53 protein-coding genes and 7 pseudogenes (1 of these 60 running past the window's edge) are annotated in these 57,671 nt (G+C 56.4%); 23 read left to right on the forward strand and 37 right to left on the reverse strand.

Annotated elements, in window-relative coordinates; genetic code table 11:
- The 8 genes from A0U92_RS14825 to A0U92_RS14860 all read left to right on the forward strand — a co-directional run.
- On the forward strand, positions 1 to 671 hold the 3' end of the coding sequence (locus A0U92_RS14825; protein WP_077813829.1) for a TonB-dependent receptor plug domain-containing protein. Its footprint begins 1,789 nt before the window's first position; only the last 671 of its 2,460 coding nucleotides appear in the window; the start codon falls outside the window, past its left edge; it ends in the stop codon at positions 669 to 671.
- Between the two features lie 109 nt (positions 672 to 780).
- A complete protein-coding gene (locus tag A0U92_RS14830) occupies positions 781 to 1,962 on the forward strand; it encodes an MFS transporter (RefSeq protein WP_236748174.1) in 1,182 nt (393 codons plus the stop codon).
- Positions 1,959 to 2,600: a 5-oxoprolinase subunit PxpB gene (gene pxpB, locus A0U92_RS14835; RefSeq protein WP_077813831.1), complete on the forward strand. Its 642-nt coding sequence runs from the start codon at positions 1,959 to 1,961 to the stop codon at positions 2,598 to 2,600. The genes A0U92_RS14830 and pxpB overlap by 4 nt, the downstream gene beginning before the upstream one ends.
- Positions 2,597 to 3,571: a 5-oxoprolinase subunit C family protein gene (locus A0U92_RS14840; RefSeq protein ID WP_077813832.1), complete on the forward strand. Its 975-nt coding sequence runs from the start codon at positions 2,597 to 2,599 to the stop codon at positions 3,569 to 3,571. The genes pxpB and A0U92_RS14840 overlap by 4 nt, the downstream gene beginning before the upstream one ends.
- Positions 3,572 to 3,596: 25 nt before the next feature.
- Positions 3,597 to 4,361, forward strand: coding sequence for a LamB/YcsF family protein (locus A0U92_RS14845; RefSeq protein ID WP_077813833.1), 765 nt, complete (start codon positions 3,597 to 3,599; stop codon positions 4,359 to 4,361).
- Between the two features lie 19 nt (positions 4,362 to 4,380).
- Entirely contained in the window at positions 4,381 to 4,830 is a 450-nt protein-coding gene (locus A0U92_RS14850; RefSeq protein WP_077813834.1) for an acetyl-CoA carboxylase biotin carboxyl carrier protein, read from the forward strand.
- Positions 4,823 to 6,178, forward strand: coding sequence for an acetyl-CoA carboxylase biotin carboxylase subunit (locus A0U92_RS14855; protein WP_077813835.1), 1,356 nt, complete (start codon positions 4,823 to 4,825; stop codon positions 6,176 to 6,178). The genes A0U92_RS14850 and A0U92_RS14855 overlap by 8 nt, the downstream gene beginning before the upstream one ends.
- Positions 6,175 to 6,609, forward strand: a complete 435-nt coding sequence (locus tag A0U92_RS14860; RefSeq protein WP_077813836.1) for a hypothetical protein — start codon at positions 6,175 to 6,177, stop codon at positions 6,607 to 6,609. The genes A0U92_RS14855 and A0U92_RS14860 overlap by 4 nt, the downstream gene beginning before the upstream one ends.
- Positions 6,610 to 6,635: 26 nt before the next feature.
- Here the strand turns inward: A0U92_RS14860 and A0U92_RS14865 are convergent, their stop codons facing one another.
- The gene (locus tag A0U92_RS14865; RefSeq protein ID WP_077813837.1) at positions 6,636 to 7,181 is read right to left on the reverse strand and encodes a winged helix DNA-binding protein; all 546 of its coding nucleotides are present in this window, start codon (positions 7,179 to 7,181) and stop codon (positions 6,636 to 6,638) included.
- Between the two features lie 98 nt (positions 7,182 to 7,279).
- Between A0U92_RS14865 and A0U92_RS14870 the strand changes: the two genes are divergently transcribed.
- From A0U92_RS14870 to A0U92_RS14910, 9 genes and pseudogenes are all read left to right on the forward strand, one after another.
- Entirely contained in the window at positions 7,280 to 9,388 is a 2,109-nt protein-coding gene (locus A0U92_RS14870; protein WP_077813838.1) for a hydantoinase/oxoprolinase family protein, read from the forward strand.
- Positions 9,385 to 10,971, forward strand: coding sequence for a hydantoinase B/oxoprolinase family protein (locus A0U92_RS14875; RefSeq protein WP_077813839.1), 1,587 nt, complete (start codon positions 9,385 to 9,387; stop codon positions 10,969 to 10,971). Before A0U92_RS14870 ends, A0U92_RS14875 begins: the two co-directional genes overlap by 4 nt.
- Before the next feature lie 54 nt (positions 10,972 to 11,025).
- The gene (locus A0U92_RS14880; RefSeq protein WP_077813840.1) at positions 11,026 to 11,976 is read left to right on the forward strand and encodes an NAD(P)-dependent oxidoreductase; all 951 of its coding nucleotides are present in this window, start codon (positions 11,026 to 11,028) and stop codon (positions 11,974 to 11,976) included.
- A gap of 100 nt (positions 11,977 to 12,076) precedes the next feature.
- Positions 12,077 to 13,450, forward strand: a complete 1,374-nt coding sequence (locus tag A0U92_RS14885) for an MFS transporter (RefSeq protein ID WP_077813841.1) — start codon at positions 12,077 to 12,079, stop codon at positions 13,448 to 13,450.
- Between the two features lie 77 nt (positions 13,451 to 13,527).
- Positions 13,528 to 14,285 (forward strand): annotated as a pseudogene (locus A0U92_RS14890) (IS5 family transposase).
- Positions 14,286 to 14,359: 74 nt separating this feature from the next.
- Positions 14,360 to 15,310, forward strand: coding sequence for an IS481 family transposase (locus A0U92_RS14895; protein WP_077814207.1), 951 nt, complete (start codon positions 14,360 to 14,362; stop codon positions 15,308 to 15,310).
- Between the two features lie 72 nt (positions 15,311 to 15,382).
- Positions 15,383 to 16,217: pseudogene (locus A0U92_RS14900) on the forward strand (IS5 family transposase).
- Between the two features lie 445 nt (positions 16,218 to 16,662).
- Positions 16,663 to 17,163, forward strand: coding sequence for a DUF3363 domain-containing protein (locus tag A0U92_RS18535; RefSeq protein ID WP_077813842.1), 501 nt, complete (start codon positions 16,663 to 16,665; stop codon positions 17,161 to 17,163).
- Positions 17,164 to 17,198: 35 nt separating this feature from the next.
- Complete coding sequence (locus A0U92_RS14910; RefSeq protein WP_335622190.1) at positions 17,199 to 17,561, forward strand: tyrosine-type recombinase/integrase; 363 nt, start codon at positions 17,199 to 17,201, stop codon at positions 17,559 to 17,561.
- Between the two features lie 233 nt (positions 17,562 to 17,794).
- Here the strand turns inward: A0U92_RS14910 and A0U92_RS14915 are convergent, their stop codons facing one another.
- From A0U92_RS14915 to A0U92_RS14985, 15 genes and pseudogenes are all read right to left on the reverse strand, one after another.
- Entirely contained in the window at positions 17,795 to 20,368 is a 2,574-nt protein-coding gene (locus A0U92_RS14915; RefSeq protein ID WP_149026488.1) for a TonB-dependent siderophore receptor, read from the reverse strand.
- A gap of 148 nt (positions 20,369 to 20,516) precedes the next feature.
- Positions 20,517 to 21,485 carry a FecR family protein gene (locus tag A0U92_RS14920; protein WP_077813844.1) on the reverse strand — a complete coding sequence of 323 codons (969 nt, stop codon included), beginning with the start codon at positions 21,483 to 21,485 and terminating at the stop codon, positions 20,517 to 20,519.
- Positions 21,486 to 21,588: 103 nt separating this feature from the next.
- On the reverse strand, positions 21,589 to 22,098 hold the full coding sequence (locus A0U92_RS14925) for a sigma-70 family RNA polymerase sigma factor (protein ID WP_077813845.1): 510 nt from the start codon (positions 22,096 to 22,098) through the stop codon (positions 21,589 to 21,591).
- Between the two features lie 138 nt (positions 22,099 to 22,236).
- Positions 22,237 to 25,491, reverse strand: a complete 3,255-nt coding sequence (locus A0U92_RS14930; RefSeq protein ID WP_077813846.1) for an efflux RND transporter permease subunit — start codon at positions 25,489 to 25,491, stop codon at positions 22,237 to 22,239.
- A 112-nt stretch (positions 25,492 to 25,603) separates the two neighbouring features.
- A complete protein-coding gene (locus A0U92_RS14935; protein WP_077813847.1) occupies positions 25,604 to 26,104 on the reverse strand; it encodes a Fur family transcriptional regulator in 501 nt (166 codons plus the stop codon).
- Positions 26,105 to 26,149: 45 nt separating this feature from the next.
- Positions 26,150 to 27,022, reverse strand: a complete 873-nt coding sequence (locus A0U92_RS14940; protein ID WP_077813848.1) for an energy transducer TonB family protein — start codon at positions 27,020 to 27,022, stop codon at positions 26,150 to 26,152.
- Positions 27,019 to 27,507, reverse strand: a complete 489-nt coding sequence (gene exbD, locus A0U92_RS14945; protein WP_077813849.1) for a TonB system transport protein ExbD — start codon at positions 27,505 to 27,507, stop codon at positions 27,019 to 27,021. The genes A0U92_RS14940 and exbD overlap by 4 nt, the downstream gene beginning before the upstream one ends.
- A gap of 5 nt (positions 27,508 to 27,512) precedes the next feature.
- Complete coding sequence (exbB, locus tag A0U92_RS14950; protein WP_077813850.1) at positions 27,513 to 28,262, reverse strand: tonB-system energizer ExbB; 750 nt, start codon at positions 28,260 to 28,262, stop codon at positions 27,513 to 27,515.
- Positions 28,259 to 28,513, reverse strand: coding sequence for a hypothetical protein (locus A0U92_RS14955; RefSeq protein WP_236748175.1), 255 nt, complete (start codon positions 28,511 to 28,513; stop codon positions 28,259 to 28,261). Before A0U92_RS14955 ends, exbB begins: the two co-directional genes overlap by 4 nt.
- Positions 28,510 to 29,745: a PepSY-associated TM helix domain-containing protein gene (locus A0U92_RS14960; protein ID WP_077813851.1), complete on the reverse strand. Its 1,236-nt coding sequence runs from the start codon at positions 29,743 to 29,745 to the stop codon at positions 28,510 to 28,512. Before A0U92_RS14960 ends, A0U92_RS14955 begins: the two co-directional genes overlap by 4 nt.
- A gap of 386 nt (positions 29,746 to 30,131) precedes the next feature.
- A pseudogene (locus A0U92_RS14965) lies at positions 30,132 to 30,755 on the reverse strand (TonB-dependent siderophore receptor); the annotation flags it as partial.
- Positions 30,756 to 30,776: 21 nt separating this feature from the next.
- Entirely contained in the window at positions 30,777 to 31,586 is an 810-nt protein-coding gene (locus tag A0U92_RS14970) for an IS5 family transposase (RefSeq protein ID WP_077812350.1), read from the reverse strand.
- An 18-nt stretch (positions 31,587 to 31,604) separates the two neighbouring features.
- A complete protein-coding gene (locus A0U92_RS14975) occupies positions 31,605 to 33,560 on the reverse strand; it encodes a TonB-dependent siderophore receptor (protein WP_236748176.1) in 1,956 nt (651 codons plus the stop codon).
- 196 nt (positions 33,561 to 33,756) lie between these two features.
- A complete protein-coding gene (locus A0U92_RS14980; protein ID WP_077813853.1) occupies positions 33,757 to 34,713 on the reverse strand; it encodes a FecR family protein in 957 nt (318 codons plus the stop codon).
- Between the two features lie 83 nt (positions 34,714 to 34,796).
- Entirely contained in the window at positions 34,797 to 35,315 is a 519-nt protein-coding gene (locus A0U92_RS14985) for an RNA polymerase sigma factor (RefSeq protein ID WP_077813854.1), read from the reverse strand.
- A gap of 132 nt (positions 35,316 to 35,447) precedes the next feature.
- Between A0U92_RS14985 and A0U92_RS18670 the strand changes: the two genes are divergently transcribed.
- Positions 35,448 to 35,714 (forward strand): helix-turn-helix domain-containing protein, encoded by a 267-nt coding sequence (locus A0U92_RS18670; protein WP_408736089.1) that lies wholly within the window; start codon positions 35,448 to 35,450, stop codon positions 35,712 to 35,714.
- Here A0U92_RS18670 and A0U92_RS14990 read toward each other — a convergent pair.
- From A0U92_RS14990 to A0U92_RS15000, 3 genes and pseudogenes are all read right to left on the reverse strand, one after another.
- Positions 35,666 to 36,196 (reverse strand): annotated as a pseudogene (locus A0U92_RS14990) (ParB/RepB/Spo0J family partition protein); the annotation flags it as partial. The gene A0U92_RS18670 and the pseudogene A0U92_RS14990 sit on opposite strands and share 49 nt — an antisense overlap.
- Positions 36,166 to 36,561, reverse strand: a complete 396-nt coding sequence (locus A0U92_RS17865) for a hypothetical protein (protein ID WP_187668782.1) — start codon at positions 36,559 to 36,561, stop codon at positions 36,166 to 36,168. The pseudogene A0U92_RS14990 and the gene A0U92_RS17865, both read right to left, overlap by 31 nt.
- Positions 36,562 to 36,918: 357 nt before the next feature.
- Entirely contained in the window at positions 36,919 to 37,722 is an 804-nt protein-coding gene (locus tag A0U92_RS15000) for a hypothetical protein (protein ID WP_149026489.1), read from the reverse strand.
- Positions 37,723 to 38,182: 460 nt separating this feature from the next.
- Here A0U92_RS15000 and A0U92_RS15010 point away from each other — a divergent pair.
- Positions 38,183 to 38,368 (forward strand): annotated as a pseudogene (locus A0U92_RS15010) (efflux transporter outer membrane subunit); the annotation flags it as partial.
- Between the two features lie 35 nt (positions 38,369 to 38,403).
- Here A0U92_RS15010 and A0U92_RS15015 read toward each other — a convergent pair.
- From A0U92_RS15015 to A0U92_RS15025, 3 genes and pseudogenes are all read right to left on the reverse strand, one after another.
- Positions 38,404 to 39,155, reverse strand: a pseudogene (locus tag A0U92_RS15015) (hypothetical protein); the annotation flags it as partial.
- A 7-nt stretch (positions 39,156 to 39,162) separates the two neighbouring features.
- The gene (locus tag A0U92_RS15020) at positions 39,163 to 39,429 is read right to left on the reverse strand and encodes a VirB3 family type IV secretion system protein (RefSeq protein ID WP_077813857.1); all 267 of its coding nucleotides are present in this window, start codon (positions 39,427 to 39,429) and stop codon (positions 39,163 to 39,165) included.
- A complete protein-coding gene (locus tag A0U92_RS15025; protein ID WP_077813858.1) occupies positions 39,429 to 39,746 on the reverse strand; it encodes a TrbC/VirB2 family type IV secretion system protein in 318 nt (105 codons plus the stop codon). Before A0U92_RS15025 ends, A0U92_RS15020 begins: the two co-directional genes overlap by 1 nt.
- Between A0U92_RS15025 and A0U92_RS15030 the strand changes: the two are divergent.
- A pseudogene (locus tag A0U92_RS15030) lies at positions 39,735 to 40,199 on the forward strand (SOS response-associated peptidase family protein); the annotation flags it as partial. The gene A0U92_RS15025 and the pseudogene A0U92_RS15030 overlap by 12 nt on opposite strands.
- 10 nt (positions 40,200 to 40,209) lie before the next feature.
- Here the strand turns inward: A0U92_RS15030 and A0U92_RS15035 are convergent.
- The 3 genes from A0U92_RS15035 to A0U92_RS15045 form a co-directional block, all read right to left on the reverse strand.
- Positions 40,210 to 40,713: a DUF2285 domain-containing protein gene (locus A0U92_RS15035; RefSeq protein ID WP_236748177.1), complete on the reverse strand. Its 504-nt coding sequence runs from the start codon at positions 40,711 to 40,713 to the stop codon at positions 40,210 to 40,212.
- A complete protein-coding gene (locus A0U92_RS18045; protein WP_236748178.1) occupies positions 40,676 to 40,891 on the reverse strand; it encodes a transcriptional regulator domain-containing protein in 216 nt (71 codons plus the stop codon). The genes A0U92_RS15035 and A0U92_RS18045 overlap by 38 nt, the downstream gene beginning before the upstream one ends.
- A 64-nt stretch (positions 40,892 to 40,955) precedes the next feature.
- A complete protein-coding gene (locus A0U92_RS15045) occupies positions 40,956 to 41,282 on the reverse strand; it encodes a DUF736 domain-containing protein (protein WP_077813859.1) in 327 nt (108 codons plus the stop codon).
- Positions 41,283 to 41,438: 156 nt separating this feature from the next.
- On the opposite strand from A0U92_RS15045, the gene A0U92_RS15050 reads away from it, so the two are divergent.
- Together A0U92_RS15050 and A0U92_RS15055 are read left to right on the forward strand one after the other, a co-directional pair.
- Positions 41,439 to 42,437 carry a relaxase/mobilization nuclease domain-containing protein gene (locus A0U92_RS15050; RefSeq protein WP_149026490.1) on the forward strand — a complete coding sequence of 333 codons (999 nt, stop codon included), beginning with the start codon at positions 41,439 to 41,441 and terminating at the stop codon, positions 42,435 to 42,437.
- Positions 42,422 to 42,922 carry a CopG family transcriptional regulator gene (locus A0U92_RS15055; RefSeq protein ID WP_236748179.1) on the forward strand — a complete coding sequence of 167 codons (501 nt, stop codon included), beginning with the start codon at positions 42,422 to 42,424 and terminating at the stop codon, positions 42,920 to 42,922. Before A0U92_RS15050 ends, A0U92_RS15055 begins: the two co-directional genes overlap by 16 nt.
- On the opposite strand, the gene A0U92_RS15060 is transcribed toward A0U92_RS15055, so the two are convergent.
- The 3 genes from A0U92_RS15060 to A0U92_RS15070 all read right to left on the reverse strand — a co-directional run bounded on the left by A0U92_RS15060 (position 42,895) and on the right by A0U92_RS15070 (position 45,801).
- The gene (locus A0U92_RS15060; RefSeq protein WP_187668783.1) at positions 42,895 to 43,440 is read right to left on the reverse strand and encodes a DUF2285 domain-containing protein; all 546 of its coding nucleotides are present in this window, start codon (positions 43,438 to 43,440) and stop codon (positions 42,895 to 42,897) included. The two genes, A0U92_RS15055 and A0U92_RS15060, sit on opposite strands and share 28 nt — an antisense overlap.
- Before the next feature lie 28 nt (positions 43,441 to 43,468).
- Entirely contained in the window at positions 43,469 to 43,675 is a 207-nt protein-coding gene (locus A0U92_RS17870) for a transcriptional regulator domain-containing protein (RefSeq protein WP_187668784.1), read from the reverse strand.
- A 266-nt stretch (positions 43,676 to 43,941) separates the two neighbouring features.
- Positions 43,942 to 45,801, reverse strand: coding sequence for a TonB-dependent siderophore receptor (locus A0U92_RS15070; protein ID WP_077813863.1), 1,860 nt, complete (start codon positions 45,799 to 45,801; stop codon positions 43,942 to 43,944).
- Between the two features lie 73 nt (positions 45,802 to 45,874).
- On the opposite strand from A0U92_RS15070, the gene A0U92_RS15075 reads away from it, so the two are divergent.
- The gene (locus A0U92_RS15075; RefSeq protein WP_077812350.1) at positions 45,875 to 46,684 is read left to right on the forward strand and encodes an IS5 family transposase; all 810 of its coding nucleotides are present in this window, start codon (positions 45,875 to 45,877) and stop codon (positions 46,682 to 46,684) included.
- Here A0U92_RS15075 and A0U92_RS15080 read toward each other — a convergent pair.
- The 9 genes from A0U92_RS15080 to A0U92_RS15120 all read right to left on the reverse strand — a co-directional run bounded on the left by A0U92_RS15080 (position 46,672) and on the right by A0U92_RS15120 (position 57,538).
- Positions 46,672 to 47,331 carry an STN domain-containing protein gene (locus tag A0U92_RS15080; RefSeq protein ID WP_077813864.1) on the reverse strand — a complete coding sequence of 220 codons (660 nt, stop codon included), beginning with the start codon at positions 47,329 to 47,331 and terminating at the stop codon, positions 46,672 to 46,674. The two genes, A0U92_RS15075 and A0U92_RS15080, sit on opposite strands and share 13 nt — an antisense overlap.
- A 175-nt stretch (positions 47,332 to 47,506) precedes the next feature.
- Positions 47,507 to 48,511 carry a FecR family protein gene (locus A0U92_RS15085; RefSeq protein ID WP_187668785.1) on the reverse strand — a complete coding sequence of 335 codons (1,005 nt, stop codon included), beginning with the start codon at positions 48,509 to 48,511 and terminating at the stop codon, positions 47,507 to 47,509.
- A 132-nt stretch (positions 48,512 to 48,643) separates the two neighbouring features.
- Entirely contained in the window at positions 48,644 to 49,141 is a 498-nt protein-coding gene (locus tag A0U92_RS15090; RefSeq protein ID WP_025860961.1) for a sigma-70 family RNA polymerase sigma factor, read from the reverse strand.
- A 468-nt stretch (positions 49,142 to 49,609) separates the two neighbouring features.
- Entirely contained in the window at positions 49,610 to 50,296 is a 687-nt protein-coding gene (locus A0U92_RS15095; RefSeq protein WP_062106286.1) for a response regulator, read from the reverse strand.
- Positions 50,293 to 52,974 carry a sensor histidine kinase gene (locus tag A0U92_RS15100; RefSeq protein WP_187668786.1) on the reverse strand — a complete coding sequence of 894 codons (2,682 nt, stop codon included), beginning with the start codon at positions 52,972 to 52,974 and terminating at the stop codon, positions 50,293 to 50,295. Before A0U92_RS15100 ends, A0U92_RS15095 begins: the two co-directional genes overlap by 4 nt.
- Positions 52,975 to 52,977: 3 nt before the next feature.
- The gene (gene kdpC / locus A0U92_RS15105) at positions 52,978 to 53,592 is read right to left on the reverse strand and encodes a potassium-transporting ATPase subunit KdpC (RefSeq protein WP_042058417.1); all 615 of its coding nucleotides are present in this window, start codon (positions 53,590 to 53,592) and stop codon (positions 52,978 to 52,980) included.
- Positions 53,593 to 53,605: 13 nt separating this feature from the next.
- On the reverse strand, positions 53,606 to 55,723 hold the full coding sequence (gene kdpB / locus A0U92_RS15110) for a potassium-transporting ATPase subunit KdpB (protein ID WP_231877980.1): 2,118 nt from the start codon (positions 55,721 to 55,723) through the stop codon (positions 53,606 to 53,608).
- Positions 55,724 to 55,738: 15 nt separating this feature from the next.
- The gene (gene kdpA / locus A0U92_RS15115) at positions 55,739 to 57,445 is read right to left on the reverse strand and encodes a potassium-transporting ATPase subunit KdpA (RefSeq protein WP_062106290.1); all 1,707 of its coding nucleotides are present in this window, start codon (positions 57,443 to 57,445) and stop codon (positions 55,739 to 55,741) included.
- Positions 57,446 to 57,448: 3 nt separating this feature from the next.
- Positions 57,449 to 57,538: a K(+)-transporting ATPase subunit F gene (locus tag A0U92_RS15120; protein WP_077813867.1), complete on the reverse strand. Its 90-nt coding sequence runs from the start codon at positions 57,536 to 57,538 to the stop codon at positions 57,449 to 57,451.
- Positions 57,539 to 57,671: the final 133 nt, after the last annotated feature.

Below are 57,671 nucleotides of genomic sequence, written 5' to 3' on the forward strand. Positions count from 1 at the left end.
CAGGTAATCTTTACTATATTGCGATTAATGATCGCCTGGCCAGCACGACCACTCTGGGAGGTAATGCGGTCGCGGATATTCTCGCGGCGTCTGGGTTGCAGAATGTGACCTATGCATCCTATTATACCAACCCGCTAAATACGCAGACCTATGGCGGTGATATTAGCACTGACTACACGCTACACGTGCAGCGTGCCGGAACGTTCAAGTTCGCTTTCAGCTTCAATTATTCCGATAACGAAGTTCGAAGCTATAATAAGACACCTGCTATATTAGCCCAGTATGGTCTCACAAGTTACAATAAATATGCTGAAGAGATGCTGTTGCATTCGGCTCCTAAAAACCGGGAAAGTCTTTCGGTCAACTGGAATCTCGGACGATGGAATGTCTTTGTGCAGGAACAGCGTTATGGCTCAACCCTATTTTTGGCAAGTCCAACCGCCGCTGGCGTGACACAGCGTCCGGCCTTCCTGACCAACCTTGAGGTGTCCTACAAGATCCTCCCTCAATGGAGTCTGGCTGTTGGCGCCAACAATCTTGGCAACAAATACCCTACCCGTATCCCGAAATCCGTCTCGGGCCCGCTGTTTGGCGCTTACAAATATTCCTATTATTCGCCCTATGGTTTCAATGGTGGAATGTATTACGTCAGAACAAATTTCACATTCTGATTGTTCTCTCCCTTTCTGTGAGGTGACTGTATTGCCGTCCTCAGACATATCTGGAGTCAGCACCTCACCGTGTTCACTCCGTTTCCTAATTTACGTGATGACGATCGCCATGTGCATTATCTGCTATGGTGATCGCGCGGCGCTCTCTGTCTCCATGCCGCGCATCTCCAAAGAGTTCGGGCTGACGCCGGGTGAAACAGGTTGGGTTTTATCCAGTTTTCTGTGGTCGTATTTCTTTCTGAATTTGCCCAGCGCTATCATACTGGACAGAAAGGGGGCGCGTTTCGTGGGTGCTGCCGCAGTGACGCTTTGGTCCTGCGCCATGATTTTTGGTAGCCTTGCGACAACTGTGCCTGCCTTTATTGCGACACGTATTCTGCTCGGTGTGGGAGAAGCTCCGACTTTTGCACTTGGAAACAAGGTCATGCGTTATTGGTCGCGTCCTGGCGAACGCGGCTTGATGATGACAGCTTTCATCTGTGGCATCCCCATCGGTCTTGCGGTTGGAGCGGTAGCCAGCGCGTGGCTTGTAGAAGTGTTTGGCTGGCGTTCAACATTTGTGATCCTGGGGGCGTGTGGTCTGCTCTGGTCTCTGGTGTGGCTTTGGATTTATCCTTCCCGTCTGGCGCTTCATCCTTCCACCCAACGCGGGACGTTCGTGGTCATTTCACTTCCAACACTGTTCGGATCCCGTGATTTCTGGGGTGTCGTGATTCCGCAATGCTGTGCCAATTACGCCAATTTCCTTTTAATGTCCTGGCTACCAATCATCCTGCGTGACACATTCCATGTTTCGCTGGTGCAATCAGGACTTTATACGGCGTACAGCTATCTGGGGGCCGCTATCCTGTCTCTCGTATTCGGCAAAGTCGGTGAACGCGCGGTCCGCGACGTCGAGAGAACACCTTCCGGCCGCCGTCATGCTGTAAGTTTCTTTTTGCTCATGGCGTCCACGCTTGGAATATTTCCTTTCTGCCACTCGCCGCTTGCCGCCATCTCCTTGCTTATTTTCGCCATTGCCTGCGTGACTGCGGGGACAGGAGCCAATATGGCCCTGCTGGCTGATCTGGTTGCGGAACGGGAAAGTCTGGGGTCGGTGACTGGGTTGACCCTAACATTCAGCAATGGTCTGGGAATCGCTGCTCCGGTACTTACTGGCTATCTTCTTCAAGAGACTGGTAATTTCCATACAGTTTTCTACATTACGGCTGTCATTATCCTTCTCGGCGCCGGCGTCGTATTCCTGATGCCGCGTCATCCCATTCACGCTTACAGGATCACCGTATCATGATCCGGATCAGCATCGCGGGGACTGGCGCCCTGCTGCTTGACGCCGCGCACGGCTCGTTTGACCAGTATGTGCAGGAACGTGTCTGGTCAGTCGCCCGCTGCTTGGCTACCCAGCCGGACATTCTTCAAGCCTTGCCGGGCGTGAACAATCTTCTGGTAATGTTCAATGTTATCGAGCAGGATGCGGTCACAATTGAACGCCGTTTGCGAGCATTGTGGGATGATACGTTCCCTGAGTCCCTCCCTGTCCGGACCATTGAGATTCCCGTGACATATGGTGGGACAGTTGGTGAGGATTTATCCGAAATAGCATATTTCGCGAATTTGACTGAAGAAGAAGTGATCGCGATTCATGTGGGCGGTGAATATCGCGTTGCCGCAATTGGGGCGATGCCGGGCTTTCCGTACCTGACCGGTCTTGACTCGCGTCTGGCGATACCGAGGCGGGCATCGCCTCGTGTAAGCGTTGAGCGGGGCGCAGTCTCGATCGGCGGGGGACAGGCCGGGATCATGCCCTGCACATCGCCAACAGGCTGGCACATTCTCGGTAAAACAGATGAAATTCTGTTCGACACGCATCGCGCTGAACCGTGCCTCTTCCGTCTGGGTGATCGCGTGCGGTTCAGGAGGATCGGATGATTGAAATCCTGACAGGGTCACCGCTTAACACCATCCAGGATCTTGGTCGGCCACGAATGATGACATTGGGTGTGTCCCGCGGCGGGAGCATGGACCCCCTGGCTCTGATGGCGGGCAATCTGCTGCTTGGAAACAGTCTGGATGATGCGGGCATCGAGGTCGCATTCTTTCCTTTTAAGATAAGGTTTCTTTCCGATCAGACTGTTGCGGTAACTGGCGCACATGGACCTGCGCGTCTTGACGACATTCCTTTACCACCGGACTGGGCAGTACGCGCGAGGAAAGGACAAATCCTGACTCTTCAGGCCCCCACGCAAGGCGCGCGGAGGTATGTGACGTTTGGTGGTGGTCTGGATGTCCCGGTCATTCTGGCGTCCCGGTCCACGGACATGAAAGGCGGCTTCGGAGGGTTCGATGGTCGTCCGCTGCAAACAGGAGATCGATTGTCCGTGTTTGTCTCTGATGATTGTGCTGTCCCCGATTATGGTTATGGGCTGGCTCATCCATGTGACCTGCCGGAGACCTCCATTACTTACGTGCGCTGCCTCCCCGCCGCAGAATTCGATACATTCACGGAGGAATCACAGCAGTTGTTTTTCGGGCAGTTATGGACGGTAAGTCGAACGGCGAACCGTGTTGGGTATCGGCTGGAAGGCGAGCATCCTCTCAGTCTTCGCGTGCCACTGGAACTGCTGTCACATGGCATCGTCCCCGGTACGGTTCAGGTACCATCTTCCGGGATGCCTATTGTTCAGATGGCTGACGCCAACACCTGTGGCGGCTATCCGAAAATAGTCAACGTGATTGAACCGGACCTTCGTCTTCTGGCCCAGACCCAGACCGGACAGGAGATTCGCTTTGTGCGTGTTGAACTGGACGACGCAGTCGTCGCCATTCGCAGGGAAGCCGAGCGGATGCGCGAACTCGGCCCCGCCCTGCTTACAGCGCGTAAAACGCTTCTTGCCAAATAATGTGTGTCAATAAGGACTTCCTGATATGCCTGCTCTGACTGTCGATTTGAACGCGGATCTTGGCGAAAGTTTCGGTCATTATGTCATCGGCAGCGATTCCGAGATGCTTGATATCGTCACTTCGGCCAACGTCGCCTGCGGCTTCCATGGAGGTGACCCTGAAGTCATGGCTACGACATTCGCCACGGCGCGCGCGAAAGGCGTCGCCGTTGGCGCGCATCCGGGTTTCCCAGATCTGTGGGGCTTCGGGCGCCGTGTCATGCCGTTCAGTGTGGGTGAAATCGAACGCATCATTGCCTACCAGCTTGGCGCGGCGCAGGCTCTGGCCACTTATGCCGGATACCGCATTACCTATTTGAAAACTCACGGCGCCCTCGGGAATCTGACCGAGCGGGACGAAGCCGTGGCTACGGCTGTCGCCAACGCGGTTCAAAGTGTCGATCCGACGCTGCCCATCATGGCCATTGCGCTCAGCCATCTCGAACGGATTGGGCGTGAACGCGGAATGGTTGTATTTTCGGAAATCTTTGCGGATCGTACCTACACGGAGGATGGCCATCTTGTATCCCGCAAGGAAGCTGATGCTGTTCTTCACGACGCTGATTTCGCGGCTGAGCGAGCTGTCCGCATGATTTCCAATGGTGCTATCGAAACCCGTTCCGGCGCGATGCTGCCAACTCAGATTGATTCTATCTGCGTGCATGGAGATAACGCCCATTCAGTTGATGTCGCCCGTAAGGTAAGGGCCAGTCTCGAAAAATCCGGAATTTTTGTAAAAGCCCTGAGATAACAAGAAGGAAACGACGTCAATGACGATCGATCCGAAACGCGCTGAAGAGTTGATGGCGCGAATGCAAAAACTGGGCATTGCGGAACTTGAAGTCAGGCAGGGGGCGGAACGCTATCGGCTGGTTCGTTATACCCCTTCGTCGGAAGGTGAGGAGACCGCGCTTCGGCATGAGGCTGCCCCGTCATTCATGGTAACAGAAACACCAGCAGAAGGTGCGTCAACAACACGAATTGTGGCGGCGTCCATGCATGGTGTTTTCTATCAGGCTGCGGGACCGGGTCAGACTCCTTTCGTTAATGAAGGCACAACCGTGCAGGAAGGGGACACGCTTTATATTCTGGAAGTCATGAAGACCCTTTCTCGGGTCGAAGCCGAATTCCCGTGCAGGATCATTGAGATCATGGTGAGAGATGGACAGCCCGTGGAGCCCGGTATGCCACTGTTCACGGTGGAGGCCGCAAATGCGTGACATCCGGACTGTTCTTATTGCCAACCGGGGAGAAATAGCCCTGCGCATCGTGCGCGCATGCAGGCTGCTTGGTCTGCGTACGGTAGGTATCTATTCTGAAGCTGATGTTGGTCTGGCCCATTTGCAACTGGTGGACCAGGCCCTGTGTATTGGTCCTGCAATGGCTACGCAAAGTTATCTGGATGGTGAACGCATCCTACGTGCTGCTGATCTGACCGATGCAGACGCCATTCATCCGGGTTATGGTTTTCTTTCAGAAAATCCGGATTTTGCAGAAGCGGTCGAACGGGCGGGACGTGTTCTCATCGGTCCGACATCATCTGTCATGCGTCTGATGGGCGACAAGATCAGTGCGCGATGCGCCATGCAGGCCAACAACGTTCCCTGTCTGCCGGGATCAGATACGGCGCTACCGGCCGATCCTGACGGAATTTACGCAGTTTGTGATGCGATCGGGTATCCATTGATTGTGAAGGCGGCGGGTGGCGGTGGCGGTAGAGGGATGCGCGTCGTGCAAGAAGCTGATGAGCTATTCGATGCGGTTGCAAACGCCAGCAAGGAAGCGGGTGTCGCTTTTGGAAATCCGGCTGTCTATGCTGAGCGTTTTCTTGAGGCGCCGCGGCATGTGGAAATTCAGATTCTCGCAGACTCTTACGGCAATGCTGTTTGGCTGGGTGCGCGTGACTGTTCGGTGCAGAGACGTCATCAGAAATTGATTGAGGAGGCACCGCCCCCGGGTATTCCTGAAGATCAAATCATGGATCTTGGTGTCGCTTGTGCCAGCGCCGCCGCACGGATCGGCTACACGGGTGCGGGTACATTCGAATTTCTTTATGAAGACGGATCCTTCCATTTTATCGAGATGAATACCCGTATTCAAGTTGAGCACCCGGTGACCGAGATGACGACCGGCATCGATATTGTTCGCGAACAAATCCTGATTGCGACAGGGGCACGGTTGTCTTTCACTCAGAATGATATCCAGAGCAGCGGTCATGCGATTGAATGTAGAATAAACGCGGAAGATCCGGAAACATTCAGACCTGCACCGGGTTCTATCAAAACATGGCGACCACCCGGTGGACCCGGTGTTCGGGTGGATACCCATATCCATGATGGTTATGTCGTTCCGCCATATTATGATTCCCTGATCGCTAAAGTGATCGTGCATGGTTCTGACAGGAACGATGCCATCCATCGAATGGAGGCTGCTCTGATGGAAATGCGGGTGGAGGGGATTCTGACGACGGCGTCCCAGCAGATACTCCTTCTGAATGACCCGGTTTTCCGTGAGGGGGTATTCACCGTTCATGCCCTCGACAGGCGTCGGGATGGAGGAGCGGCATGACCCGGCGGGAAAAGGAAGACACGGACATTATGGGAGAAGACTTCCTTGACCGTCTTGTGACTGCGATGCGTCGCTATGAGGTGAAGGAGGCCGAATTTGAATACGAAGGCACTGTCCTTTCTGTCAAGCTGTTCCCTGCAAAGACGGGCAGTGCACAAGACAAGTTCGTATCCGTGGACAAGACCGATCCCGAAACTACGTCTGATATCCTTGTAAGGAGCCCTGAACTCGGATGTTTCGCAAGCGCGGGTAAAAAAGTCGGTGACGCGGTCATGTCCGATGATGTGATCGGTTTTGTGCGTGTCGGCGTTTTACGGCTTGCGATCAGGGCTCCAAAAACTGGTTTTCTTGCTGAAAAGTTCATCAACGATGGTGAACCGATTGGGTATCATGCGCCTGTCTTTCGTATTCAGATCACGCCTGTGACATGAAAGATATGGCAAACTGGCTATCCAGGCTACAGGGACGATACGGAGCGGGACGCCTGCTCATAAAATCCATTGATGATACGAAGAGCCTTTGCGACTTCAGCAATTGTGATGCCGCCGACGCAATGGTCATCGGGCACGAGTTCCAGCAGGCAGACGTTGCGCAGGCGAGCGTACTCCTCACAGTAGGCCACACCTTTGGCGGACGTCCAGACGAAAACCTCCTTGCCCTGCTTGCGTCGCTCGATCAGTCCCCGCTCATCGAGCTTTTTCATCGCGTAATTCAGGTAATGGCGTTCGGAGATGTTCAGAGCAAACATCAGGCTTGGGATGCTCTTCTCCTTGGAACGGTGATTGATGTGATGAAGGAGGAGAGTTTCAAGTGCCGACAATTCGGGCAGACCGGCAGCCGTCATACAGCGGACGATCCAGTGCTGAAATGCATTGTTCATAACTGTCAGGGAAAATTCAAATTCGCTCAGATCTTCGCTTCCCGGCGTCGCAAGATGAGAGGACGACACAATGAACGGTCGCTGGTCCTGTCTGCGCGTCTTCGTCCCGACGGTCGCCTTCATTTTCTTAGCTCCACCCTGTGTCACCGTTACCTCTCTTCCGCATTTCCTGTTTGTCGTAGCTTCCGCGCCACGCGAGCCTAACATCTTTGAGGACATCGATGAACACCACGACAGATTGCACCGCCATCCGCCTTGCTGTCGATATTGGCGGCACCTTTACTGATGTTGTGCTCGATACTCTCGAAAGGCGTTATACCCGTAAAGTGCTCACTACGCCGTTCGCACCAGAAGAGGGCGTAATGAACGGTGCTGCGCTGGTGTTACAGGACGCACAGCTCTGTCTGTCGGATATCGGAGAATTCGTCCACGGCACCACTCTTGCGACCAATGCGATCATTGAGCGACGGGGCGCCAACACAGCCCTGATCGGCACGGATGGATTTCGTGATGTTCTGGAAATCGGCACGGAAAGTCGCTTTGACCAGTATGATCTGATGATCCGCAAGCCTGTGCCACTTGTGCCGCGCACCCTGCGTTTCACCGTCCCGGAACGCATGGATGCGAGAGGAAAGGTCAGGTTGCCGCTTGATGAAGCGGTCCTGGCTGAAATCGCGGACAGTCTGCGGCGTGGCGGTGTCGAAAGTGTCGCCATAGCCTTCCTGCATGCTTATGCCAATGATGCGCACGAAACGCACGCACGAGATTTCCTCGCAAGAATGCTACCGGACGTTGCGATTTCGATTTCCAGCGAAGTGTGCCCAGAAATTCGGGAATACGAGCGTACATCCACCACAGTCGCCAATGCCTATGTTCAGCCTTTGATGGCAGGATATCTCGGTCGCCTGCGTGACGGTCTGTCGCGCGACGAATTCCGGGGCGCATTCTATCTGGTCACGTCGAGCGGTGCGTTGACTTCCCTTGAAACCGCCAGTTTGTTTCCCGTCCGTCTTGTGGAATCTGGTCCGGCGGGCGGTGCGATATTTGCCGCGCAATGCGCAGAGAGGATGAAAGAGACTCAGGTGCTGTCTTTCGATATGGGCGGCACAACGGCCAAGGTCTGTCTTGTCGAGCACTTTCGTCCTACTTCGTCACGCACCTTCGAGGTCGATCGTACGGCCCGCTTCATGAAGGGATCGGGCCTGCCCCTACGTATTCCAGTTATCGAAATGGTGGAGATCGGCGCTGGCGGTGGTTCGATCGCCCATCTGGATGCGATGAAACGGGTAACTGTCGGGCCGGAAAGCGCATCCTCGGTGCCCGGACCGGCCTGCTATGGTCTCGGCGGCACGCGACCTGCTGTTACGGACGCCGATATCGCACTGGGCCTGTTGCGGCCCGACGGGTTCGCGGGGGGGAGTATGACGTTAAGTCAGGAACTCGCGAAACAGGCTTTGCTTACGGATATCGGGGAGCCTCTTGGTCTTACAGCAGAAATGGCGGCGCATGCGGTTTATGAAATGGTGTGCGAAAACATGGCTAGCGCCGCGCGCGTCCATGCTGTGGAGCGGGGTGTGGCCATTGGTGAGCACACGATGATCGCCTTCGGTGGAGCAGCCCCGCTTCACGCTGTCCGGGTCGCGGAAAAGCTGGGTATCCGCCGTTTGGTGATTCCGTCCAACGCTGGTGTCGGCTCGGCTGTTGGTTTCCTCACCGCGCCTCTGGCCTTCGAGGTCGTCCATTCATATCCGGCACGTATTGATGACAGTTTCGATACCGCAGGCGTTGCCGCTCTGCTCGAAGGCATGACGGAATCCATCATGAGTGTGCTGGCGCAGGGCGCCCCCCGGGCGGATACTTTTCGTGTCGAACGCCGCGCCTTCATGCGTTATGTGGGACAGGGCCACGAAATCGCAATCCATCTGCCGCCGGGAGAGAAAGCGGGTCCACTTGATGTGACGGCCCTGCGTGCGGCCTTCGAGCAGGATTACGCACGGCAGTTCTCACGCGCTATTCCGGGGGCGGTCGTCGAGGTCATGAACTGGTCCGTCACCGTTTCCGCTCCGGCGGTGTCGCCGCCGCCCTATGCGCCTACTCCGCCGCTGCGACCGGTGCAGTCCGATCAGCGCTGTGCCTTTTTCTCCGGTGATGTCGAAGGTGTTGTTGAGCTGGCAGTGCATTATCGCAAGGCCATGCAGCCGGGTGATGTCCTGACCGGTCCTGCCCTGATCCGTGAAGATGAAACCACAACGTATGTGTCGGCCCGGTATGATGCTCATATAGACGGCAGCGAGAACATTGTTCTGACGATGAAGGAAACTGCGTCATGACGACAAATGCTCTTCTTACAGACGCGCAGCAGGAAATCCATTTCCAGATCATGTGGAATCGTCTGATCGCTGTTGTCGGCGAACAGGCTCGCGTCCTGATCCGCACCGCCTTTAGTCCGATCGTCCGCGAATGCGAAGATATCTCTGCCGGTGTTTTCGATCCCCATGGGCGCATGGTGGCGCAGGCTGTCACGGGCACTCCGGGCCATGTGAATTCCATGGCGGAATCTGTCGGTCATTTTCTTCGTCATTTTCCCATTGAGTCGATGAAGGAAGGTGACGCGTACATCACCAACGATCCCTGGATGGGCACGGGTCACCTGAATGACTTCGTTATCACGACCCCGGCTTTTTATCGTGGAAAGCTGGTTGCCCTGTTTTCCTGTACTGGTCATCTGATGGATATTGGCGGCTTGGGGAATGGCCCGGACGCCACTGATGTATTTATGGAAGGCCTGTCGATCCCCATGCTCAAGCTGGTCGATCAGGGCAGGGTGAACGAGACACTGATGGCCATGATCTGTGCCAATACGCGTTTGCCCGTGGATACGGAGGGCGACACCTATTCCCTCATCGCCTGCAATGATGCTGGTGTTGAGGCGCTGTGCTCCATGATGGATGAATTCGGTATTGAGACAATCGAACCGCTGACGGATTATATCATTGATCGTTCCCGGAGAGCCGTTCTCGAAAAAATCGCGGCTCTGCCGAAAGGCAGCTGGTCCTACACGATGACGGTGGATGGGTATGACGCTCCTCTCGACCTGAAGGCGGCGCTGACGATTGCCGAGGATGGCGTAAGCGTCTCCTATGCAGGCTCTCCCCCTGCCATTAAACGGGGGATCAATGTGCCACTGGCCTATACGAAAGCGTACACGGTCTTTGGTCTGGCCTGCGCCATTTCTCCCGATATTCCGAACAATGCTGGCTCGTTCGCGCTCTATCGCGTGGATGCGCCCGTCGGATCGGTGCTGAACGCCCAGCGCCCTGCTCCGGTCTCCTCCCGTCATATCATCGGGCAGATGCTGCCTGACATGGTGTTTGGTTGCCTGCGCACACCTCTACCAGATCGCGTTCCTGCCGAGGGTACATCCTGTCTGTGGAACATCACCGTTCGAGGACGCTGGAAGCCCGATGATGGCGCGCGCGAGACGCAAGTCTTCGCTCTGGCAATCACGACCAATGGGGGGACTGGCGCGCGGCCAAAGCTGGATGGCCTGTCAGCTACGGCGTTTCCGTCTGGCGTTCGCGGTACTCCTGTCGAAATTGCAGAGAATCAGTGTCCACTGATTTTCTGGAAGAAAGAACTACGTGAAGGAAGCGGTGGTTCTGGCCAGACATGCGGCGGCGATGGGCAGGTGATGGAAATCGGCACGACCAACGATGACGCCTTCGAATTGCTGGCGGCTTTCGATCGCGTCAAATACCCTCCACGCGGTGCGCTGGGGGGAGGGGATGGCGCGGCTGGCATCGTGAAAACCTCGAAAGGCCGGTCTCTCTCATCAAAGGGATTGCATATTATCGCCCCGGATGAACGGCTGCACTTACTGACACCGGGCGGCGGCGGTCTCGGCACACCCTGAACGCGCGTCAGGCTTTTATCTCTCCTCGTTTTTCCGGTTCGGAGCACCGATCTCATGCCAGCCTGCTTTATCACCCAGCCTATTGCCAAGGAGGCGGTCGCCTTTCTGCGCCAGCAGAATGTGACAGTCCGCTTTGCTTCCTCAATGACGATGGCAACCGTCATCAAGGAAGTCGGTGCAGCGGACGCCGTCATTACGCGCGATCTGGGCTTTAGCGCTGCAGCCGTCGCCGCTGCCCCTGCCTTGCGCCTCATTGCCTGTCATGGTTCCGGCACCGACCGGATTGCTGTGGATGCCGCCAAAACTCGTGGAATCGTGGTCACGCGGGCTCTTGGCAGCAATAGCCGCTCGGTTGCTGAACTGACGATTGGACTGATGCTGACGGTGGCGCGTCGTATCTGCGAAGCGGACCGGGCTGTGCGCGCAAATGACTGGGTCTTTCGCTATCGCGGTGCAGGAATGGAACTGCACGGCAAAACACTGGGGCTTGTTGGATTTGGCGCCATCGCGCGCGAAGTGGCGCGGATTGCCGCTGCGGGATTTGGAATGAATGTGCGGGCCTGGTCATCCAGTGTGGAGGCATCAGTATTTGCTGAGCATGGTGTGACAATGATGTCTGATCTTCCATCGCTCCTGCGTTCCTCGGATGTCATCTCTCTCCATCGTCCAGCCGGTCGGGGTGGTGACGTATCGCCGGTGATTTCGGATGAGACGATTCGTGACCTGCGTTCCGGATCGATTTTGCTGAATACCAGTCGAGGAGTCGCCGTGGATCGTGATGCGCTTTTAGCAGCGCTCCAGTCCGGTCGACTGGCTGGTGCGGGACTTGATGTGCTGGCGGAGGAGCCACCGGAACCAGATGATCGGCTTCTTCAATGTGAAGGCGTTGTCTTCACTCCGCATGTCGGTGCGGCGACGACGGACGCTCTGGTCCGAACAGCCATGATGTGTGCCCATCAGGTTATGGACGTATTTGCGGGCCGTATTCCGCCGCACGCCTTATGACAGGTCTTCATAACGCCCGCTTTTCCGTCATGACCACACCCTCTTTCCTGATCTTTTCCCTGCTCCATGCCAGACGGGGTATGATTCAGGGACGAACATCATGACATCCTCTGCCTTCCCGGAGCCAGGATTGCACGGCTTGGCGCGGATATCGGCCATGAGCGCTGTGGCGCTTGGCCTGCTGCTCGCGGTTCTCGATTATTCGGCGGCCAATGTGGCGTTGCCGACGATCGGTCATGACCTCCATGTCCCGTCCTCCGACTCAATCTGGGTCGTCAACGCCTATCAGTTCGCGTCGCTTGTTACGCTGCTGCCTCTCGCGGCCTTGGGATCGCGTGTGGGGTTTGCCCGCATGTATCTTATCGGCACCACCATCTTCATTGTTGCGTCTGCCCTCTGTGCCTTATCACACACCCTGACCGAAATTTCTCTGGCGCGCATTCTGCAGGGGCTGGGCAGCGCCTGCATTCTGAGTGTCAATCTTGCGCTTATCCGTTTCATTTATCCCCCGAAGGAACTCGGCAAGGGAATTGGTCTTAACGGGCTGGTGGTCGGGCTGGGCGTCGCGCTTGGTCCCTCCATCGGCGCAGCCATGCTCAGTGTGGCGAGTTGGCCGTGGATCTTCTGGCTGAACGTGCCTCTGGGAGGAACTGCGCTACTGTTGGGCTTTTTCGCACTCCCCGCTACCCCGCGTTCTTCAGCGCCCTATGACATGCCCCACACGTTGTTGTCTGTTCTCGCATTGGGCGGTATCGCGCTGGGTCTGGACGAGTTCGCCCATGGTCATCTCGGTCTGAAAGGATTTGGACCACTTGCAATCGGGTGTGCTGCGATTTGTATACTCTGGTATCGCCAGCATGATCACGCCGCTCCGATCTTTCCAGCTGACCTACTGAAACATAGGCCATTCCGCACAGCTTTTCTGGTCAGTGTGATGAGTTTCATGTCCTCCAACCTCTTCATGATCTCAATCCCGTTCACTCTGCAAACTGTACTCGCAAAGAGCGCATCCCTTACAGGGCTACTGATCACTGCATGGCCAATCGGCGTTACAATTGCGTCACCCATTTCGGGCAGGTTGGCGGATAGGCTGCCTGTAGGGCTGGTCTCTTCCTGTGGGCTATTACTAACTGGTTGCGGGTTCGTGATTTTGTGCTGTCTGTCTCCAACGGCGTCCGATCCGATGATCGCCGTTGCTATTTTGATCGCCGGCATAGGTTTTGGCATATTTCAGCCGCTGAATAACCGCGCCATGATGGCCAACACCCGCGCAGGACGGGAAGGCGGGGCCAGCGGCATGGTCTCACTCTCCCGCCTGAGTGGGCAAACGCTGGGTGCCACGTCCACCGCCTCTATATTTATGTATGTCCCGTCACGCGCCTCTCTGCTCTGCCTCATTCTGGCCGCGTTCTGCGCCTTGATTGCGGCGGTGATCAGCGGTAGCCGTCTGTTGACGGTCCGAACTGCACGCTAGGACCGATCGACATTCAGGATTCCCTTTTTTTGGAATGAGTGATTCATAGAGCACCGTGTTGGAACACGGAGCGTGGGATGGGGATCAAGCGTTACGAGTTGACCGAGGTGCAATGGCAGAGGATTGCGCCTTTGCTACCCGGCAAGGTCGGTGATGCAGGCCGTAGCGGGACGGATAACCGCATGTTCGTGAATGGCTGTCTTTGGGTTCTGCGCTCCGGCGCGCATTGGAAAGACCTGCCTGAGCGGTATGGCAAATGGAAGACGGTACATCGTCGGTTCAGCCGATGGTGCCATGCCGGGGTGTGGGAAAAGGTTTTCGAGACGCTGACGGCCGATCGGAACAATCAGTATCTGATGCTCGATTCAACCATCGTTCGCACCCATCAGCAGGCCGCGAGCGGAAAAGGGGGGCCAAAGATCAGGCGCTGGGGCGTTCTCGAGGTGGTCTGACGACCAAGATTCATATGCTGGCCGATGCGCTGGGCCGCCCGCTGTGCTTCGTGGTCACGGCTGGTCAGGTTGGCGACGTCACCCAGGCGCCGGCCCTGCTCGCGGGTCAGGAGGGGGCTGCCGTCATTGCCGACAAAGCCTATGACAGCAATGCGTTACGTGCCCTCATCGCTCAGATGGGTGCAGAAGCCGTCATTCCTTGTAACCCGACCCGCAAGATTATCATCTCCCACGATGCCATCGCCTACAGGATACGTAATCGTATCGAGCGGTGCTTCAACCGCCTCAAGCACTTCCGACGCTTCGCTACCAGATATGATCGACGCACCATCCATTTCCTCGGCTTCGTTCACCTCGCCTCAGCCATGATCTGGATGATCTGAATGTCGATCCGTCCTAGCTGTTTAGTCCCGTGTTTTGATGGTGCATTATTCAGTCAGGAATGGAGGGATGCACTGTGGGACAGATTTTACACGGGAGCGCCCGCACGACAGAGGCGGTCCGTCGAGCGATACACGATAGTCAAGAGAGCCTGAGGGTTCTGGCCAGGCGTTATGGGATCAACCCGAAGACGGTTGCGAAGTGGAAGAAGCGCACTGCGGTCGGTGATTTGCCGACCGGCCCCAAAGACGCGCATTCGACGGTGCTGAGCATTGAGGATGAGGCGATCATCGTTGCTTTCCGCCGTCACACGCTGCTGCCGCTGGACGACTGCCTCTACGCACTCCAGGCGACGATCCCGCACCTGACGCGATCATCCCTGCATCGCTGCCTGCAACGACACGGGATCAGCCGACTACCCGAGGTGACGGGAGACAAAAAACCCAGGCGCAAGTTCAAGGCTTATCCGATTGGCTATTTTCACATTGATATTGCTGAAGTGCAGACTGCGGAGGGTAAGCTGCGCCTGTTTGTCGCGATAGACCGTACCAGCAAATTCGCCTTTGTCGAACTGCACCGGGAAGCCGGAAAAATGATTGCCGCAGGTTTTCTGCGGAACCTGATCGCAGCAGTCCCTTATGCCATCCATACAGTTTTGACCGACAACGGCATCCAGTTCACCAGTCAGACACGGCATAAATACGCCTTCCACCCTATCTTTGATCGGGTGTGCGACGAAAACGGTATCGAGCATCGGCTGACAAAGGTGAAGCATCCATGGACCAACGGCCAGGTTGAGAGGATGAACCGCACGATCAGGGAGGCAACAGTCAAACGCTTCTATTATGAAACACATGACCAGTTGCGTCAGCACCTCGCGGACTTCGTCATGGCCTGCAATTTCGCCCGAAGGCTCAAGACGCTACGCGGTCTCACTCCATATGAATTCATTTGCCAGCAGTGGGAAAAAGAACCATCACGGTTCATACATAACCCGCACCATCAAAATACGGGACTAAACAACTAGAGCCTGATCCGAAAGTTTTTGAACAGTACCAGCATGTTGTGATTCATCCGTCTTTGCGAAGAGATGGAGTGAATGGTGGCATGGACTGGTATTGCCCGACACGAACATAGCCGGGAGGGATTGCGATATCCATCGGATATGACGGATGCCGAGTGGGCTTTGATTATGCCGTTCGTGCCCCCGGCGAAACGGGGCGGACGACCTCGCACGGCGGATATGCGCGAGGTTGTAAATGCGATACTCTATATCGCCTCGGGTGGGTGTGCGTGGCGTCTGCTGCCGAAATGCTTTCCGCCGGTCTCGACCGTCAGGCGCAACTTTTACGCATGGCGTGATGCCGGACTGTTCGAAGCGATGAACACGGTACTGGTCATGAACCTGCGGGAGATCGAAGGGCGTGAGGCCTCCCCGAGCGCGGGCGTGATTGATAGCCAGTCGGTGAAAACCACGGAAAGTGGGGAATTTGCGGTTATGACGCTGGAAAGAAGGTCAAAGGTCGCAAGCGCCATATTCTGACGGATACCTGCGGCTTCCTGATCTTCCCCCTTGTTCATGCCGCTGACATTCAGGATCGTAACGGGGCTGTCGATGTCCTGGCGGCAATACGCAGACACTTTCCATGGCTTCGCCACATCTTCGCCGATGGCGGCTATGCCGGTAATAAACTGCGATCCGCGCTCGCCAGCATGGGAAAATGGACGGTCGAAATCATCAGGCGATCAGACACAGCCAGGGGCTTTGAAATCCTGCCTCGCCGCTGGGTGGTCGAACGAACATTCGCCTGGCTCGGTCGCTGCAGGCGGCTCGCTAAAGACTGGGAAAGTCCATAGCCTCGTCAACAGCGTGGACTTTGACCGCCTCAATCCGCATGCTGACCCGCAGAACCGCAAGGCACTGTCAGTCCTGAAAAACTTTCGAATCAGGCTCTGAGGAACATCGAAGATTATATAAAATTCATAAGCACTAGAAATGAAAAAATGACTCATTCCTGCGCGCGTTTGATATACCATGGAGTGAACGAAATAATGCTCTGAATGATTTACGGAGTATGGGTGTAACGGCTTCTTCCATATTCCCCGGCCTGGATGGTATTTGCGAGGATGTTAGGACACGTCTTTTTTATGAATAGATATATTCTTATTTTCTAATCTAACGCATCTTCAATTTACCTCTCTTGCATAAGCATAAATCAGCTTCAACGCAGCTTAATTTCAGGTCAATGAAGGACACCTCACAATGGGTATCCCCTCCCTCTTTTCTGCAATTTCATTTTTTTCTTTTCCAAACTCATATAACGACTATGTCGTATTGTGACGCCATAACCTCCCGCAGAATGTCTGCAATACTGATTATTGGCAGATCAAACCGTTGAGAAAACACGTCCACGCGCCGAACACGAGATCGAGGCCGCGTTGCGCCAAGATGTCACGGCGGAACGCTGGACTCGGCTTGATGCCGAGTTGCAGCGCCATGCCGACGATCTGGGGATCGTGGACCTGCGGGCTGACGCCACTACAGGCTTCGGCCAGGATGCGACGCATCGCGCGCTGCTAACCGGCAGGGCACAGACACTGGAACGCATGGGACTGACCACGCCGGAAGGACCAGGCCGATGGTCACTCACGCCCGACATGGCGGACACGCTGCGCGAGATGGGCGCACGGGGCGACATCATCAAAACCATGCACCGCGCCATGACGGAACGAAGCCGGGATCTGATGATGTCTTCCGGTGATTACGTGATCTCGGGAGAACATCACCCTACCAAACTGACCGGCCGCCTACTGGACCGTGGACTGCACAACGAACTGACGGGCGAAGCCTATGCCGTGTCTTTCTGGACGAAGGAGTAATCAGGTTACCCGACAGCAAAAATGGCGCTCGCACCGTGCAGTTGGGCGAGAGTGCAGTGGACCTGCTGAAACGCATTCCCATGATCGCGGGCAACCCGCATGTCATCACCGGACGGAAGGACGGTGGTCATCTGACCGATCTGGAGAAGCCGTGGCGACGCATCCGAAAGGAAGCCGGGCTGGAGGACGTCCGCATTCACGATCTTCGTCATTCCTTTGCATCCGATGCGCTTGAACTCGGCGAGGATCTGATCATGATCGGAAAACTTCTGGGCCATCGCGATCTTAAATCGACCGCACGTTACGCCCACCTCAAGAAGGAGCCTATCCAGCGTGCGGTCAAAGGAATCGACCTCAAAATTTCATCGGCTCTTGCTGCAACGAAGCTCCAGTCATGAAGTGCAATTGATCAAGGTGCTTTCAACTGGAAGATTGAATTGAATACATTCACTTCGACTGTCCACGACACACAACAAGCCCCCCCTCTATTCACAATATCATAAAGTGCCCCCAAATTGCATTTGTTTAAGAAACATACAGCGTATCCATTTTGCTTTTGGGGCAATTATTCAGCAACGCTCAAATTACAGAACCACACAGTTCATTCTTAGATAGCCAAAAAAGTAACTCCTCACCAACTGTAGCTCAGATTTCCATAAACACGCCGACCTTGCCCAATATAACAAGAATAAGTTCCACCACAGGAAGCAATATAATATTTATTCGTTAGATTTGAAATTGAAAGCTGTGCTCGTAGTCCTTTGAGAGAAGCAAATGCTTGCCCAAAATCATAATGAGCGCCAATGTCGAACAGCACGTAGGCAGGAACTTTATAACTGTTAACAGCATCGGAATAGGTAAAACCCTTATATCGTACGCCACCGTTAATTCCGAAACCCTTCAGGAAACGGGATGGAGGTGTGTAGTCCAGAAATGCTGACACCATGTTACGTGGAATACTTTCCACGTATTTTCCTTTCTCAGCTACAACACTTCCTGTACTACCATCGGCATAATCTTGAGTATCGGAAAGATTGCTGTCCAGATAAGTCGCCTCATCATAAGTATAGGATGCATTAAATCGCAGGTCACGTGTGATGTTCGCATTGGCGGAAATTTCGAACCCTTGGGAACGAGCCTTTCCAGCGTCACTGGAAAAATTATCATGCTCGGGGTCATTAACCAGAAAATGATTTTCATCAATCCTGAACGCAGCAGCAGAGATAAAGATGTTATGGTCAGGAGATTCATATTTCATCCCGGCCTCCAACTGTTTTCCAGTCAATGGAGGAAACAGTCTCCCCTCCCAGTCTCTCTGCCCGAAACTCTGCGGAACGAAAGATGTCGAATAACTAAAATAAGGAGCAAGCCCGAACGAAAATTTATAAACCAAACCAGCCCGCCATGTGAAAGCGCTCTGTGGTCTTGGAAGAGCATGGCTTCTTGTGACGATGTAAGTATGGTCCGAATTCTGATTTGAACCCTGATCTGTATATCCGTGATAATTGACCCAGTCCTGGCGTCCTCCCAGAGTTACAGATAGATTCTTCCATTTTATTTGGTCCTGAAAATAGACACCTTCCTGAAAATATGAGTTGTTTCCGCTATAGCTTGTGTTTCTGCATGTTTTTGAATGAACATTGATGCACGGAACATAATTGCTATGAGGGTCATAAACATTAACAAACGAATAACCGTTTGAACCAGGAAATCCGTCATAACCCATGGTGTGATCAGAAGTTGTTCCATTTTTGTCGTTGTACTGCCGAAAATCAGTACCAATAAGCCATGTATTATGGACGTTTTTGATTGAAAATTTCCCGCTAACTCTCGTATCAAGCCCGACAGTGGAGTCTAATCCACCACCTTCATAAGCAGCACGACCATACTGATCTGGAAGTATTATCCGACCACGAGTAAGTCTCTTCTCGAAGCTTTCTGATCGCTCCCATCTCAAATTCTGACTGAAATCGATCCATTTATTGAATTTGTGCTGAAACTGATATTCAATAAATGCGTCTTTCTGACCAGAAACATTCCATCTCGGGTCTCCTAGAAAACGGCTTCGGGGAATGAGGCCGTTATGATTGGTGTTCAAAAGTATCTGAGGTGGCAATTGGGTCCAGTTTGTTCCGTCACCAGGCGTATACATGTAGGATCCCACGAATGCTACATTGGTTTTTTCATCAATGTTCCATGAAATCGAAGGCAAAACACCTACACGATGATAATTCACATGATCTGTCTGGGAGCCCTGCGTTACGCCAATGGCCGAAATACGGTACTTTACACTTCCTGATTTATTAAGCTTATCACTGACATCAACAGTTGCTTCGTACCGCCCCCAGTTTCCAAAACCAACCGTTGCATTATGTAACGGTGTTTCTGTCGGTTTTTTCAAACTCATGTTGATCATGCCACCCGGGGTACTCTGCCCGTACATTACAGAAGAAGGCCCGTTCATGACCTCTATTCGTTCAAGAAAAGCGGTCTCTCCTGCACTATTAGAGTAGGAACGCAAACCATCCACAAACTGCGAAGTATTAAATCCACGTTGCTGGATAGCACCTGGATTTAATCCACTGGCTGGACCGTTACCGAAAGCTCCAAATGCTTCGACACTGACCCCCGGCATGTATCGCAGAGCCTCCATGACGTTCTGAGGCTGTTGATCAATCATTTGCTGTTTAGTAATGACATGAATAGAATTTGGGATTTCAATGATTGGCGTATCTGTTTTTGACCCTGTCATAGTGCGTGTCGCAACATAGTCCACACCTGGCCCGGAAGGATCCTGCTGATGGCTTATATTTCCGCCAACACGTACAGGACCAAGCATGATGGCGGACGATGTTTTCTGTATAAGAATGTTTTTTGAGCTGGTATGATGAGCGACAAGCCCGGTTCCCGCCAACAGATGTGTGAGCGCCGCATCGGGAGTCATTCCTCCCGATACTCCTCCCGATCTGATACTGCGAGCAAGGTCACCGTTGACCGATATCTGTATACCTGCCTGACGTCCAAAACGAGTTAGCGCATCAGCCAGCGATCCTGCCGGAATGGCAAATTCCATTTCCGTAGATGCTGATGCTTGCGCGCTATAAGCAGGATTGATTGTCAGCCATGATAACCCTGCCGTAGAAACTCCCAGCGCCAGTCGTTTGGCTAATCTAATTTTTTTCCAAGTTCTGTTATCGACATCCACGAACACAACACCCCTACTCCAACCTCGCTCGACATCCAGAAGCAAAAATGCATTTGCGTTGCATTATTAATTAACTTCTCAGAGAAAGAACGATGCAAAGGGATCTTTTTTCGGTCGCGATATTCAGATTTTTTGATTTTTCTGAAAATCAATAGGAAACAACGATAATCCAAGGGGTTATGTGGTAAAGCTTCGCACCCTGCGTGTCAGCCATGGCTTTGAGAGCGCTTTCAGGCGTCGACAGGTTATAAACTCCTGTCACCTTTCCAGCGCTCAGATGCCGGTTGGCGACAAAAATTCTGCCATTGTAATATGGATTGATTTGAGTAACTGCATCACCAAAGGAACTATCTTCCAAAACAAGCTGGCCGCTGGTCGCCCATGCTCCGATATTCTCAGCGTCTTCGTGACTGGCCGACACGATGCCTCGGCCTCGCCTCTCAATCCGCTGACCGGAATGGAGGTCTGTCGAAAGATGATTGTCTCCATCAACATGCACCTCGCCCGATCTCACAGCAACAGCGGATGCTTTCTGAGACACCCGCACGTCAAACTCGGTGCCAATGTCGGTCACGCTGATTTTTCCTGCCGTCACCCTGAACGGGCGCCCAGGATTATGGGAGACCTTAAAGAATCCCTCTCCACGGAGAAGATGGATTTCCCGCCCCCCCTCACGCCGAAAAACGACATCAATTGCACTTTTTGGGGCCAGGCTAACCTCGCTACCATCTGCCAGCTTGACTGTCATTTGCTGTGCCTTACCAGTCGAGTAGTCGGCTGTCAGTCTGTAATAATAGTCCGGAACAAGCATAAAATTCGCCACTGCAGCAGCTAATGCGATCGGAACTCCATATAGAATCCGTTTAGAAACGCTCCTGTGACGCCAACCAGACTTGCAAGACTGTGTGCCGGATGAATATCTCTCTTTCGCGAACAGAGGCCCCATGAGATCGTAGATACCCGAGGTGGCAGCCCACGCCTCACGATGAGTTGGGTCTTCAGAAAGCCAGCGTTCAAATTCATCTTTCAGCTTTTGATCGTCAGGACTTTCCTCAAGGGAAACCAGCCAGCGCGCTGCTTCAAGAGAGGTATGTTCATATGTTTCATCGCTGCTCATACTCCACTCCCCATTAGGCGTTGCGCAGCACCCGAAATAACCTCTTTCCGCCAGAACAGACGATACAAGACTCTCTTTTTTCGGTCGAAACAGAAATTCGATGTCATTCCGGAGGAAGAACCCGACTACGACAGTGCGCGATACCACGCGCTATGATTTCATGCGTCACAGCAATAGAGATATCGAAATGGGCAGCAATATCCTTAAGTTTGTATTTGCCTGAACGACGCATTTCAAGAGCGATACGCGTTCGTTCCGGTAGTTCATCCATAGCTTCGCTTAACAGGCGCATTTGCTCACTGACCAGCACATCCGCTTCGGGCGAGTTCGATGCGACGACATTTCCCATCTCTTGTGGGGATGCGTCACAGGTGCTTTGTGCCTCCCTTCCGATTTTGCGTTTTACGTCAATCGCCAGATTGCGAACGACACGGAAAAGATAGGAGTCAGGCGAAACAATTTCGACCGTCGCGGTCACCGTCTGATTGATACGGAACCATGCTTCCTGCACGACATCGTCACCATGATTCGGCGCGATCGTTTCCGCATATTTTATAAGATCATTCCGCCGCGAGATGAAAACTTGCAGGACCAGAGAAGGCGATCGCACCATTTGTTCGTTCCGTAGTGCGCCTGTCAGACAAGGATAAGAATGATTCTTAGTTACTCCAGACACAAAGTAGATACAAGAGCGCTCTGCGTGAATGATGGTGATACCTGCCAGTCACCTCCTCCGAAGAGCGAAAGACACCTATCGTTTTCGTGAACGAAACCGAAACCAGTCGCCTCCGACGTTCGCCACTAGCAGATAAAGCGCCGGCGTGGTGAACATGGTCTGGGCCTGGCTCACCAACAGACCGCCAATGAGAGCTATGCCCAGCGGCTGGCGTAGCTCCATTCCGTAACCGCCCATCAGCACTAGTGGCAACGCGCCGAGGGCAGCGGCAAAGGTGGTCATTGCTATCGGCCGCAGGCGCAGCAGGCACGCCTCCCGGATGGCGCCCCGCGGCGTCATGCCCCGTTCGCGTTCGGCATGGATGGCGAAATCCACCAGCAGGATGGCGTTTTTCAGCGAGATGCCCGTCAGCAGCAGCATAGCGATCACCGCCATGCCAGAAAATGGCAGGCCGAACAGGTCCAGCGCCATCACCGCCCCGATCCCGGCCGAGGGAATGGTGGAAAGAATGGTGAGTGGATGCCACACGCTTTCATAGAGCATCCCCAATGACAGATAGACGGCGAGCACAGCACCGATAATCAGGATCTCGCTGTCATGCGTGCTTCTGCCCAGATCACCTTCGTCACTCTGCAGTTCACCGTTGATGGTCTCCGGCAGATGCTGGTTCCGCCACTCCTGATCGATGATCGCCTGCGCCTGTGACAGGCTGACGCCGGGAGCCAGTTCCAGCGCCAGCGAGGCGGAACTGGCGTAACCGATATGGGTGACGGCTACCGGATCGAGACTGGGGGTGATGTGGGCCACGACGGAGAGTGGCACCAGCGTCTCCGCCCCGGTCGCCACGGCTGATCCGGTCGAGGCATTCGCCCCGCCAGCCAGCGAGTTGGCAATCTGGTTTCGAAACGCCGTCGTACCGGTCGACACCGTGGCGCTGGCCGCAGCCGATGTCACCACCCGGATGGTGTTGGACACCGAACTGCCCGAGGCGGATCCACCGGACGGGCTGACCCAGAACTGCTTCAGGATTTCCGGATCACGCTGGAAACGGTTTTCCACTGTCAGCACCACGTTATACTGCCCATGTGCGGTGTAGACGACCGAGGCCGTGGTCTGGCCAAGCGCATCGGACAGGGTGTTGCCGATGACCTGTGGCGTGACCCCGACACGGGCGGCGGTATCGCGGTCGATGGCCAGCGTGATGCCCTGTCCGGGCGGATCGACGTCCGGGTCCACATCCGCGAATTCCGGGTGATGCCGCAGGGCTTTCGCCAGCCTGCGTGTCGCCGGTCCCAGCAGCCGGTCATCCTCGCTGCGCAGGATGTAGCTGACCCCGCTGCTGTTCGAGCCGACCCGCATCATGATGTTGCCGGGCGCCTGCGCGTGATATTCGGCGTGAATGTCTTTCCCCATCCGGGCCACCACACGGGCCGCCACTTCCGTTCCCGATGCCCGCCCGGTGGACAGATCGCGCAACGAGGCGAACACCATGCCATGGCTGGAACCTTCGCTGGTATCCAGATAGGCTATCACATGCGTGACGGCTGGATCATCCAGCAGCACCCTGCTGAACCTCTCAAGCCGGGCTCTGGTCTGCGCCAGCGAACTGCCACTCCCGCGCGACCCGCCCGACACAATACCAATATCCTGCCGGGGGAACACGGTCTTTGGCATGCAGAGGAACAGAAAGCCCGTCGCCAGCAGAGTCAGCGGCAATAACAGCGCCGTCTTGCCGGGGTGAGTGAGGCAGATTTCCAGAATGCGGCGATACAGGCTGCCATTCTGTTTCTCCTGTGCCAGAAAATCAGAGGTGGCGATGTCACCCATCGCGGTCTTCGTCCCTCTGCCCTCCACAAACCGCATGAAGACCGCTGTCAGGCAGGGCGTGACGACACAGGACAGAACCAGCGAGACGATGACCGCAATGCCCACCGTCCCGGCAAACTCCCGGAAGAGCCGTCCCGTCAGACCGGGGGCAAAACCGATCGGCAGGAACACCGCCAGCACCGAGACGGTGATGGACAGCAGCGTAAACGCCACCTCACTCGCCCCGGCAATGGCGGCCTCGTCAACGGACAGACCGCGCTCACGCATGCGGATGATGTTCTCGATCACCACGATGGCATCATCCACCACCAGACCCGTCACCACCGTCAGCGCCATGAGCGAGAGATTATCCAGCCCGAACCCCGCCAGATGCATCGGCCCGAGGCTGGCGATCAGGCAGCATGGCACGATGATCGCCGCCGCGATGGAGGCGGTCCATGAGCGCAGGAATACCCAGACCACGGCCAGCGCCAGAATGCAGGCGGCAAGGAGTGTCACCAGCGTATGGTGCAAGGAAGAGCGGATCACGTCCGAACCATCCCGCGCCACGGCGATATCCGCGCCAGGTGGCATCAGTGTCCGCAGTTGCGGGAGGCGCGCCTTCACCGCATCGACGATGCCGACCAGATTGGCTCCCGGCTGGGCGCGCACCATCAGGGTCAGGGCCGGTCTGCCATCAAAGAAGGCGGCGGCGTTCACGTCCTGCATGCTGTCGGTGACAGTCGCGACATCCCGCAGCCGGATGGGGCGTCCGTTCTTGTAGGCGATCACCAGATCCCGGTAGGCTGCGGCATGGTCAGCCTGATCGTTCACGGCCAACTGATAGCGCTGCCCGGCCATATCGATCACACCCTTCGGTGTATGCGCATTGGCCGAAGCGAGTGCCGCGCGCAGGTTCTCGAACCCCATACCGTATTTGAAGAACAGCAGCGGGTTCATCTCCACCCGCACGGCAGGGGCTGAACTACCCATGAGAATGACATCCCCTACCCCCGGCACCTGCAACAGCATGGGACGCAGCGTGGTGTTCACCAGATCATAGAGATGGGACATGGGCTGCATCCCCGGCGTCACTGCAAGGATCAGCACCGGTGTCGCGTTGGGATTGGCCCGGTGATATTGCGGGTCCGATCCCGGCGTGGTCGGCAGATCGTGCCGGGCAGCGCGGATCGCCGCTTCCACGTCCCGCGCGGCCCCATTGAGATCACGCCCCAGTTCAAACCCCAGAGAAATGGAGGTCTCGCCCCGCGTGGAGGTGGACTCCATCTGCGTCACACCCGCGATATTGCCCAGATGCCGCTCCAAGGGTGCTGCCACCGTGCGGGCCATGACCTCGGGCGAGCCACCGGCATTCGACGCGGAGACCGAGATCACCGGCAGATCGACATCAGGCAGGTCCGAGACCGGCAGATGGGGCAGCGCCATCAGCCCCGACAGCACGGCGGAGACCAGCAGCAGCGTTGTCGCCACCGGGCGATGGACAAACCAGGCGATGAATTTCAAGGACGATGTCCCGTCCCTGCGGGAGGGCTCACTCTATAAGACGATTGATGCGGGTATTTTTTCAAAGGAAAGGCGAAAAAATATTCTCCTTCTTTCAGCGGGCTTTCAAATCTTACCCGGATGACGACGTGACCGTGATGGCCGCACCCTGCACGGCCAGTCCATGCTCGGCGGCTACCCGGCGCAGCAGGGTCGCCACTTCCGGTGCGTGACACGCGATCTTCCGTCCCGTCCCGGCTTCCACAAAGGTAATCGCGAGCGCTGCCCTCGGCTCCGGAACCACACTGTAGAGCCATTGTCGGTCGGACGTTACATCGCGGCGCAGGATGCCCCGCTCCAGAAACAGATTCAGATTGCGCTGGATCGACCCCTGTGAAGGAACGTGTCCCTGCTCCATGATCCGGCCGAGCGTTTTCCAGATTTCCACCGCCGTCGCACGTGGTCCGGCTTCCAGAATGCCATGAAACAGGATGCGCCTTAGATCGGTCATTTTGATGCCGACCTCTTCGCTGCGTTCTTCCAGACTGCGCACGGCGCTACGGCTGGCGCCCATGCCGGGGCGGATTTCATTCAGGGACGGTGAAGAACGACGATGTTCGGAGAAGGCGGGCATGGGTTTGATCCTGTCACGATCAGAAATAAGGAAACGGCGGAAATCTCAGTTCCCACCGGCATGGATGTAGAACTCGACGGGAACCGTCAGGGTGATGGGATCCCCCGCGACACTATCCGGCGGGATGGGCAGCGGCTGGGCGCGTTTGGGTAGAGCAATGGCTTCCTGATCCAGCAATGGATGTCCGGAAGAGCTTGCCAGTGTCACCGAGAGCACATGCCCTTTGCGGTCCATGGAGAACGTCACGGTCGGCACGCCTTCCTGATGGTCGGCCATGGCGTCGGACGGATAGCGCTTGAATTTTTCAAGCTGCGCCAGCAACGCGCCCTGCCAGGTCACTGGATCATGCGATGCCTTGGACGACGAAGCACCCGGTGCAGGTGCTGCCTGTGCGGGTGCTGGAGGCGCTTCCGAAGAAGGCGGCGCTGTCGTCGCCTCGGCTGGTGGCGTCTTGTCCGGGATCGGCTTTTTCAGCATCGGCGCCGGCTTGTGCTTCTTCACCAGTTTCTTTGGCTTCTCAGGTTTGGGCACCGGGATCGGCGGATTGGGCGCGGGTGAAGGTGGCGCCGTGATCTTTGGCGGTTCGACGGGTGCCGGATCCGGAATGGACTGGGTCTGCTGCGGTCCCGGCGGCAGATCGGTAGGCGGGGTCGGCGTAGACACCGGTTCCGGGGCCATATCGATTGCGATCGCAGCCGGTGGCGGTTCAGGCACGGCCATGACTGGCGGGGGCAGCCGCATGATCCACCAGACCGCCCCACCACTGACGGCGAGCACGGCGAGGAACGACAGGCCCCACCTTATCGTGTCCTCACGCCTGGACTGCCGCAACTGCCCGCGCTGCCAGTCGGCAAAGGACATGGAGGAGCTTTCGACCGCCTCACCCTGCCCCTGCACCATATCCGCGGTGCTGCTCACGGTGTTTTCCCAGATGCTGGCGCAGCAGCGTTGCCGGATGGCTCAGGCGTCGAACCAGCCTCGCTGCCTTCTTCCTGCCCCTGCAGATTGACCAGGGCGACCTTGAGATAACCAGCGGACCGCAATTTATCCATCACGCCCATCAGCGTGCCGTAATCGACCGTCTTGTCGGCACGCAGGAAGATGCGCTCGTCCTTGTTGCCCTTGGTCGCGGTTTCCAGCGCTCCGGGAAGAGCGTCGGTGCTGATGTCATCCTCGCCCAGCGCCAGACCATGATCGGCCTTGACGGTCAGGAATACCGGATCATCCGGGCGCGGCGTCGGTTTTTCGGACGAGGAGGGCAGATCCACCGGCACATTCACCGTTGTCAGCGGGGCGGTGACCATGAAGATCACCAGCAGGACCAGCATCACGTCGATGAACGGTGTGACATTGATCTCACTCGCCTCATGCGGGCTTTCATCGGTGTGGCGGATGCGGATCATGCTGCTTACTCCCCGGCCACCGAGCGGCTGTCGCGCGATGCGCCAAGCCGCACGACCTGTCCGCTGGCGGTCAGGGCCTGCATGCGCCCCAGATCACGCGAGACAAGACGCATGACCAGCGCGGTAAGGTCCGCCACCTGTGCGCGGCACGAGGCGGTCTGGCGGGCGAGATGGTTGTAGATCACCACGGCCGGGATGGCGGCCACCAGACCCAACGCCGTTGCCAGAAGGGCTTCAGCAATGCCGGGAGCGACCACGGCGAGGCTGGTCGCCTTGCTGGCAGCGATGCCGGTGAATGAGGTCATGATGCCCCAGACGGTGCCGAACAGGCCGATGAAGGGGGAGGTCGCGCCAATGGTGGCCAGCACGCCCGTGCCACGCATGAGCCTGCGGCCCTCCGCTGCCTCCAGCCGTTCAAGATGCAGGACAACACGCTCCTTCAGGCCCTCGCTATCATCAGGGATATCCTGAGAGCGTTTGCGTTCCGTCTCGGCAGCCATGACCAGCGTATGGGCAATGGAGGACGTGCCGCGCGTCCACTCTTCCCCCAGATCCAGTGTGTTGGCCTCTTCCAGTGCTTTCTCTGCTTTTGTCAGCTTTATCCGCACGCGCAGCAGTTCGACAGACTTGGCGATGAAGATGGTCCAGGTCAGCAGCGAAGCCATGGCCAGCAGGATCATGACGCAGCGAACCACGGGACCGGCGTTGAAAAACATCTCCCACGGAGAAAAGGAAACAGGAGCAAGATCGGTCATGAGAGACCTCCTTTGGAAGACGGTCTACGCCACGCCCGGATCAGGCAGATGACCGTAACGATAAGGGGAATGGAAAGGGCGGCCCAGGACAGGGCCAGCCAGACGCCGTGCTGGCCCAGCAGGGCGGACAGCAGGCCGAAGGTGGTGAGTAGTCCCAGGCCGATCGGCCATGGCCAGACGGCGACGGAAGAACGTGGTGCCGAAACAGTAGGAAATGACATGGGTTTTTCGGGAGAGACGGCGTTCATCATGCGTGCTCCGCCAAAGCAGCCACGCCGTCCGTATCGTCCAGATCGTAACCCAGCGCGCGCAGGCGGGCGTCGGCGGTGATCTTCCGTTTGCCCGCCCACAGCACCAGACCGCTGACCAGCACCCCGATCACAATGATATCGAGCAGCGCCCACAGGATGCGCAGCGGCATTCCGCCGTAATCGCCGAAATGCAGGGGGCGGGAGATTTCTAGGAAGCGTAGATACCACGGCATCGGATACGCTCCGGTCAGTTCGCCGGTGCGGGCATCGATCAGCACCGGGGTGAACAGCCGGGCGCGCAACGGTGTCGCGCCTCGTGTCCACAGCACATAATGCACCGGGCTGCCGAAGGAGGCACCAGGGAAGGACAGGCCGGTCACCTCGTTGCCAGGGGTTGCCTTGGCCGCCGTGTCAAAGGCGGCCTGCACGGAAGACAGATGGTCCTGCGATGGCACCGGCAGGTTGGCATAAGGCTTGAGGATCTGCCGCACATCGGTCACGCGCCACAGGCCGAACAGCGGCGTCTGGAGTTCGTTGACCAGCCCGGTAAAGCCCACCACCGTCGCCCAGATCAGCGTGGCGGCTCCCAGCAGGTTGTGCAGGTCCAGCCACGTCAGACGTGAGGCCCGGTCACGCCTGACCGAGCCGAACGGCAGGCGCTTCATGAAGCGACCATACAGCACCGTGCCGGAAATCAGGGATACGACAAAGACGCCGCCCATGAGGCCAAGAAACAGGCGACCCGGCAATCCCGCAAAGAGACTGGTATGAAGCTGATTGCAGGTCCCCATGATGATGCCGGTCCAGGTGCGCGGCTCTTTGGGCGCATCCGCTGGATGAGACTGTTCCAGAACCTTAGCCGTGCGGGCATCGAACTTGATCCAGTGGCCGGAATTGCGATCCGGATAACTCTCGTCATCCTTCAGCGCCTGCCAGCTTGGCGCCATCGAGATCAGAACAGCCGGTTCATCATCATCTGGTGAAACATTGGTGATGATCTGGCCGGGGTAAAGTGCCCTCGCCTTCTCCACGATAACGTCCAGACTGGCTTTGGGCGTGCCGGGCGGGAGAACCTCATATGGTGGGTCATCATCGCCGACGAACGTGTCCCAGATCTGCTCGGAGAACAGCAGTGGCAGTCCGGTCACGCAGATGATCAGCAGGAACAGTGTGCAGACCAGGCTCGTCCATTTATGGACCACAAACCAGCGGCGAAGGGTGCGGGTAGTCATGAAAACCGCACGCTCACAAATGCGTGTAAGAGTGAGTCGCAGTTGATGAAACGATAAACGCCCACATACCCTCCTTTCCGGAAAACCCACTTTCTGTCGGCAACGGCAGGACACAGCGTCCTGCTCTTCCGCCAGAAGGCGTGCCCTTATTTACTAAGACGATCTGGGAAGGAATTTTCAGTAACAAAAACTCAAAAAAATCGACATGCCACTTATGCGCATCTGAACTGGCAGGAGAACAGCTTTCCCGTGACAGCCCACGTAACTTGCAGGGATTTGCCCCATGGAAATTGCAGTGAGGCTACCCCTCGACTTTGGCATAGAGACGAGGGGAAAAATACTGAATTTAATAGGCAAAAGAGGTTGTATTTCGGGGCGGTAAAATTTCACCACCTGTACGCTAGATTCCCGTAAACTTTCCGTCCCTCACCTAAATAACATACATTGCTATAACAACTGGCCTCATAATATTTATTAGTTAGGTTCGACATCGATAATTGAGCCGTCAACCCCTTTAGTGTCGGAAAAACTTTCTCAAAATTATAACGAGCGCCAACATCAAATAATATATAGGACGGAACTTTATAAGAACTAACTTCATCTCCATATGTATACCCTACATATCTCATACCCCAATTAATCCCCAAACCTTTAAATATACCCGATGGAATACTATAATCAGCAAATATTGAAAACATATTCCGAGGAGTTTGCTCTACAGGCTTCCCTTTTTCTGAGACGTTAGGCCCATATCCCCAGTCTGTATATGGATCATATTTCTGCTCCGTGCGATTGGAGTTTGCATAACGAATATCATTAAAACTATAGGATGCAACAAGACGCAAATCTTTGGTCACATTGGCATTAGCCGACACTTCAAAGCCTTGAGAACGAACACGCCCTGCATCTTGCTGGCCGCCATGGATGAGATCAGTAATGAGATAATGATCCTCATCGATATGATAAGCGGCTGCGGTGAGAAGAATATCTTTTCCTGGGACCTTATATTTAAGGCCAGCCTCTAGAAGGTGTTATGCACCTTGAGCGAGTATAGCGGCGTTTCTGAGCATGAAGCATGCGAAAGCGACGACATGGAGACTTGCGAGTGTTGAGGCATAGCGCTCGTAATCCTTGACGAGCCTACGGCATCGCGTGGCCCATGCGAAAGATCTTTCGACGACCCAGCGACGAGGTAGCAGAACAAAACCGCGCTTGGCCTCGGGCAATTTGACGACCTCAAGGGCGATACCGTGAGCCCGCGCTGCCTCTGCCGGCCTCTCACCCGTATATCCCTGATCGACATAGGCCAGTTCGACGCTTTCGTCCGTCACTTCCTGAATGGCGGCAGCGAGGCGTCCGACCTCGGCGCGATCGTCCCGATTGGCTGGCGTGACGTGCAGGGCCAGCAGATGGCCAAACGTGTCCACGGCCATATGCAGTTTCGAGCCCTTTTTGCGTTTGGCCCCATCATATCCGGCGCGTGCCCCGCTCTCCGGCGTCGAACGCAAGGTTCGGCTGTCAAGAATAGCCGCCGTGGGTTCCGCCTTGCGGCCTGAGGCCATGCGCAGCACAGCACGCAGGTCAGACGCCAGCGCTTCGAAGCAGCCTGCCTCCATCCAGCGACGGGATTGCTGATAGACCGCCGACCAGGGCGGCAGATCGTTCGGCATGGCGCGCCAGGCGATCCCGTAGCGGATCACGTAGCGCAACCCGTTGAACAGTTCGCGCAGATCATGCCGCCGCTGTTCCGCGTCCTCTCGCATCAGAACCAGATACGGAACAACCAACGACCATTCTTCGTCTGACACGTCAGAGGGATACGGCTTGCGAGCTTGCTTCATTCAGCATTACTGAAACAATCACGCGCGAAAGTACATAACACCCTCTAGTTGCTTGCCGGCTAAAGGTGCAAATGGCTGACCGAGATAATTCGTTGAAATTTGTGGAACGAAAGAAGTGGAATAACTGAAATATGGCGCAAGGCCAAAATCAAACTGATAAATTAACCCGCCTCTCCACGTGAATGCGGAATGAGGTTGAGGAGGATCTTTCTCTGAAGATGAACTCACATTACCTTCACCGTCACTCGTGTAAGTGGTGGAATGAGAGTTATAATTTACCCAATCCTGCCGACCTCCTAGCAGTACAGACAATCCTTTCCATTTAATTTGGTCCTGAAAATACACCCCTTCCTGAAAAAAACCATACGGTGTAACAGTATCTCTCCCAGCACACCGTCCTGAGCGAATATCAAAACAGGGCGTATAATCGGGCTGTGGATTATAAGCATTGACGGCGATCGGAACATCGCTCTGTTGATCAAATACAGAATCTGTATTATAATTATAATCTCTAAAGTCGCTTCCCACTACCCATGTATTTTGGATACTGCCAATTTTAAATTTCCCACTAAAACGAGTATCAAACTGAATAGTGTTAGCAACCTGCTTTGACAGTTCGGGTCGTATATGTATTGATTCAGTATCTATAGCAGAACCAAAATATGAGTATTCTGTATTTTGCGTTGAATGATCCCAACGAAATGTCTGATCAAAGTTGATAAATCTATTAAATTTATGATGAAATTGTGATTCTAACATAGCGTCAGTGTTATTGTAGGAGTTAAAATTAGGCAAACCAAGGAACGTACTACGTGCAATTCGTGGAATCTCTGAATTTGTAATCAACGTACCCAAAATCGGGCGTGCAATATCAACACCATTGTTAGGGGTGTATTTGTACATTCCAAGTAGAGTCCACGACGTGTCTTTATCAATATCCCAAGTCAAGGAAGGCAGAATTCCTACGCGTTGATACTGGACATGATCGGTCTGGGTTCCTTGCGTTACACCTATTCCAGCCACTCGGAATCGGACAGTGCCAGATTTATTTACTTTATCACTATAATCAAAAGTTCCTTCATAACGTCCCCAATTACCGAAACCGACGGAAATTTCACGAAGTGGAGTTTTTGTGGGTTTTTTTAGGGTTATGCCAATCATACCCCCAGGAGTTGTTTGCCCGTACATAACTGATGCCGGCCCATTAACAGCTTCAATTCTCTCTACAAAGGCGGTTTCCCCAGATGCTCCAGATGTTCCCATCAGTCCGTCGACAAACTGTTCAGTGCTAAAACCACGTTGCTTAATTGAACCTTGACCATCTTGAGCCGCGCCCGTGTCGTGCGTGCCATAACTTTCTGCGTAAATGCCGGGCACATAACGGAGCGCTTGTGCAATTGTTTGCGGTTGTTGATCGATTATCAACTGTTTGGTAACGACGTGAATGGAGTTCGGTATCTCCATAATAGATGTGTTCGTTTTAGTTGCAGACATCGTGTTTTCCGCAACGTAACCGACGCCCGGGCCAGTGGGGTCCTGATGTGTGACAGTCCCGCCTACACGCACCGGGCCAAGTGTGATATTGGCGGAAGCCGGAACAAGCGAGATTTTATTGCCAGCTCTCGAAAAACTATAGCCACTACCAGACAACATACGAGATAGGGCCTGGTCCGCCGTCATCGTTCCCGAAACGGCGTTGGCATGTAGCCCTTTCACTTTATCCATATCATAAAAAATCTGGAGATGAGCGGTCTGACTGAGAGTCAGAAGAGCGTGGTTGAGTTCGCCGGCCGGGATATTCACCGAGAGGGTCAGCACTGACGCCGGAGCGACCGCCCCCTGCGCCATTGCAGGAGATGGACAAAGCTCAACGGCGCACCAGGTCAAGGCGCTCCCCGCCATTAACTGACGAATCAATACGCCACATCGGTTCCGATTTTTTGTCCTGCGCGGTGCATCCCCACGTTCCATCATCGCCTCATTTCATCCATCGCCACGGCACCCCCAAAACGAGAATGCTTTGCATTTGCGTCAATGAGTAAGACGCCTGAGGTTTCAGGACTCAGTAAGGAATTCTGCGTGACGGATGCAGATTTTTTTATTTTTGTTTCTGTATCAATGTATTAGAGGGCGTATTTTCGCACGGGTGAGCAGTAAGGATAACCGACCCTCAATAAATGATCGTCGCAAGACCGGCGACCGATACCGATCGCAGGGCGAACTGCCGGGTGATCGAGGACACCGCACCGTCAATATCGGAACAGGAGAAGACCCCACTCACCCGGCGATCTCTGAGACGTGCGCCCATCAGCATGATGCGCCCCCGCTGATAGCGGTTCAGACGTGCGATCACCTCCGAGAGCGGCTCATTGTCGAATACAAGCTGTCCACTGCGCCAGGCTGTCATGGCGTCCACCGGAGCGGCCTGCGGCGTATCCAGTGCGCCATCACGGCTGTATCGGACGCTCTGCCCCTCCGCGACGACGACCGAATGTGTCAGGCCATCTGGGGTTCGCGTTACGACCCTGACACGATGCTCCGTCACAGTCGTGCGCACCCCGGCAGAATCACGCTCGACCATATACTGGGTGCCGAGAGCGGTCGACGTGCCATGGCTCGCTTCGACGACAAAAGGCCGATGCTCCGTGGCACCCAATGGCGCCACCTTGAACCAGGCATCGCCATCGATCAGCACGATCCGTCGCTCGGCTGTCCCATAATGGATCGCAAGCGCGGTATGACTGTCGAGTTGCGCGGTGCTCCCGTCCGGCAGGGAAACTGTGCGTATTTCGCCGGTCGCGGTCGTATAGTCGGCACGCCAGCGATCAAGATTCAGCCAACCGCCATCGCCCTGCATGGCCAGGACAGCAATGCAGGCCACGCCCAACGCCACACCTGTTCCGATCTGACGACGACGTGTCACCTGTTTCTGTCTGGTACCGACATCAAGATCAGACCATAGGGACGACGCGCGGCGAAAAGCCTCCTCATGGTCTGAGGAAACGGCACGCCATGCAGCGAAGGCACATTGTTCCTCGATCGTCAGAGGCGCTCCGCCCTGCCGGATCACCCAGGCAGCGGCCTCTCCGTCAATCCGGTCCTGCCGGTCGTCGACGGATTCAGTCATGGGTACTGCCCTGAAGACAAAACGGGGTCATACCGAATAAGACGTCCTGACATACTCAGGACCGTAAAAAAATCTGCATGACGTCAGCGCGGCAGACGACGCAGGAGATGCTGGAGCGCTGCGGCCAGATGCTTCTGGACCGAACTTTCCGAGATATCGAGTTTGGTTGCTGTCTGCTGATAACTCAGACCGGTCACACGGTTAAGAACGAAAATCCGCCGGGTCATTGGCGGTAGTTCCTCCAGATGCGCGGCAAGCTGCCGTATCCGTTGCCGGGCCGCCGCCGCCTGATCAGGCCAGGCCTGATCGTCAGCAATATCGGCGATTTCCTCGTGCGTGACGGCGGTCGTGCGACGGCGCTGCGTCGCACGGATGTGGTCTACGGTCAGGTTATGGGCGGTGCTGAAGAGAAAGGCACGACAGGCTCCTGCGGGGAGAGCATCGCCGTGCTCGACAAACCGCAGGAATGTCTCCTGCACGAAATCAGCCGCGAGATCACGGTCGCGCAACCGCTTACCGACATAGTCGGTGAGTTCGCGCCGATGACGCGAAAACAGCCCGCTGATCCGCCCCTTGCTCACGACCGAAATTACCTGAGAAATATTGTACGTCTGCTTTGCCTAGCACAAATGATAATCGTTCGCAATATCACATGATTTTTTTGTTACTGAATCCACGTCACGCAGACGTCTTCTTTCTTAGCAGGACATTCAGATCCGCTACTGGAGGCTGGCATGCGTCGACCGCCACTCGATCTACGGGAACTGCTGGCTGTCCGTGTGATTGCGTCAGAAGGCAGCATTCATGGGACCGCACGCATGCTGGGCGGCAAACAGTCCGCTCTCAGCCGGTCAATGGGGTTGCTGGAAGAGCGGCTGCCCGCGCCATGTCGGCAGGATCGAACGCCAGAGGCCGTTCTTCCAGGGCAAGGATGGCCTGTTCGATCTCGCCCATCCGCTTCGAACAGGTCGCGCATGATAGGACCACCGACCGCAAGATAGGTATCCAGTCCGACGAAGCGCACGCGACGATCCGAGACCCGCACGGTCTTTTCTGTCAGCATGCGGCGGACGACGTAGGATTCACGGTTATGGCTCTGGGACACGATCTCCCAGACCTGCTCCTGGCGGGCATGGTCATCGCTGATGGAAAAGGCCATCAGCTGTTCCAGCTTCATACCGTCCTGCTCATAAATATCCAGCAGCTTGTCGGACACGGTCATCAGCCGCAAACGCTGTTTAACCACGGTCGGTGCAACGAAGAACGCTGCGGCGATTTCCTCCTCGGACATGCCCTTCTCCAGCATGTCACGAAAGGCCCGGAACTGGTCCAGCGGATGCAGGGCCAGCCGCTGGACGTTCTCGGCCAGAGAGTCATCCTCGGCAAGAATGGCCGACCCGGCCTCGCGTACGACGCAGGGCACCGGGGCGGTCTTCGCCAGTTTCTTCTGCTTCACCAGCAGTTCGAGGGCACGGAGGCGCTGCGGGCGCTGATCGAGAAGGTCGTGCTGACACCCGGCCCGAACCGGGGCGAGATTGACGCGATGCTGTATGGGGAGGTTTCGGGCTCTATCGCACCGAAGAAAGTGTCCAACATCACAAGCTGGTTACGCCGATCCTGGACCCAGATACTGTCGAACCCAACATCCGGCTCGAGTTCGCTGCGATAGCCGAGCGAAAGTCTAGCGGCCTGATCCGGCAGGTCTTCGTTGCCCCTCATCATCCACCCGAACGGCACAGCAGCAGCCGAGAAAGGCGAGTGAGTGTAGGTGGTCCGTCGAAAATGAGCGTGCGTGCCGTTGGACGCGTAGGGATGCTCGAAACGCCGGATATAAGAGAAGTCGGACATGAAGGCGCCCCGTTCTGCAGCGCACGCGGGCAATCGGCCGCCCTCGATGTCGAAGGGCTCTCCCGCAACGGAAGACTCCCAATCGTCGTCTTTCGTGTCACCGATCCTAGGAAGCGCTATGCAGTGCGTGTTGCCGCGGGGATTCTGGCAGACGCGACCATTCCAACCTGTGTCCTGCCATGGAACGCGGATAGAAATGTGCTGAGTTGGTATCCTACGTGCGCCCTCAATCACTCGTCACCCCTCCAATCCTAGCATGCGTCGGCCGTCCGGCATGCAATTGTCAATATCATGTACCGATGGCCAACGGCTGGGTCGTCTTGACCGATCGATTTCGAAACGATGCGGTCCCGCGAGTCAGTGCGCTCGCGACAGTTCCCACATGTAGGCCATGGGATGCTTCGCTAGGACAGTGCGCTGCTTTTCATCAAAGCCCATACGGTCTTTGACGAACCCAGCGACCGTCTTCGCGATCTCCTCGGCCTTTGTTCCTACTGCGGCCGTCAGCCCAATAGTAGCAGCGGTCTGAAGATCGTCTGTGACACCTGAAAGAAGCGCGCCTCCGGTCGCGACTGCGGCGACGACGACCGGCGTGACGACGAGTTGACCGAGGTTTCCCGTCAACTCGCGCCGCAGGTCGGAGAGATCTGTTTCCATTCGATAGCGGAATTCCTCAGTCAGTCGATCTCGCTCGTTTTGATCAAGCGCTGCGCCGAGCGCCTTGATCTGTTCCTGCACCATGTCGGCATAGGCATGACGTAGTCGGGTGTAATCACGCCCGTGCCGCTCGGTCGCTTCGCGTCTCCGGAATGCGATCAGAGAGTCGAGCGGAATGGATGTGGCATCGATCAGGTCGAGGGTAACGGGGACCACGTCCGAAACGTTGCCTGCACGCTGGCTTCCGGTGCCAATCATTCCATAGGCCATCAGACGATCAGTGACACGGGCCAGTGTAGTGCCAGCACAGGCATCGGCCAGCTTGGCCATTACCAGCAGACCGCCTTCTTGGGTGAACGGATAATCGCCATTCGGAAGCGGCAGGTCAGTAAGCCTATGCCTGCGAAGGAACTCGAACGTCTTCATGGTGAACTTCTGCGGCCAAACCTCATAGTATTCCTTGGCCCGTTCCACCTGAGCGATCTCGTATAGATTGGGTTGCAAATTTCCTGCTTCAAGGGTCGTCACGATGGCCGTGTGCGCCCGTTGCTACTGCTGAGGCGTGGGGGTTATCTTCCGTCCAATAAGTTCCCAGGCCTCAGCCATGTCCGAATCGCCACGATAATCTGTTGCATAAGTCGGCATGGGCACGATGGTATGCAGTTGATCCCAAAGCAACAGAGAGCTGTGCATGATCTTGCGACTGCGGACCTGCGTGCTTGGGTAGTATATTGCAGAGCGCATTATCTCGTTCCCCAGCGCTGATAAAAGAACAAGCTCTATGTTGCGCGTTTCAGTGAAGAGCAACAGAATTTTATGACTTCCGAAATTTACGTTGCAGTTCGGCTTAGAAGACGATCTGCCGCTCATAAAGAGTTGACGGCTGCTTACGTCGTAAGCTGTAGTTCCAAGTTCGACGCGCGAATGTCTGGATTACCGGATCGCTTTCGATCACTACCAGTCTGTGGTCATCAACGGCTTCCGTGAAGTCGCCGATGGTCTGAACGGCCTGAAGAACGCCTCGACAGAACTGGACAACCAGCTTCAGGCCCTGACCTCGGCCGATGATGCGCTGACCTTGTGCCAGGCCGGGTATCAGGCGGGCCGGGAGACCATCCTCCAGCCGATCAACGCCCGGCGGCTCGTTCTGCTCGCGCGCCAGAACACGGTGCGGGCACAGACCGAGATGTTCCGCCAGACAGTGCGGATCATGGTGGCGAACCACGCTTCGAGGGCATTGACGCTCTCGCGCATGCAGGTGAAGTCGCGGCCCTGGATGGTCTTCTCCACCAGTCGCAACCGGTCCGCGGCGATCACAGGATCCTCGTCCCACACCGTGACGGTGGCGGTGACGTAGGCCTGTCCGACCTGGTCGGTGCCGAGTTCCTGCAAAGCCGCATCGGCGTCGGCGGCCTTGTTGGCGGCGTCTGAATCCAGCAGCACCGATGCCTCGTTGGTCATCACCTCCTTGAGGATGGCCATGATCGATTTGCGCTTGGCGAACCATTGCCGCCGGATCCGGCCCAGCACTTTCGTCGCGTCGACGCGGTCGAGGCAGATCGCCCGTGTCGACCAGCGATAGGGAAAGGCCAGCCGGTTCAGTTCGTCCAGCAGCCCCGGCCAGGTCTGGGTGGGAAAGCCGGTGACGGTGAGCGTGCGCAGAACGGGCTAGCGGGATAGCCCCGTGCTTGCTGGCGCTGCGCTTCGACAAAAATAGTCCAACCGGACCCCAGTCGGCGCAGGGCGTTGTTCAGGCGGGACGTGATGGCGACCAGTTCGGCGGCGGTCGAGGACTCCAGATCCGGGCCGCGAAAGCGGGCGGTGCGCTGGAAGGCGCCGTCCTTGTTCAGCACCACGCCTCTGGCGACCAGCGCCGCCCAGGGCAGGAAATCGGCGAGGCGATCGCGGCGATGGCGATATTCGGCGAGGTTCAGCATGGCGCGCTCACCCGACCAGATGGGTGGGATAGCGCAGGTGCCGGCGCACCACGTCAACGAAGGCGGGATCGCGCTTGGCGGCCCAGACGGCAGCGAGATGGCCGGCCAGCCAGAAGATCCCGCCGGCGATCCACAGCCGCAGGCCGAGGCCGATCGCCGCCGACAGCGTGCCGTTGACGATCGCCACCGTGCGCGGCGCCCCGCCGAGCAGGATTGGCTCGATCAGGGCGCGATGCACCGGGGCGGTGAAGCCGGGAATGGCGTCCTGTTCCATCAGATCAGCGCCCCGCCCGAGAAGGAGAAGAAGGACAGGAGGAAGCTGGAGGCGGCAAAGGCGATCGACAGGCCGAAGACGATCTGGATCAGGCGGCGGAAACCGCCCGAGGTCTCGCCAAAGGCCAGGGTCAGGCCGGTCACGGTAATGATGATCACCGAGATGATCTTGGCCACCGGCCCCTGCACACTTTCCAGGATCTGGTTGAGCGGCTCCTCCCACGGCATGCTTGAGCCCGCCGCGTAGGCCGGGGCCGACAGCACGGCGAGCGAGAGGGTGCCGCCGGCCACGGCAAAGCGATGGCGCAGGGCGATCATGCGGGTCGGGGCGTGACCAACATCCGCAATCCGCAGTCACCGCATTGGCGGCCGTGGCTCGATGTCGCGCATCGCTGCGTCGTGCCCTTTACCAGCTTCGCCGAGCCCGAACCGCGGCCGGACGGTTCCCGGCCGCCAGCCTGGTTCGCGTTTGGCGAGACCCGTCCGCTGGCTTTCTTTGCCGGCATCTGGTGCCGGTGGACGTCCGTGCGCAAGGCGAAGGACGGAGAGACAACAGATGATTTGTTCGGCTTTCTCACGACCCAGGCGAATCACGAAGTCGGAGCCATTCATCCCAAGGCCATGCCAGTGATCCTGACTACCGGAGAGGAGATCGACCGCTGGATGACAGCACCGATCGACGATGCCCTGCGCTTGCAGCGTCCGTTGCCCGATGGGACGCTGACCATTGTTGCCAGGGCGACCCCGGAAGACCCACCACCACGGCAATAGCCCCATCTCGCTATCGTCCCCGGAACGGATGCAGAAGCAGGCGCCGGTATCCTCCTTCTGTCAGCCCCCGCGCTAAACACACCAGCCGTTTCATGCGGAAATGCAGATCGTGCGAGAGCCAGTCCGTCGCGGAGACCTTCCGGCCGAACAGAACACCGGCAATTTCGCGCTGCGAAACACCGTCGTCCAGACCGTCGAGCGTACGGAGCGCCAGGATCAGCCTGCTGATACGATCGGATGACAGGCGGGCCGGATCTCGGCCAGGTGAACGGCCATTGAGGGCGCGCCAGAGCCGCAAAGCGGCCTGGACACGCACCTCGAATAGCGCGTCGAGCGGCAACAGCACGCCGAGCGGAGCCCCGTCAGGCGGCAGGACATACAGCCGCAGAATCGTCTCCCCCTGCTCGACCAGCACTTCTTCCGCTATGTCGGGTGCCAGCCCTGTCCGAGCGAGGGAGAGCGGCCGAGACGCTGCGTCAGCCAGTGCGGTCGGCAGGGGGACAACCGCAATCACGGCCGGCGATACCGCAACAGTCCAGCGGGCGGTGCGTGGATCGAGGGCCGTGCGGACACTCTCGAAATCGCAACCCCCAGCGCCGGGCGAAGGCTTCGGCGTCTGACGTGGACAGCGCGGCCCGGCGCGCGGCGCGCTGAAGGGCTGCTCGCTCGCGGATAAAGTCGCGGTTACCCACGACGCTTCCCTTCCGGCGATGCGAAGGCCCCGCCCGGACCGGCCGGGCGGGGATCGCCGGCGCCTCAGTCGCCGTTGCGCCGGCCGTTGGGGCGGGACCAGATCAGGCTGTAGGTCTCGCCGTCCTCGTCGTTGAAGAGATTGGCGAAAATCGGGGCGTTGAAGCTCGGATCGTCCAGCTTGACGCCCAGATAGCTGCGTCCCTCGTTGGACTGCTTGGACCAGGCCGCCCCGATCTCGGCCCTGTTGACGAACACCCTGTGGCTGGGGGCGTTCTCGCTCTGGCGTCCGGCGTCGGGAACGATACGGACATTCCGGACCTGAACCGAGAGGGTGACGATTTCGCCGACATATTCGTTGCCGGTCTTCCTGAAGGTGCCGATGGTGGCCACCGTGACGGGGGATTTTCGGCATGAGCGGGGAAGCCTGTCATCCCATCGGGAGCGGTTCGGGTGTGCGTCGGGGGGTGTGCGGATCGGGAAACATGAAGGAAAGGGAAGGCAAGATAAAACAGCCTGCCACGTCGGGCGACGAGGCGCGGTCGCGCCTTGTCTTCCTCTGTGCAGGGCGGGTCGGTCGTGTGCAGGGTTTCAAGTTTTGCCCCGCTTTCCTGCGGGGTTTTCCTGCACAGTGGGGTTCTGATGGCCCGCGACGAGGATTTCCGGGTCCGTCCAGGCCATATCCGGAGCACGGGACACGCGGCCCGTCCCCGCACCTTTCTGGCGCAGGTGCTCCATGCCTCCCGCCGCGCGGGCGGAGGCAGTAGCGGCAGCCCCGGAAAGGGAAAAGGCAGCAGTCCGCGCTCCGGCCCCTCGACCTTCGGGCAGGGCCATTCCCGGTTTGGCAGAAGTCGCCTGTTCGACGCCCATCGCCGCGTCACCGTCAAGGCCCGCGTGGTGCGACAGGCCGGGCGCGGCGCGCGTCCCGGATCGCTGGCCGATCACCTCGCCTATCTGCGTCGGGATGGCGTCACCCGTGATGGTGAAAAGGCGCATCTGTTCGGGCCGGATGGTCAGGAGGTGGAGGCCGGGAATTTCGCGGCACGCTGCAAAGACGACCGGCATCATTTCCGCTTCATCATCTCGCCCGAGGATGCACTGGATATGGCGGACCTCGACGGTTTTACCCGCGACCTCGTGCAGCAGATGGAAGCCGATCTCGGCACGCGACTGGACTGGGCCGCCGTGTCGCACTGGAACACCGACAATCCGCATGTGCATCTCATCGTGCGCGGTGTGGATCAGGCCGGGGCCGATCTGGTGATCGCCCGCGACTATATCAGCCACGGGCTGCGTTCACGGGCGGAGGATCTGGTGTCGCTGGAGCTTGGCCCGCGCGCCGAGCATGAAATCGAAATGGCTCTCCGTCAGGACGTGACGGCGGAGCGCTGGACCCGGCTTGACGCCGAATTGCAGCGCCATACTGTCCGTTCCTTTTACGCTGTCATCCGCCTCGGTACACTCGACGCAGTTTCAGTCTTGTTCCGGAAAAAATCTTTCGGTCACATCATGGCTTTTCATGGAGGGTTTCCATGCGCGACCGTCTGAACGTCTCCCTGCCCGTCGCCATGATCTCGCAGATCGGCGATCTTGCCGCGCGCCGGAAGGTGACGCGCTCTGCCGTGGTGGAAGCGGCGGTCGCCTCACTCCTGTCACCCGACAGCGCCGAGAAAACCGAAGCCGCGCTCACACGGCGGCTGGACCGGCTGACACGCCAGATGCAGCGCCAGGAGCGTGATCTGATGATCGCGCTGGAAACGCATGCCCTGTTCATCCGCTTCTGGCTGGGACAGATGCCGCCCCTGCCCGCAGAGGCGCAGGCCGCCGCCAATGCGCTGGGGCAGGAACGTTTCGCCCGGTTTCTGGACACGCTGGGGCGGCGACTGTCTCAGGGACGGTCTTCCGGGATGACATCCCGCTCGATATCCCTGCCATGCGTCAGCGCCCTGCTGACAGGCCCGACGACGCCCCACCTAAAGCATAGCGCTCGTCCCCGTGGGCGACATCACCCCTCAAGCAGCAGTTTGAGATAGCCACCCTCAACCAGAGCGATGCCTTCGTCGCGCCAGTCCTTGGCAGTCCTGCGCCATGTATGGTCGCGCCATTCGTTCCAGGACATGGTCAGGGCGCGAGGATTGATGAGGACGGCAGCAATGTGGCGTTCATCGGCACCCGCCCGATGCAGGTCATAGGCATGCAGGCAGCGGATCAGATGCAAGGATCGGAAGGGCGTGATGACTGGCGGCACACGCGACGGCAGCCTGAAACCAAGATGATGGGAGACGAAGCGGCCAGCCTCATACCAGCGGTTTCGATAATGGGGGTCCATCGGGATGACCACGGCGGGCCGCTTTTGTGCAGCAGGATCATCCAGCAGGAAGGAAAATGTCCCGAAGGTACCGGTCACTGTCACAGAACGCCCGACGTCATCCTCACTGTCGAACAGGACACGGCCCATCGCCTCAAAATCCAACGAGCGAAGATCGGTAAAACCGCGTGGCGCATCTGTCAGGCTGATAATCCGTGTTGTGTCTTCCCTGCGCCAGATCACAGGTTTTCGGGTGATGGGGACGTCCGGATTATGGACAAAACTGCAACCTCCATCGGTCCCGGAACGCCGCCCACAGGAGCGAGGGATTGGCGCTGGCTCCAGCCCGCAGCAGACTGTCGCGATAATCGCTGACATAGCGGGACCAGCGCCGCATGAAGGCCCCGGCAAGGGCGGAGGCCGGGAGGGTTCTGAGGATGGCCAGATCGGCCTCGGAATGCCAGATGTCGGATGGCATGGGAGACGGTCCTCTCGGCTGGGGAGCCACCGACCGGGCGCAGCAAAACACGCCGCGCCAGTCAGGCAGCCCCAAGTTTCTGGTTACATTGAGTTCTCACGCCTTGCGGCATGACCTTATGAAAATTGCAGGGACGCTCCACGCATCTTGCCGGGGACAGTCCGCGCCGCTTGCAGCAAGACTGTCCCACGAGTTTGACATGGAGACGAGGGGCAAAATGCTGAATCTAATGGGGAAAATTCGTCATAGTTTAAATTGATGAAATTTCACCAATTATACGTCAAATTTCCATACACACGACGACCTTGCCCAAGGTAACACTCCCCAGTTGAACACGATGTTACGTAGTACTTATTCGTTAGATTAGAAATAGAAATTTGTGCTTTAAGACCCTTCAAAGCATGAGAGATATACCCAAAATCATAATGAGCTCCCAAATCAAATAATATGTATGAAGGTGTTTTGAATGACTCAACATTATCAATGTATGTAGAGCCTACGTACCGCATACCCCAGTTGAGACCAAATCCCTTAGCGATATTCTTTGGTAGTGTATAATCAGCGAAAATTGAAAACATATTGCGAGGGACATATGGTACTGACATGCCGGACTCAGAGATCGCATTCCCGTACCCAGAGTTAGTATAAGGATCAAACCTATGCGCAGTTTGATTTGTTTTTGCAAAACGAATATCTGTATAACTATAAGACGCCACCATTTTCAAGTCTCTTGTAATATTGGCATTAGCTGATACTTCAAATCCCTGAGAACGGACGCGACCACCATCAGTACTGTAACCAGAATGAACGAGATCATTAATCAGATAATGATCCTCATCTATGCGGAATGCTGACGCGGTTATCAGAATATTTTTTCCAGGAACTTTGTATTTAAGACCGGCCTCCATTTGCTTTCCCGTTAACGGCGCGAATGTTTGTCCCAAATAATTGGTGGCATTAGTTTGCGGAATAAAAGAAGTCGAGTAACTAAAATATGGAGAAAGGCCAGAATCAAAATTATAAATTATTCCTACTCTCCATGTGAATGCGCTCTGCGGCTCTGGTTTTGTTGTGGATTTTGTGGTGGAAATTGAACCATCTGATGTTTCATTTGTATAGTTCGTTTGATGTGTATGGAAGTTAACCCAGTCTTGGCGTCCCCCCAAAAGAACAGAAAGCCGATGCCATTTGATTTGATCTTGAAAATAGACACCTTCTTGAAACCAGTTGTATTTGGCGTTTGAACTATAAATAGAACATGATTTATCATGTATATTAAAGCAATAAGATAAATTTCTATAACTAGAAAATGGGTTGTAAACGTCTATGACGTTATTCGGTTGACTATTGTAAGAGTAATATTCTGGCATATTAAAATCACGAAAATCACTCCCTACAACCCATGTGTTATTTACATTTTTTATATTAAAATTCCCAAAAATACGCGTATCTAGTCCTGTAGTAATATTTTTTGTCCTCATCTGCCACGGACCAGCAAAAGCTTCTCCTGACTGTGGAGAGTATGTCCAAGTGTTATCTAAATTGTATTCACTTTTCTCATACCTAAATGTCTGACTGAAATTTATATATTTATTAAAATTATGCTTAAATTGGTATTCGAACATCGCATCTTTCTCGCCCTTATTATTGAGAGAGGGTATGCCAATAAATGTATGCCGCGCTATTCTAGGATATCCATTCGAAATTAATGTGCCAGTCAGTGGATACCCATTCGCAGTGCCCTCTCCGGGTGTATACATATACATTCCAAGAAGGGTTAAGGAGGTTTTACCATCTATTTCCCACGAAATAGATGGTAAAACTCCGACTCTATGGTAATTGACATAATCAGTTTGAGTACCTTGCGTAACACCTATTCCAGATATTCTGTACTTTACATTTCCAGACTGGTTAATTTTGTCGCTCACGTCAAATGTTGCCTCGTATCTTCCCCAATTTCCAAACCCCAAAGAAACCTGACGAAGAGGGGTAGCTGTAGGTTTTTTGAAATCCATTGCAATCATACCGCCAGGAGCAACCTGTCCATACATGACTGATGCAGGTCCGTTTACCGCCTCAACTCGTTCGAGAAATGTTGTCTCTCCTGCACTAGAAGAATTCGTCATTAAGCCATCAACAAACTGTTTCGAACTAGAGGGTGTTATGTACTTTCGCGCGTGATTGTTTCAGTAATGCTGAATGAAGCAAGCTCGCAAGCCGTATCCCTCTGACGTGTCAGACGAAGAATGGTCGTTGGTTGTTCCGTATCTGGTTCTGATGCGAGAGGACGCGGAACAGCGGCGGCATGATCTGCGCGAACTGTTCAACGGGTTGCGCTACGTGATCCGCTACGGGATCGCCTGGCGCGCCATGCCGAACGATCTGCCGCCCTGGTCGGCGGTCTATCAGCAATCCCGTCGCTGGATGGAGGCAGGCTGCTTCGAAGCGCTGGCGTCTGACCTGCGTGCTGTGCTGCGCATGGCCTCAGGCCGCAAGGCGGAACCCACGGCGGCTATTCTTGACAGCCGAACCTTGCGTTCGACGCCGGAGAGCGGGGCACGCGCCGGATATGATGGGGCCAAACGCAAAAAGGGCTCGAAACTGCATATGGCCGTGGACACGTTTGGCCATCTGCTGGCCCTGCACGTCACGCCAGCCAATCGGGACGATCGCGCCGAGGTCGGACGCCTCGCTGCCGCCATTCAGGAAGTGACGGACGAAAGCGTCGAACTGGCCTATGTCGATCAGGGATATACGGGTGAGAGGCCGGCAGAGGCAGCGCGGGCTCACGGTATCGCCCTTGAGGTCGTCAAATTGCCCGAGGCCAAGCGCGGTTTTGTTCTGCTACCTCGTCGCTGGGTCGTCGAAAGATCTTTCGCATGGGCCACGCGATGCCGTAGGCTCGTCAAGGATTACGAGCGCTATGCCTCAACACTCGCAAGTCTCCATGTCGTCGCTTTCGCATGCTTCATGCTCAGAAACGCCGCTATACTCGCTCAAGGTGCATAACACCTTCTAAAGCCGCGCTGCGTCATACCGTTCCCCCCTCCATATGCAGCGCCATTTCCTGACGTCCCATTGGGCTCTGCATAAACACCTGGAGTATAACGCAATGCTTGCTGAACACTTTGTGGCTGCTGATCCTGCATAAATTGTTTTGTAACTACATAAATAGAATTCGGTATTTCGGTAAGTGGCGTGTCTGTCTTGGTGCCTGACATTGTATCGGTTGCGACGTATCCAACACCGGGCCCAGTGGGGTCTTGATGTGTGACTGTCCCCCCTACGCGAACAGGGCCAAGCGTGATGTTGGCTGAAGCAGTTACCAAGGTAACGACGTTACCATTGACGCGATAAGTTAGTCCTGTGCCACTCAGAATTTGTGCCAGAGACTGCGAAGGCGACATTGTTCCATTGACCGCATGGGACGTCTTACCTTCGACCAATGACGCTGGAATACTCACCTGCAAACCAGCCTGACGACCAAACTGTGTCAGTGCGGCGGGCAAAGATTGCGCAGATATGTGAAACTCTTTTGCCGTCGTCTGCGCGTGCAGTGGCGAAACTGCAATTCCGCCCAAAGCCGATGTCAGCAAAAAGACCTTGGAATTTCCAATATATTTCCGCATCCGTGCGTCGCCGGATTTTGCACCCATCACCTGATGACCTTCTCTATGCTACAGCCCGATGGCGCTTGCTGCGTTGCGTATTTTATGCGAACGCGACGCAACTGCATGCCCTATGTTTCTACTGACTGTTGAGAAGGTCTTTTTTGAAATTTCTGAAAAATAAAATATAGGCTGATTTATATGGTGCCCTTAAAACAAGGAGTTAGCTTTCAGAAAGAATCACGAGCCATGGCGATATTCTGGTAATTTTAATTCCATAGGCATCGGCCAAAGCCTTGATTGCTGCCTGTGGATGCCGCAGATCGTAGACACCCGTTACGCGGCGGGTGCCGAGCCTCCCCCCCCGAAGAATAAGTAGTCCTCGGTGCCACGGACGGATCGCCTCCACGACATCGGATATTGGCCGGTTCTGGACAGTGAGCACCCCGTCACGCCATCCCGCGATTATAGTCGGGTCGGCATTACCCCGTCTCACAAGATGATCAGCAGAGATCGCAGCAGTTTGTCCGGCGACAAGATCCTCGGATATCGCTGGTGGGTTAACAGACGTTACCCTGACCGCACCGCTTTCTACAGAAACCTCTGTTTCCCGTTCTGCTTCCTGCACGTCGAATTTCGTACCGACATCCATGACGTCCAGATCATGCGCGACGACGTGGAAGGGTTGCTCTGCTGAATGTCTTACATCAAACCACGCTTCCCCTTCCAACAGCCGAACAGTGTGTGAATGCGCATCGGATGTGAATGCGATCGCGGAACGGGGAGCAAGAGTCACAGTGCTTCCATCGGGCAGAGACACAGTTCGTAACTGGCCTATACCCGTCACCTGATCCGCCTGAAAAAAGAGGCGCACATCAGAACCAACAATGAACCAACTTACCGCCACACTCGCGGCAAGGGCTGTTACCCCATACAATCGTCTGCGACGCACAGTTCGCCCGAACGCGACCTGCCCAACGACCATAGAAGACGCAGCCTTGTTCAAGACCGGACGCCATGTGTCTTCAAATGCTGGCTTCGTTTCGCCTATACCGCCGTAAACCCGTGAGATTTTGGCCCAGGCACGCGCATTCTCTTCTGTCGCGTGTAACCAGATATTGAACTTCTGACGGATTGTCTGATTTTCACCCTCTTCCTGGAGCGAAATTACCCAATCCAGGGCCTCACTTTCTTCGGGCGTCAGATTTTCCAGATCATCGGTCTCCACCGCGAAGCCCCCAAACACAAACGGACATGCGGGAAGGCTACCCGTAGGCAGACCGATCCATCTCCCTCTCATTATGAAGAGACTATTGGACACGGGATTTTTTCGGGAAAAACATCTTGGCATACGAGAAAATCAGCCCAACTTCGTCAGGCAGTGCGCCACACCCTTACGTATGAAATAATGAGCCTGCGTCGTGGAAACATCCAGCGCTTCCGCGATTTCCCGCAGTTTTGCACCACCCAGACGGTGCATTTCGACGGCTATCCGTATGTTATCCGGCAATTCAGACAACGCTTCCTGAAGCCGGAAAATTTCCATACGCGAAAGTGTCTGTTGTTCTGGCGAAGCTTCCGTCGATGCCATTTCGGCCAGATTTGTATCTGAATCCGCGACAAATATCCGCTCGCGCCTTTTCCGTGACCGGATATGGTCAAGGGCCAGATTATGCACTACGCGTCGCAGATAAGCCGCTGGTTTTTCCAGTAACTGCTTGGCTGCTGCTTCAGCCAGTCGGACATAAGCCTCCTGGACAACCTCTTCTGCCTGATCACGGCTTCCCGTCAGACGCCAAGCGTAACTCACCATTTCGCCGTGCGCCTGCGCGCTATGTTTGTAGGTTGCCGTGCTCACCCGCCGCTGTCCTGAATTCCGACTCACAAAGTGAGAACCGTTCGCATTTCTGGTTACGTCAGGACACCGTGAAAAGCAAGGAGAACGGAAGTAGACCTAAACCGCTTGGCCCGATTCCTCCCCTTCCCGGCGCTCATCTGGCGCACCCCACGCGTCCGAAAACTACGCGGTTTTTCTCCCCCTGATGATTCCTATATGATTCCAGTTAGCGCTCTGGAACGCCAAAAGGCGGCTTGCGCCGCCTTTTAAGTCATTGATTTCGTTTGGAATTCATGGTTGCGGGGGCACGGTTTGGCCGATACCGACATTCACTTCAGATCAAAATATAATTACGATATTTCAATGTTTTAACACTTTAAATACGGACAAGTGTCTATTTGCGGCCTATGAAAGCTAATACTAAGAAGGCGAAGCAACTACCCAAGAATTATACATCTACTCACAAAGCTACCCAGCGTCCGAATGACCTCACTCCACAAGGGTCAGACGGTACCCAATCCCAGTCTCTGTGATAATGTGCTGCGGCCTCTCAGGGTTAATTTCCAACTTCTGGCGCAGTTGCCGAATATACACCCTTAACTGCTGGACATCTCCGTTCGCCCCCCAAAGCTGCCCCAATATATGCTTATGGGTCAGGACACGTCCTGCATGACGGATCAGGAGTCGTAGAATATCCCATTCTCGCGGCGAAAGATGGACTTCATCGCCGCTACGGGTCACAATTCGACGAACGAGATCCACGTTGAGATCACCTGAGACATAGAGCGGAATCGTGCCTTCTTTCTGAAGGGCATGCCTGAGCGCGGCGCGCAGCCGGGCGATCAGCTCGGCCATGCCGAAAGGTTTGGTAACATAATCATCCGCTCCTAGGTCCAGGGCAGCCACTTTGCCCCGTTCGTCATCGCGCACCGAAAGTACGACAATCGGCAAAGTGGGCAACGTCAGGCGTATCTGGCGAATGACTTCGATACCGTCCATGTCTGGAAGTCCCAGATCAAGCAGCACGACATCGATCTCTTCGGCTTTCACCGCCGCCAGCGCGCTCATGCCGTTTCCAGCCTCGATCACGCGCCAGTCCTGGGTCGCGAGACTGGTTCGCAGAAGACGCCGGATGGCGGGTTCGTCATCGACAACGAGGACACGCGGCGCACTCATCCTGATACCTCCGCTACAATCGGAAAACTTATCGTAAACACGGCCCCGGTGCGATCAGGACGGTTTTCCGCCGTGATCGAACCACCCGCAGTTTCGACAAATCCTTTAGCGATCGCGAGACCAAGTCCCGTTCCCGGTCGCTGCCGATCCGAGAATTGGATACGTGTGAATTTGTCGAATACCCGTTCAGGATTGTCGGCGGGCAGACCAGGGCCTTCGTCGGTCAGACGCAGGCGGATACTTCCCCCTTTTCGTGCGATTTCGATCATCACCATGCTGCCCTCGGGAGTATATTTCGCGGCGTTATCGAGAATATTGAATAATGCCTGCTCCACGAGAACGTCATCCAGCGGGACCAGTGGCAGATCGGGTGCGACCTTGAGCGATACGTGATGATGCCGGAGAATCACGGCAGCACGCGCCAGCGCGCTTCCGGCAATCTCGCCCAGATCGCAGAGTTGTCGCGCGGGGGTCAGAGCTCCGGCTTCCAGCCTCGTCATGTCGAGCAAGTTGGCGACGAAACGCGAGAGGCGTTCAGCTTCCTCACGAATAGTGGACAGAAGCTCTTTCCGATCCTTGTCATCCAGCAGAGCGTCATAACTATCGAGACTGGACGCCGCCCCGAGGATGGAGGAAAGCGGTGTGCGCAGGTCGTGCGAGATCGATGAAAGAAGCGCCCCACGCAAACGTTCGGTTTCCGCGTGCAAACGCGCCTGATCGAGATCCTGTGACAAGACGATGCGCTCGATCGCGAGTGCAGTCTGATCGCCCAACGCATCGACGAGACGCTGCTGCTCCTGCCCGAGCAGGAGTCCGGGACCATCAGAATCCAAACCAATCACCCCGATAGGTCCACGTGCTGTCCGCAATGGCACAAACAACCGACGTGCACCCGGAAGATTATCGGAGCCCCGTCCCGCCGCACGATCATGTCGCCACGCCCATGTCGCCGCCGCAAGGTCAGCAGAGTCCAAACTTTTTTCCGGCGGATCGCTGGCGCGGATGATGAGTTTGTCGTCGTGCGGCAGAAGAATGACGATCTGCCGGTCGAGCATTTCGGCGATCTGCCGACAGGTCGTCCACAAAAGCTCATCCATGGATGTGATGCCGGTGAGCTTACGACTGAACTCGTACAATGACTCGGTAATCTCCGCCCGATGCCGCGCAACGATCGCCTGCGCACGGACCCGATTGCCAAGGTGACTGGCCGTGACGGCGGTTATGGAAAAAAAAACGAGAGCCGCGATGTTGTCGGGCGAAGATATAACGAACGTATAAAGTGGCGGCAGAAAGAAAAAATTGAACAACAGCACGGCCATGACCGAGGCGTAGAGTGAGGGCCACAAGCCAAAGCCGAGAGCAACACCGAGCACGGCTGTCAAGAATGTCAGCGAGACATTCTGAACCTCCATCCCATGACGAAGCGCTAGAGACAGAACAAGTGCGGCAGCCACAATGCCGGTCGCCGCGATATAGGGACTGAAGGCGAGCGGGCGCTTTTCCGACCTTTCTTCTACGTCGCCATCAACATCGGTCGCCCCCACGACATGGACCGGAATATCTCCAGCCCGGTCGGCCAGAATACGCGTTACCGATGCCCAAGCCCATGGCATCAGCCAGTTTGTCCAGGGACTGCTTACGGGACGTCCGGCGACAATCTGCGTGATATTGTGGCGCCGCGCCCAGACCAGTGTCTCGGCCGCAACGTCCTGGCCCGGTATCGTGACCGTCTCCGCACCCATCGACTGCGCGAGATGCATCTGGCTTGCCGTGCGCTGACGAATTGTCACACCAGCTTCCCGGCTGGTCTCCACATGCAGCACCGTCCAGGGTGCGTGAAACCGTTCGGCGAGCCGCCGTCCATAGCGTAGCAGGCTTCCATCAACATCCTGAAGCGTAAGGCAGACAAGAATCCGCTCTCCCGCTGCCCATGGACCGTTGATCGCGTTGGAGCGCATATGGTCGATCAACTGGGCGTCGACCTGCCGCGCGGTCTGTCGCAGTGCAAGTTCGCGCAACGCGGTCAGATTTCCCGGCGAGAAATAATTCCGCATCGCCCGCGCCGCCGCCGGCGCCGTATAGACCTTGCCTTCGCGCAGCCGTTGCAAAAGGTCGGCTGGCGTCAGGTCAATCAACTCGATCTCGTCGGCCCGGTCAATCACAGTATCGGGCACGGTTTCACGTACGCGAATCCGGGTAATACCGGCAACGATGTCGTTCAGGCTCTCCAGATGCTGGATATTGACCGTGGTGAAGACATCAATTCCGACAGCGAGTAGCTCCTCGACATCCATCCAGCGTTTCGGATGACGGCTGCCCGATCCATTCGTATGCGCCAGTTCATCGACCAGTACCAGCCGGGGCTGACGGGCGAGGATCGCGTCCAGATCCATCTCAGTCAGCGTCTGGCCCCGGTAAGCCACGACACGACGGGGCACGACCTCCAGACCGTCGAGCAGGGCCGCAGTTTCGGATCGCCCGTGTGTCTCGACGATGCCCACCACGACGTCGACGCCATCCCTTATGAGCCGGTGCGCCGTCGTGAGCATCTCGAAGGTTTTGCCCACGCCGGGAGCCGCGCCGACAAATATCTTTAGCCGACCGCGCGTCCCGCCCATTTCATGGGTGGTCTGGCGCAGAAGCGCATCAGGATCGGGTCTGTCGATACGGTCCTCCATCAGCTATTTCATAGCATCAAGTGCCAAGTTCAACCGCAGGACATTTATACGCGGCTCTCCAAGCACTCCCGCCAGCGGCGCCTGGGTCATGCGCAGGATCAGGTCGTGTACCCTCTCCTCAGGAAGTTTCCGGGCCGCAGCGATCCGGGACACCTGGAACCGGGCGGCCTGGGGTGAGATGTCCGGGTCCAGACCGCTGCCCGACGTCGTCACCAGATCGGCCGGAATGGCAAGCCCCTCTCTGACGGCCTCCGGATTTTCAGCCCGTAGCGCGGCGACGCTTGCCGTGACCCTGTCCACGAGAGATTTCGAGGTCGGACCGAGGTTGGAGCCCACGGACGCTGCGGCATTGTAGGGCAGCGGCCCCGATTTCGACGCATCGACCGGATCTGGACCGCTGGTAGCTGAGGGGCGGGGATGGAAATAGCGCGGCGAGGTGAAATTCTGCCCGATGAGTTCAGAGCCGACCGGCTTGCCATCCACAAGGACGAGACTTCCCCCCGCCTGTCGCGGAAAAAGGACGCTTGCGGCCCCTGTGATGGCCAGCGGATAGAGCACGCCAGTGACAACGGAAAGGAAGAGAAACAGGACGAGGGCGGGTCTCAGTTCGCGAAGCATGGAACTTTTTCCTTCAGGCGATGCCAAGCGCGTTGACGAGCAGGTCGATCAGCTTGATGCCGACGAACGGCGCCACGACACCGCCAACACCGAAAGCGAGAAGATTGCGTCGCAGGAGCGCGGCCGCCCCGACGGGGCGATAGCGCACCCCCGTGAGCGAAAGGGGAATAAGAAAGATGATGATGAGGGCGTTGAAGATGATCGCTGACAGGATGGCGCTCTGCGGTGTGCCTAGGCGCATGACGTTCAACGCCGAGAGCTGCGGATAGAAGCCTATGAACATGGCCGGGATGATGGCGAAATATTTCGCCACGTCGTTGGCGATTGAGAACGTGGTCAGCGCGCCGCGTGTCATCAGGAGCTGTTTGCCGATCCCCACGATCTCGATCAGCTTCGTCGGATCGCTGTCGAGATCGACCATGTTTCCGGCTTCGCGGGCAGCCATTGTGCCGGTGTTCATCGCCACACCGACATCCGCCTGCGCCAGGGCGGGAGCATCGTTGGTACCGTCGCCGCACATGGCCACAAGCTTGCCTTCAGCCTGTTCCTTGCGAATCAATGCGAGCTTGGCTTCTGGCGTGGCTTGAGCAAGAAAATCGTCCACGCCACTTTCGGCAGCGATCGCAGCGGCCGTGAGAGGATTGTCGCCCGTTATCATGACCGTGCGGATACCCATACGGCGCAATTCGGCGAAACGCTCACGAATGCCACCCTTGACGACGTCCTTGAGCGCCACGATCCCGAGCAACCTGTCGTCGTCCACCACGGCCAGCGGCGTGCCCCCGGCGCGTCCCACGGTGTCCGCGTTCGCAATCGCCGCCTGGGCGGAAGCATCTGCCGGATTGCCGAGATAGGCCAGCACACTGTCCACGGCTCCCTTGCGGATGCAACGCTCGCCGATGTCAACGCCGCTCATGCGGGTCTGGGCGGTAAACGGAACAAACTGCATCCCGGCCTGTGCCATTTCCCGGGCACGGATGTTGAAACGCTCCTTCGCCAGCACAACGATTGAACGCCCCTCCGGGGTCTCATCGGCCAGCGAGGCAAGTTGGGCCGCGTCCGCGAGTTCCTGTTCCGTCACGCCCGGAACCGGAAGAAAATCCGAGGCCTGACGATTGCCTATGGTGATCGTACCGGTCTTGTCCAACAACAGCGTATCGACATCACCCGCTGCCTCCACCGCTCGACCGGACATGGCGAGCACATTGAAGCGGATCAGCCGATCCATGCCTGCGATGCCGATGGACGAAAGCAGCGCGCCGATGGTGGTCGGAATGAGCGTCACGAACAGCGCGACCAGCACAAGAACGGGAATCTGTCCGCCGGCATAGGCGGCGAAAGACGGAATTGTCGCGATCGCGAAGATGAAGACGAGTGTAAGTCCCGCAAGCAGGATGTTGAGGGCTATCTCGTTAGGCGTCTTCTGGCGCTGCGCCCCCTCGACGAGCCCGATCATGCGGTCCAGGAAGGTTGAGCCCTGCGCGGCAGTAATTCTGACGATGATCCAGTCTGACAGGACGCGTGTGCCACCCGTGACAGCAGAACGATCGCCACCGCTCTCCCGCACAACCGGCGCTGACTCGCCAGTAATCGCGGACTCGTCGATCGAGGCGACGCCCTCGATGACCTCACCGTCACTCGGCACGAAGTCACCCGCCTCGACGAGCACCACGTCGCCGGGCTGAAGCTCGGGCGCAGGCACTTCTTCGTACACACCCGCATAGGACCATTGGCCAGTATCGGTGGGCAGAAGCCGCTTACCCGTTGCATCCGTCCGTGCCCGGCGAAGACTCGCCGCCTGAGCTTTCCCGCGCCCCTCTGCGACGGCTTCGGCAAAATTCGCGAACAGCACCGTAAACCAGAGCCAGAGATTGATCTGGATGGCGAAGCCAATATGCGGTGCGCCCGTCGCCAGGTCACGAATCAGCAGGATCGTGGTCAGTGTGGAGACGATCTCCACGACGAACATGACCGGGTTATGCCACATGACACGCGGGTCGAGCTTGCGAAAGCTCTCGCGGATCGCGGGCACCAGAAGATCGGCACGCAGAAGACTCGAACGGCCCGGATCGCCGTCATTTTCTTTTCCGCCCGATCCATCATGAGCCGGGATTATAGATTGAACAGTCATGATGATGCTATCCCGTCAATAGAGCGTACCGGCACCCATCGCGAGATGCTCGACGATAGGACCGAGGGCGAGGGCAGGCAGAAAGGTCAGGCCTCCCACGATCAGGATCACGCCGATCACGAGACCGATGAACAGCCCGCCATGGGTGGGAAACGTGCCAACAGAGGGTGCAACCGTCTTCTTGGCGGCGAGCGAACCCGCGAGGGCCAGCGCGGGAATGATGACGAAGAACCGACCGATCATCATCGTGATTCCGAGTGTGATATTCCAGAAACTGTTGGCCGTCAGACCGGAAAAGGCGCTGCCGTTATTAGCGCCGGCTGACGTGTATTCATACAGCACCTCGGTGAAGCCATGCGGACCGCTGGCGGACATTGCAGAGGTGCCTGGAGCAACCACTATGGCGATGGCTGTCATCGTGAGGATCATCATGGGGGGCACCAGGATGCCCAGCATGGTCATCTTGATCTCGCGCGCTTCGATTTTCTTGCCGAGATACTCTGGTGTGCGCCCGACCATCAGCCCTGCGATAAACACCGAGACGACCGCGAACAGCAGGAAGCCGTACATTCCCGAGCCGACGCCGCCGAAGATCACCTCGCCAAGCATCATATTGACCAGCGGAACCATCCCACCCAGTGGCAGGAAGCTCTCGTGCATGGCATTGACCGCACCGCAGGAAGCATCGGTCGTCACAGTGGCGAACAGCGAGGACGCCGCGATCCCGAACCGCGTTTCCTTGCCTTCCATGTTGCCCAAGCCCGGATCAACGCCAAGCGCCGCGAATGCCGGGTTGGCGTGCCCTTCGGCCCAGTAAGTCACGGCCACACCCACGACGAACAGCGCCGCCATGACGGAGAACACCGCCCATCCCTGGCGCCTGTCGCCCACCATGCGCCCGAAAGCGGAGGTCAGGCCCCCCCCGATCACGAAAATTGCCAGCATCTCGATGAAATTCGTAAGAGGTGTGGGATTCTCGAACGGATGCGCCGAGTTCGTGTTAAAGAACCCGCCGCCGTTGGTTCCCAGCATCTTGATCGCTTCCTGCGAGGCGACCGGCCCGACAGCAATGGTTTGGTGCGCGCCTTCGAGCGTGGTGACCGCAATGCTATTCGAGAAGGTTTGCGGCACGCCTTGCCATACGAGGAATAAGGCCAGGACTACACTTCCCGGGACCAGCACATACAACGTGATCCGCGTCAGATCGACCCAGAAATTGCCGATCGTCTTGGCACTACCCCGGGCGAACCCCCGAAATACGGCGAACGCAATGGCGATACCCGCGGCGGCCGAGGTGAAATTCTGCACCGTCAGCGCCACCATCTGGCTGAGATAACTCATTGTCGTCTCGCCGGCGTAACTCTGCCAGTTGGTATTCGTCATGAAACTGATGGCGGTATTGTAAGCAAGATCCGGTGTCAGCGAGCCGAGACCAAGCGGATTGAGGGGGAGATGCGCCTGCAAGCGCAAGAATGAGTAGACCACTAGGAAACAGACCAGCTTGAAAACCAGCATGGCGAGGGCGTAGCCCCACCAGCTTTGTTCCCGGGCCGCATCTATCCCGGCAAGCCTGTAGAGACCTGCCTCCAACGGTCTGAAGAAGCGTCCGACGGCTCCCATGGACGCGCCCATCACACGCGTCATGGCATTACCGGCAACGGGAGTGAGGAGAACCGTCGCGACCAGGAAGGCGGCTATGAGCGTCCAGCCAGTGATCGTCATTTCTCAGAACCTTTCCGGACGCACCAGCGCAAAGAAGACGTAGACCAGAAGGCCAAGGGTCACCGCGCCGCCTAAAATGAAATCAAGCGACATGACGCTAGATCCGTTCACAAAAGGACAGGAAGCCTAGGGAAATCAAAAAACCCACGATTCCAAGTCCGCAATAAAGAACATCAAGCATAGAAATCCATTCCTTCTGCCAAAACAGGTTATCGCAGCATCCGCA

The sequence above is a fragment of the Acetobacter aceti genome (assembly GCF_002005445.1).
GTDB lineage: Bacteria > Pseudomonadota > Alphaproteobacteria > Acetobacterales > Acetobacteraceae > Acetobacter > Acetobacter aceti_B.

Excerpts from the sequence above, each read along its gene's own strand:
- A0U92_RS14830 (WP_236748174.1), top strand. The coding sequence starts at position 781 with ATGTGCATTATCTGCTATGGTGATCGCGCGGCGCTCTCTGTCTCCATG.
- pxpB (WP_077813831.1), top strand. The coding sequence starts at position 1,959 with ATGATCCGGATCAGCATCGCGGGGACTGGCGCCCTGCTGCTTGACGCC.
- A0U92_RS14840 (WP_077813832.1), top strand. The coding sequence starts at position 2,597 with ATGATTGAAATCCTGACAGGGTCACCGCTTAACACCATCCAGGATCTT.
- A0U92_RS14845 (WP_077813833.1), top strand. The coding sequence starts at position 3,597 with ATGCCTGCTCTGACTGTCGATTTGAACGCGGATCTTGGCGAAAGTTTC.
- A0U92_RS14850 (WP_077813834.1), top strand. The coding sequence starts at position 4,381 with ATGACGATCGATCCGAAACGCGCTGAAGAGTTGATGGCGCGAATGCAA.
- A0U92_RS14855 (WP_077813835.1), top strand. The coding sequence starts at position 4,823 with ATGCGTGACATCCGGACTGTTCTTATTGCCAACCGGGGAGAAATAGCC.
- A0U92_RS14860 (WP_077813836.1), top strand. The coding sequence starts at position 6,175 with ATGACCCGGCGGGAAAAGGAAGACACGGACATTATGGGAGAAGACTTC.
- A0U92_RS14865 (WP_077813837.1), bottom strand. The coding sequence starts at position 7,181 with ATGAAGGCGACCGTCGGGACGAAGACGCGCAGACAGGACCAGCGACCG.
- A0U92_RS14870 (WP_077813838.1), top strand. The coding sequence starts at position 7,280 with ATGAACACCACGACAGATTGCACCGCCATCCGCCTTGCTGTCGATATT.
- A0U92_RS14875 (WP_077813839.1), top strand. The coding sequence starts at position 9,385 with ATGACGACAAATGCTCTTCTTACAGACGCGCAGCAGGAAATCCATTTC.
- A0U92_RS14880 (WP_077813840.1), top strand. The coding sequence starts at position 11,026 with ATGCCAGCCTGCTTTATCACCCAGCCTATTGCCAAGGAGGCGGTCGCC.
- A0U92_RS14885 (WP_077813841.1), top strand. The coding sequence starts at position 12,077 with ATGACATCCTCTGCCTTCCCGGAGCCAGGATTGCACGGCTTGGCGCGG.
- A0U92_RS14920 (WP_077813844.1), bottom strand. The coding sequence starts at position 21,485 with ATGAGCAGCGATGAAACATATGAACATACCTCTCTTGAAGCAGCGCGC.
- A0U92_RS14925 (WP_077813845.1), bottom strand. The coding sequence starts at position 22,098 with ATGGTGCGATCGCCTTCTCTGGTCCTGCAAGTTTTCATCTCGCGGCGG.
- A0U92_RS14935 (WP_077813847.1), bottom strand. The coding sequence starts at position 26,104 with ATGCCCGCCTTCTCCGAACATCGTCGTTCTTCACCGTCCCTGAATGAA.
- exbD (WP_077813849.1), bottom strand. The coding sequence starts at position 27,507 with ATGATCCGCATCCGCCACACCGATGAAAGCCCGCATGAGGCGAGTGAG.
- exbB (WP_077813850.1), bottom strand. The coding sequence starts at position 28,262 with ATGACCGATCTTGCTCCTGTTTCCTTTTCTCCGTGGGAGATGTTTTTC.
- A0U92_RS14955 (WP_236748175.1), bottom strand. The coding sequence starts at position 28,513 with ATGATGAACGCCGTCTCTCCCGAAAAACCCATGTCATTTCCTACTGTT.
- A0U92_RS14960 (WP_077813851.1), bottom strand. The coding sequence starts at position 29,745 with ATGACTACCCGCACCCTTCGCCGCTGGTTTGTGGTCCATAAATGGACG.
- A0U92_RS14970 (WP_077812350.1), bottom strand. The coding sequence starts at position 31,586 with ATGAAGCAAGCTCGCAAGCCGTATCCCTCTGACGTGTCAGACGAAGAA.
- A0U92_RS14975 (WP_236748176.1), bottom strand. The coding sequence starts at position 33,560 with ATGATGGAACGTGGGGATGCACCGCGCAGGACAAAAAATCGGAACCGA.
- A0U92_RS14980 (WP_077813853.1), bottom strand. The coding sequence starts at position 34,713 with ATGACTGAATCCGTCGACGACCGGCAGGACCGGATTGACGGAGAGGCC.
- A0U92_RS18670 (WP_408736089.1), top strand. The coding sequence starts at position 35,448 with ATGCGTCGACCGCCACTCGATCTACGGGAACTGCTGGCTGTCCGTGTG.
- A0U92_RS17865 (WP_187668782.1), bottom strand. The coding sequence starts at position 36,561 with ATGTCCGACTTCTCTTATATCCGGCGTTTCGAGCATCCCTACGCGTCC.
- A0U92_RS15020 (WP_077813857.1), bottom strand. The coding sequence starts at position 39,429 with ATGGAACAGGACGCCATTCCCGGCTTCACCGCCCCGGTGCATCGCGCC.
- A0U92_RS15025 (WP_077813858.1), bottom strand. The coding sequence starts at position 39,746 with ATGATCGCCCTGCGCCATCGCTTTGCCGTGGCCGGCGGCACCCTCTCG.
- A0U92_RS15055 (WP_236748179.1), top strand. The coding sequence starts at position 42,422 with ATGCGCGACCGTCTGAACGTCTCCCTGCCCGTCGCCATGATCTCGCAG.
- A0U92_RS17870 (WP_187668784.1), bottom strand. The coding sequence starts at position 43,675 with ATGCCATCCGACATCTGGCATTCCGAGGCCGATCTGGCCATCCTCAGA.
- A0U92_RS15070 (WP_077813863.1), bottom strand. The coding sequence starts at position 45,801 with ATGACGAATTCTTCTAGTGCAGGAGAGACAACATTTCTCGAACGAGTT.
- A0U92_RS15075 (WP_077812350.1), top strand. The coding sequence starts at position 45,875 with ATGAAGCAAGCTCGCAAGCCGTATCCCTCTGACGTGTCAGACGAAGAA.
- A0U92_RS15080 (WP_077813864.1), bottom strand. The coding sequence starts at position 47,331 with ATGGGTGCAAAATCCGGCGACGCACGGATGCGGAAATATATTGGAAAT.
- A0U92_RS15095 (WP_062106286.1), bottom strand. The coding sequence starts at position 50,296 with ATGAGTGCGCCGCGTGTCCTCGTTGTCGATGACGAACCCGCCATCCGG.
- A0U92_RS15100 (WP_187668786.1), bottom strand. The coding sequence starts at position 52,974 with ATGGAGGACCGTATCGACAGACCCGATCCTGATGCGCTTCTGCGCCAG.
- kdpC (WP_042058417.1), bottom strand. The coding sequence starts at position 53,592 with ATGCTTCGCGAACTGAGACCCGCCCTCGTCCTGTTTCTCTTCCTTTCC.
- kdpB (WP_231877980.1), bottom strand. The coding sequence starts at position 55,723 with ATGACTGTTCAATCTATAATCCCGGCTCATGATGGATCGGGCGGAAAA.
- kdpA (WP_062106290.1), bottom strand. The coding sequence starts at position 57,445 with ATGACGATCACTGGCTGGACGCTCATAGCCGCCTTCCTGGTCGCGACG.
- A0U92_RS15120 (WP_077813867.1), bottom strand. The coding sequence starts at position 57,538 with ATGTCGCTTGATTTCATTTTAGGCGGCGCGGTGACCCTTGGCCTTCTG.